Origin of the sequence: Microbispora sp. NPDC046933 (genome assembly GCF_040644635.1) — a bacterium.
GTDB lineage: Bacteria > Actinomycetota > Actinomycetes > Streptosporangiales > Streptosporangiaceae > Microbispora.
This window is the reverse complement of record NZ_JBEYWW010000028.1, coordinates 1-56,838: the sequence shown is the minus strand read 5'-3', so window position 1 is coordinate 56,838 and position 56,838 is coordinate 1. Positions and strand designations below refer to the sequence as shown.

The following is a 56,838-nucleotide window of genomic DNA, read 5'->3' as shown; positions in this document are numbered from 1 at the left end:
CTGCCTGAACGAGTACCCGAGAGCGGGCGGCCAGTTGAACAGGCCCATCGGCGCGCCCTGGATGTCCGGCCCCCGGTAGAGGTAGTGCCAGAGCTGCAGATACCACGGCTCGTCGAGGCGCAGCGCCCGCGTGATGCCGTCCAGGGTCTCCTGGGTGGCGTTGCGGGGCGCGAGCACCGCGGCGGGGTTGCGGTAGGCGACCCGGGTCATCGCGAACGTGATGACCAGCACGGCCAGCAGGGTCGCGAGGGCGCGGGCCGCGTGACCCGCGATGTGCCTTCTCATCGCCGGCTACCCCTGGGGATCGAGGACGTTGCGGATGCCGGAGCCGATCGCGTTGAACCCCAGCACGGTGACGAACATGGCGATGCCGGGCCCCAGCAGGAACCACGGCTGCACCTGATAGAGGGACGACCGCTGCGCCTCCGCGATCATGTTGCCCCAGCTCGCCGTGGGCGCCTGGACGCCGACCCCGAGGAACGACAGGGTCGCCTCGGCGAGGATGTTCACGGGAAGCTGGACGGCCCAGTAGACCGCGACCACCGGAAGCACGTTGGGCAGGATCTCCCGCACGATCAGGCGGCGGCGGCTCACGCCGATCGAGAGCGCGGCCTCCACGAACGGCCGGTTGCGCAGCACGACGACGAGCCCGCGGGTGAGCCGGGCGAAGTAGGTCCAGGCGAACAGCGAGATCACCAGCACGACGAGCAGCACCGGATCGACGACCGGCTCGCCGTCGCCGCCCCGGTTGAGCGCGACCAGGCTGAGCGCGGTCACGACGAACGGGAACGACAGCGCGACGTCGGTGCCCAGGGACAGCAGCCGGTCGGTCCTGCCCGGGAAGAACCCGGCGACCAGGCCGACCGCCGTGCCGGCGACGAGGGCGAGGGTGGTCGCCGGGATCCCCACCAGCAGGGAGACGCGCGCGCCGTACAGCGTCCGGATCAGCACGTCGCGGCCGTTCCCGTCCGCGCCGAGCAGGAAGTGGGCGCTCGGGCCGATCGGCAGCCCGTTATCGGCCAGGGCCTCCGACCGGAACTGCTGGTCCGGGCCGTGCCCGGTGAGCGCCGCCGCGACCGGGGCGAGCAGCGCCGCCAGCACGACGACACCGACCAGGATCAGCCCGGTCCTGGCGGAGCGCTCGGCGAGGATCGCCCGCACCACCGGGAACCGGCGTACGGCCCCCTCCTCGGCGTACGCCTCGGCGACAACGACCTCAGACACGTGTCCCCCTAAACACGGGCCACCCGCCCCGGGATCGAGTCGAGCAGTTCCCGGGTGTACGGATCCCGGGGGTCGTCGAACACCCGGTGGACCGGGCCCTGCTCCACCACCCGGCCCTGGTTGAGCACGACGACCCGCTCGCACAGGTCGGCGACCACCCCCAGGTCGTGGGAGATGAACAGGAACGACGTCCCGAGCTCCGCGCGCAGCCGCCGGATGAGGGCGACGATCTGCGTCTGCGTGGTGATGTCGAGCGCGGAGACCGGCTCGTCGGCCACGACGACCGAGGGCTCCAGGGCGACGGCGCGGGCGATGGCCACGCGCTGCCGCTGCCCGCCCGACAGCTGCGCCGGGAGCCGGTGCAGCACGGACTGGGGCAGTTCCACCCGCGCCACCAGCGCCTCGACTCTGGCGCGGATCTCGGCGGCCGGCAGATCGGTGTTGACCACGAAGGGCTCGGCGAGCGTGGCGGCGACGGTGCGTCGCGGGTTGAGGCTCCCGTAGGGGTCCTGGAACACGACCTGGATGGCCGGGCGCAGGCTTTTCGGGAGCCGCACGTCACCGGGCGCGTTGTAGACCTCGCCGCGCAGCGACACCGACCCGGCGGTCGGCCGGGCCAGGCCCGCCACGATCCTGCCGATCGTGGACTTCCCCGACCCCGACTCACCCACCAGCCCGACGATCTCGCGTTCCCGCAGGTCCAACGACACGTCGGTGAGCGCCGTGAACGACTCCTTGCGCCCGGGCCCGCGGTAGCTCATGTGCAGCGCGCTCGCCCGCAGCAGCGGCGCACTTTCCGCCCGGGGCCCGGGCGGCTCCGGTGACCGTACGAGAGCCCGCCCGTGCCGGGCCGCGCCGAGCAGCTCGCGTGTGTACGCGTGCCGGGGGGCGGCGTAGAGCTCCGCCGCCGGCGCCGCCTCGACCACCTCGCCGTCGCGCATGACGACGACGTCGTCGGCGATGTCGGACACCACGGCCAGATCGTGGCTGACGAAGATCAGCGCGGTGCCGTGCGCCTCCTGGAGCCGCCGCAGCAGTCTCAGGATCGACGCCTGCACGGTGACGTCGAGCGCCGTGGTCGGCTCGTCGGCGATGATCAGCTCCGGGTTCAGCGCGATGGCCATGGCGATCATGGCGCGCTGGCGCATGCCCCCGGAGAACCGGTGAGGGTGGTCGTCGATCCGGCGTTCCGGGTCCTTGATGCCCACCTCGCCGAGCAGGTCGAGCACGCGCCGGCGCAGCGCCGCCCGCCCCACCCGCTCGTGGGCCGTGACGGCCTCGCCGATCTGGGCGCCGATGGTCTTGAGCGGGTGCAGGTTGCTCAGCGGGTCCTGGAAGACGAAACCGATGTGCCTGCCTCTGATCGCCCGCAACCGGGCCGGGGGCAGCCGGGTGAGGTCCGCGCCGCGGAACAGGGCGCTTCCCCGCACCTCGGCCCGGCTCGGCAGCAGCCCGGTCGCGCCCAGCAGCGAGACGCTCTTGCCGGAGCCCGACTCGCCGACGAGCGCCAGCGTCCTGCCGGGCTCCACGGCGAACGACACGCCGCGGACCGCGGTGGTCGTCCGTCCGCGCCGCCCGAACGTGACGCGCAGATCCTCCACGGAGAACAGGGCCATGACGCTTCCCTAGCGTGCCGGGGCGACGGCGATGTTGGTGATGTCGGCCTGGGTCGCCAGCGACGACCAGGTCCAGTTGCGCACCCGGTCGGAGGTGATGGCGACCTTGCGCTTCTCGAACAGCGGGATCCACGGGAGGTCGGCGGAGACCAGCCTGTCGGCCTCGGCCCAGATGGGCCCCGGGTCGTCGGAGGGGAACGCCTTCGCCGCCAGCTTGTTCAGCTCCGGGTTGTCGTAGCAGATGGCGTGGACGTTGCCGGTGCCGCAGGGCGCGGCGTCGGAGTCGAGCCAGCCCCCGAGCAGCATCCGCGTGCTCGGCCCCTGCCAGTCGGGCGCGAAGGACGCGCTCAGGAACACGTCCCAGCGGCTCTTCGGGTCCTGCAGGTACGCGCTGGACTGGGCGGGCGGGACGGGGATGAGGTTGAGCTCGATCCCGGCCTTCGCGAGGTCGGCCTTCAGCGTGACGGCGATCGTCTCGAACTGCGCGTTGACGCGGTAGACGGCGTCGAGCTTGAGCCCGTTCGGATACCCGGCCTCGGCGAGCAACTGCTTGGCCTTCGCGGGGTCGCCGGCGTCGCCCGGCGTCGGGTACGGGTCGAAGTCCTGGTGGCCCAGGATCGTCGAGGTGATGATCTGCCCCAGAGGCCTGGCCGCGATCTTGCCGCCCTGCGCCTGCACGAGGTTGGCCTTGTTCACGGCGTACGCCAGGGCCTGCCGCACCTTGAGCTTGCGCAGCGCCTCGGCGCCGGGCGAGGTCGCCTCCGGGCGAGCGTTGATCGTGATGAAGTTGGCCGCCCCGCTGTCGGAGGAGTGCAGGTAGGGGCTGTTTTGCGCCTGGTACTGCTGGATCGTCGACAGCGGCGGCACGTCGAGGTAGAGCGACAGGTCGGCGTCGCCGGACTGGATCTTCTGCACCACCGCGTCCTCGCTGTTGGCGGTGAAGTCCACGACGATCTCGTCGACGTACGCCTTGCGCGCCGGGTCGCCCGCGTGGTCGTAGCCGGGGACCTTCTTCAGCACCAGGCTGCGCCCCGGCTCGTACGAGGCGATCTGGTAGGGCCCGCTGGAGGGGTAGTTCTTGCGGAACTCCAGCGAGTCGCCGACGTACTTGGAGACGACCTCCTCCGGCAGCGGCGACACGAAGTTCATCGACAGGATGCTGAGGAAGTCGTAGTTCTTCGTGTCCGAGCGCAGCACCAAGGTCTTGTCGTCGGGCGCCGAGACGCCCGCGATGTCGTGGCCGTCGATGAACGCCTTCGATTTGGCCGGGTCCCCCGCGGGCACCTTGGCGAACTTCTCGCAGTAGTCGCGGAAGCCGGAGAAGGCGAGCTGGAAGTAGTTGATCGCGGCGACCTGCTTGTTCGGGTCGCAGAACCGCTTGATCGCGTAGACGAAGTCGCCGGCCACGATCTCGCGGGTGGACGAGCCCGAATATCTGATGCCGTCGCGCAGGTGGAAGGTGTAGGTCTTGCCGTCCTTGCTCACGTCCCACGACTTGGCCAGGTCGGGCACGAGCGTGGTGTCGTCCTTGATGTCCTTGGCGCTGCCCGGGTAGGTGACGAGCTGGCGGGTGAGCGCCCGGATGATCTCCCAGGAGTCGGTGCTGTACCCGGTGAGGGGGTCGAGCGCGTCGAGGTCGGACTGCAGCGACGCGATGCGCAGCGTGCCGCCGGCGGCGGGGGCCCCGGCCACGTCACTCGCGCCGCCGCCCGTGCCGCCGTTCGTGCCAGGGTTCTCCGGTGGAACCGGGCCGGCGCAGGCGGCCAGCAGAGCGGCGCACGCGGACGCGGCGAGCAGGGACAGGAGCGGCCGGCGTTCGCGGAGCGTCTTCTTCATGATGGTTGTCTTTCGCACGGAGTTCTTCACAGAGTCGGACGGGCGGGGTCGTCCGCCGTCGGGGACGCCAGCAGTCCCCGGGACCGGAGCACGGCGCCGGCGCCCTCGGCGAACCAGTACGCCTCCTCCAGGTGGGGCTGGCCCGAGAGGATGAAGTGGTCCAGGCCGAGCGCGTGATACTCCTCGATCCGGTCGGCGACCTCCTCGTGGCTGCCGACCAGGGCGGTGCCCGCGCCACCGCGCACCAGGCCGTAGCCGGCCCACAGGTTCGGATAGACCTCGAGCCTGCCCGGGTCGCCGCCGTGGAGTTCGAACATGCGCCGCTGGCCCACCGACTCGCTGGTCGCGAAGTCCTTCTGCAACGCGGCGATCCGCTCGGGGCTGATCCTGGACAGCAGCCGGTCGGCCTCCGCCCACGCCTGCCCGGAGGTGTCCCTGCTGATGACGTGCAGCCGGATGCCGAAGCGCAGCTCGCGCCCCTCGGCCGCGGCGAGTTTGCGCATCCGCTCGAGACGCTCGGCGATCTGGTCGGGCCGCTCGCCCCAGGCGAGGTAGACGTCGGCCTGCCGGGCCGCCACCCGCTCCGCGGCCGGGCTCGCGCCGCCGAAGAAGATCTCCGGGCGTCCCCAGGGCCCGGCGTCGACGCGCGCGTCCTCGATCCGGAAGTGCTCGCCCGCGAAGCTGAACGTCTCGCCCGGCGGCAGGCCGGTGACCCCGCGCAGCACCGCGAGGAACTCGTCGGTGCGGGCGTAGCGCTGGTCGTGGTCCAGGTGGTCGCCGAAGCGCCGCTGCTCGGCGGAGTCCCCGCCGGTCACGACGTTGAGCAGCAGACGGCCGCCGGAGACGCGCTGGAACGTGGCGGCCTGGTGCGCGGCGAGGGTGGGCGAGACCAGCCCGGGCCGGAACGCGACCAGGAACTTCAGCCGCTTCGTCACCTGGGTCAGCGCGGCCGTGGTGATCCATGCGTCCTCGCACCACAGACCGGTGGGGGTGAGCACGGCCTCGTAGCCGAGCTGCTCCGCCGACCTGGCGATCTGGCCGAGGTAGTCGACACTCGGCGCCCGGAAGCCGTCGGCGACGGCGCCGAGCGTCTTCTCCGAGCGGTCGCCGGAGCCGACGATGTCGCGGTTGTCCCCGTTGGTGGGCAGATACCAGTGGATCCGGATGCTCATGCCGGCACCCCCACGCGGCGGAAGGCGGCGCCGGGGTGGTCGTCGCCGAGCCTGCGCCTGCCGGCGCCCTGGAGTTTCTCCCGGAAGACCCCGGGCGGGTACGCCTCCCGCACCAGGCCCCTGCGTCGCAGCTCCGGGACGACGTGCTCGATGAAGTCCTCGAACGTGCCGGGGCTGACGGCGTAGCCGAGGTTGTACCCGTCGATTCGGGCCTCGTCGGCGAACGACTCGAGCCGGTCGGCGACTGTGCGCGGCCCGCCCACGACCTTGGGGTGGATGCCGCCGACACCGATGTACTCGGCGATGTCCCTCAGCGTCCACCTGCGGTCGGCGTCGATGCCGGTGAGCGTGGCGAGGGCCGAGCGCCCGGCGTCGGTCTCGATGTACTCCAGCGGATGGTCCAGGTCGTAGCGCGACCAGTCGACCCCGGTCCACGCGGAGAACAGGGCCAGCGCCGCCTCGACGCTGGTGTAGGAAAGGTAGTCCTCGTACTTGCGCCGCGCCGACTCGTCGTCCGGGCCGGTGACGACGGTCACCGAGGTGATGAACTTGATGGCCTCGGGGCAGCGCCCGAGCGCCGCGGCGCGCTCCTTGATGTCGGTGACCGCCCGGCGGATCGACGCCGCGTTCGTCCCGCCGAGGAAGACCACCTCGGCGTTGCGCGCGGCGAACTCCCGTCCGCGGGGGGACGTGCCGGCCTGGAAGATGACCGGGGTCCGTTGCGGGGACGGCTCGGACAGGTGCGGGCCTGGCACCGTGTAGTAGCGCCCCTTGTGCCCGATGGGATGCACCTTGGCCGGGTCGGTGTAGACGCCGCGTTCGCGGTCGCGGACGACCGCGTCATCCTCCCACGACCCCTCCCACAGCTTGTAGGCGACGTCGAGGAACTCCTGCGCGCGGTCGTACCGCTCGTCATGCGCGATCTGCCGGTCGAGGCCGAGGTTGCGGGCGGCGCTGTCCAGCACCGAGGTGACCACGTTCCAGGCGATGCGGCCGTCCGTGATGTGGTCGAGGGTGGTGAACTTGCGCGCCAGCAGGTACGGCTGCTCGTACGTCGTGGACACGGTGATGCCGAAGCCGAGGTTCCGGGTGGCCGCCGCCATCGCCGACACCAGCAGCAGCGGGTCGTTCACCGGCGACTGCGCCGCGTTGCGCAGCGACGCGTCGGGCGTGCCGCCGAAGACGTCGAGGTGGCCGAGTGCGTCGGCGAGGAACAGCGCGTCGAACCCGCCCGACTCCAGGAGCCTGGCGAGGTCGGTCCAGTACGACAGCGTGGTGTATCGGCTCGCCCGGTCGCTCGGATGCCGCCACAGCCCAGCGGACACGTGACCCACCACGGTCATGGCGAATCCGTTGAGGATGAGGCGCTTGGGGTCCTGGCTCAATTTTCTCCCTCGTTCCGTTCCGCGCCGTCACGAGTAGTAGGTCGGCTCGGGCGACCGCCCGTTGAGGGCGAAGTGGCCGATTTCCAGCAGCTTGTAGTGGGCGGGGTCGTGCAGCGTATGCGTCCGGACGTTCCGCCAGTGGCGGTCCAGCCCGTACGCGCGGGCGGTCGAGCGGGCCCCGGTCAGCTCGAAGATCCGCGAGGTGACCTCGAGCGCCACCTCGGTCGAGTGGACCTTGGACTGGTAGGCGGCCACGGCCACCCGGCCGCGCTCCTCCTCGGTGAGGTCGCCGCCGCGGTCGATGGCCGCCTGGAGCGACTCCCCCGCCTTGTCGGCGAGTGCCACCGCCGACTCGGCGAGGACCCACAGCCGGCCGTACCGCTCGACCACCAGGGGATCCTCGGTCGCCGCGGCGACGCCGGAGGTGAGCCACGGCCGGGACCTGGTCCGGGTGTACTCCAGCGCCTCGTGCAGCGCGCCGAGGGCCGCGCCCAGGTAGAGGTTGCCGTAGGCGAGCTGCCCCTGCGGGACCTGGAGCGTCTCCTGGGGCGTCGGAGGGGTGTCCGGGTGCGTGTAGCCGAGCAGGTCGTCGGCCGTCACGCGGACGTCGCGGAGGGTCGTGCCGCCGCTGACCGTCAACCGCTGGCCGATGTTGTCCCAGTCGCCGTGGAACTCGATGCCCTCGGCGGGCGAGCGGACCGCGAACTGCCCGACGAGCCCCGACACGTCCACGCCGCCGACCACCGCGCCCTCGCCGAACCGCACCCACACGATCAGCGTGTCCGCCACCGCCGCGCCGCTGGTGAACGGCTTGGAACCGCTCAGCAGGAAACCGTCGCCGTCCGGCCTGGCGACGACCAGCGGCTCGTACGCGGCCTGGGCGACGGCCGCCACGAACCGGCCCTCCTCGACGATGCCCTTCGCCCAGCGCTCGGCGAGCGCGCGCCCGCCGCCGAGCCCGGCCCGGCTGCCCAGGAAGTGGAAGGCCGCGAGCTGGGCGACCGAGGTGTCGGCCGTGGCAAGGACGCGCACGATCCTGAGGACCTCCTCGTAGGTCGCGCCGCCCCCGCCCAGCTCCTCGGGGAGGTGGACGGCGAGCAGGCCGGACCTGCGCAGCAGGTCGACCTCGGCGACGGGGTCGGCGCCGGCGATGTCGCGTTCGGCGGCGTCGGCGCGCAGCCGGTCGGCCACCTTGAGGGCCGCCTCGCGCCATTCCTCGAAGCGGCCCGAGCCGGAACGCGGGCGTATCTGGTCGATGAGACTCATGGGAGTTCCTTGCGGTCGTGCGTGGGGAGGCAGGGCTGCCGTGCCGTACGCGGAGAGCCGGCGCGCTTCGGGGGCACGGTGCGGGTGAAGGCGCGGGTCAGAGCGCGATCACGGCGCTCGCGCGGGGGACGGGCGGCCGGGCGGTCTCGCACCGCGACGAGAGACGGGGACAAGAGGTGCGGGCAGCCGCCGAGGACGGGGGGTTGCCACGAGGGGGGCGTAGGGAACGCGCTCCGCCGGGCGCCGTCGCCCGGCGAGGGCGGGAGAGGTCAGGACTGGCGACAGAGGCTGGCGGCGAGCCGAGCGAGGTCGACATAGTGCCGCACAATCAAGACTTTCCCTACAGACATAGTAGGAAATTACCAGAATCCGGCATTCGGCGCAAGAGACGCTGTGGTCAGTCGTGCGGGACGAAACTGCCGAACCGGCCCTGGTGGTACAGCAACGGACCGTCGGCGCCGTGCACCGTCGCCTCGATGACCAGGCCCACCACCAGCACATGGTCGCCGATGTCCGTCGCCGAGTGCGGCCGGCAGATCAGGTGCGCCGACGCGTCCGCGAGCAGGGGCGCTCCGAACGGCCCGGGACGCCACCGGGTGGGCGGGGCGAACCGGTCGGCGCCCTTGCGGGCGAACCTGGCCGCCAGCTCGCCCTGATCGCCGGCCAGCACGTTCACCGCGAAGTGGTCGGCCGACCGCATCGACGGCCAGGTGCTGGAGCCGTGGTCCACGTAGAAGGAGACCAGCGGCGGCGCGAGGCTGACCGAGGAGAACGACGTCGCCGTCAGTCCCGCCGGAATCCCCTCGTGCTGCGCGGTGATGACCACCACCCCGGCGGCGTGCGCCGCCAGCGCCCGCCGGAACAGCCCGCCGTCCACCGCCGGGCCCCGCAACGTCTCGGTCATGGGTCTGCCTTTCCCGCGGCCGTACGGCCGCGTGACTCATCTGTGGATCTCATCGGGAGCACCGCGTCGAGCAGCGCCCTGGTCACCGGATGGCGGCCGGCGGCGGACAGCTCCTCGGCGCGGAAGGTCTCGATGAGGACTCCCTGCTCCAGAACCCCGACGCGGTCGCACAGGAACTCGACGATCGCCAGGTTGTGGCCGATGAACAGGTAGGTGAGATCGAGCTCTTCCCTCAGGTCCAGCAGCAGGTTGAGGATGTTCGCCTGGGTGGACACGTCCAGCGCCGACGTCGGCTCGTCGAGGATCAGCAGGTCCGGCTCCAGCGCGAGCGCGCGGGCGATGCCGATCCGCTGCCGCTGCCCGCCGGACAGCTCGTGCGGATATCGGTGCAGGTACGACGACGGGAGCCCGACGAGGTCGAGCGCCTCGGCGGCCCGGGCCCTGCCCGCGGCGCGGGAGGCGGCCTTGCCGAACCGCAGGAGCGGCCGGCTGATCTGCTCGCCGACGGGCACCCGGGGGTTCAGGGAGCTCGTCGCGTCCTGGAACACGAACTGGAACCGCGGCCGCAGCCGCCGCAGCTCCGCCTTCGGCAGCCGCGCGATGTCCCGGCCGTCGAAGACGATCTCACCCGAGTCCGCCCGCAGCAGGCCGCCGATGAGCCGCGACAGCGTCGACTTGCCCGAGCCGGACTCTCCGATGAGGCCGAAGACCTCGCCTCGCTCGACGCGCAGCGACACGTCGCCGACCGCCCTGAAGCGCCGCTTGCGCTGCCCGGTCCCCAGGCCGCCGACCACGAACTCCTTGGTCACGTTCCGCAGGGTCACCAGCGGCGGCCGGGCGGTGCCGGCGTCCGAGCCCTCGTCCCGGGGCTCGGACGCCGTGCTCTCCGGGCCGTCTCCGGCGACCTGGCCGAGGCGGCGGGGCAGGCCGCGCTCGGCCAGCCGGAACCGGGCCCCGATCTCCGGGACCGCCTGGATCAGCGACCGGGTGTAGGAGTCGGCCGGCGCGGTGAGCACGCGGTCGCGCCGGTCCTGCTCGACGATCCGGCCGCCCTTCATCACCGCGACCCGGTCTGCGGCGTACGACACCACCCCGAAGTCGTGGGTGATGAGGAGCAGCGAGCCGCCCGTCTCCCCCGTCACGCTCCTGAGCAGGTCGAGGATCTGCTTCTGGACGACCGCGTCGAGCGCGGTGGTCGGCTCGTCCGCGATCAGCAGAGCCGGGCCGGACAGGCTCGCCAGCGCGATCATCACCCGCTGCCGCATTCCCCCGCTGAGCTCGTGGGGGTAGGCGGACAGCACCCGGGCCGCGTCGTCGATCCCGACGTTGCCCAGCCACGTCTCGGCGATCTCGTGCCGCTCCCGCTTCCCCGCGGCCGGGCGGTGCAGCCCGATGATCTCCTTCAGCTGGCTGCCGATCCGGAACGACGGGTCGAGGGAGGCGAGGGGGTTCTGGAAGATCATGCCGATCTTCGAGCCGCGGAACCTGGTGACCGACGACCGGGTGGCGGTGAGCACCTCCTCGCCGTACAGGGAGATCGACCCCGACGTCACCACCGCGTCGTCCGGCAGCAGGCCCAGGATCGCCGAGGCCGTCAGGCTCTTCCCGGCGCCGGACTCTCCGACGATCGCGAACGTCTCGCCGGGCCGGACGTCGAAGGTGACCTCGTCCACCACGCGCTCGGCCGCGGGTCCGCGGCCGAACTCGACCGACAGCTCCCGCACGCTCAGCAGTGCGCCGGTCATCGTCCCGCCCTCCTTCGACGGGGGTCGAAGACGTCGCGCAGGCCGTCTCCGAGCCAGTTGAAGGCCAGGGCCACGACGAGGACCACGAGCCCCGGCAACAGGGCGGGATACACGTTCCCGGTGATGATGACCTTGGCGCCCTCGGAGATCATCCGGCCCCAGTCCGCCGTCGGCGGCTGCACGCCGATGCCCAGCGCGCTGAGGCTGGAGGAGAACACGATCATCCCGCCGACCAGGCCGGTGCCGTACACCACGATCTGGGCGAGCACGTTCGGCAGCACCTCGCGGAACAGGATCGAGAAGAACCCCGCGCCGAGCGACCTCGCCGCCTCGACGTACTCGCGGCCACGCTGGAGCTTCACCTCCGCGAAGACCACCCGGGTGACGTACGGCACGGCGGAGAACACGATCGACAGGACGACCACGGGCGTGCCGGGGCCGAGGATCACCGCGAGGACCAGCGCGATGATGATCACCGGGAAGGCGAACATGACGTCCACCGTCCGCATGATCAGGCCGGCGGCCCGGTCGCCCGAGAAACCGGCGACGAGCGCGAGCACGCTGCCGGCGACGGTCGACGACAGCGACGCCGCGAGCGCGACGACCAGCGAGGTGCGCCCTCCCCAGATCAGCCGGCTGAGGATGTCCCGGCCCAGCTCGTCGGTCCCTAGGAGATGCCCCGGCGCGCCGACCGTCAGATACTTGACGCCGCCGTCCGCGAGGTCGGGGTCGTACGGCGCCAGCACGGGGGCGAGCAGGCCGACGAGGACGAACCCGGCGATGACGAGCAGCGCGACCGCCACCTGCGTGTTCACCCGCAGGCGGGAGCGACGCCGGCGCGGCGCCATCCCCTTGAGCGGGTTCGGCGACCGGGTGTTCGGAGTTGCCGTGAGAACCACTGGCGCCTACCTCCTCAGCCGTGGGTTGAGAGCGTCCACCGTGATGTCGGTGAGCAGGTTGACCAGGAGATAACAGAGCGCCACGAGGACCACCCCGCCCTGGATGAGCGGGTAGTCCTTCCCGTTGACCGCGTTCACGAGCTGCGTGCCGATGCCGGGCCAGTTGAACACGCTCTCCACGAAGATCACGCCCGTGATCAGGGTGCCGATCTCCAGGCCGATGATGTTCACCACGGCCGGGAGGATGTTGCGCCCGATGTGCTTGCCGATCAGCCGCCGGCGCGGCACCCCCTGGGAGGCGAACGTGCGGACGTAGTCGCTGTGCGACTCCTGAATGATGCCGAGCCGGGTGAACCTGGCGAGCACGAGCGTCGAGATCAACGCGGCCGACAGGCCCGGCAACACCAGGTGGGCCAGCAGGTCGCCGAAGCCGCCGCCGTTCCTGGACTCCATGCCGCTCACCGGGAGCCAGCCCAGCCGCAGGGAGAAGATCCAGATGAGGATCAGCCCGAACCAGTAGACCGACAGGTTGCTGCCGGTCTGGACGAACAGCATCGCGAAGCGGTCCAGGAACCGGCGGTGGTTGGTCCCGGCGACCACCCCGATGGCGACGCCCAGGACGGCGCAGATCACGACGCCCGCCGCGGTCAGGATCAGGGTGTTGGCGAAGTTCGGCAGGAGGATGTCGAAGACCGGCCGGCTCTGCGCGATCGACATCCCGCCGCCCGCCGTGAACAGGTCCTTCACCCACTTCACGTACTGCTGCCACAGGGGCAGGCTGAGGCCGTACGACGCGCGGATGGCCTCGACCTGCTCCGGCGTGTGGTCCCGCGCGAACTGCGCCTCGATGGGGTCCCCGGGTGTCAGCCGGCCGACCAGGAAGGTCAGGGCCGACACCACGAGGAGCACCGGGACGATGTTCAGCGCTCGCCACAGGATGTGCTTGAGGGTTCCCATCGCCGTGATCGGGCCTCAGCCCGCCAGCCAGACCTTGGTCAGGTCATACCAGTTGGTGGCCGCGTACACGAAGCCCCGCACGTTCGGGCCCAGGGCGTAGTACCTGGTCAGCGACACCGCCGGAATGGCGATCGCGCCTTCGCGGGCCTTCTTGTCGGCCTCCTTCCACAGCTCGATCCGCTTGTCCTGGTCCGTGGCGTACCGCGCCTTGTCCAGGGCCTTGGTGATCTCGGGGAAGTCCGCCGGGTCGAGGCCCTTGACCGCGATGTTCGTGTAGTAGACCTGGTAGAGCCATTCGGCGTAGCTGCCGCCGTACTCGTCGATGCTCAGGCCGTCGTCCGGCTCCGGCTTGCCGAAGGCGCGGGCCACGTAGCTCGGGCGGTCGAGGGTGACGACCTTGACGTTCACCCCGATGCCCTTGAGCCGGCTCTGCAGCCACTCGGCCAGGTTCTGGTTGGCGACGTCGGCGACGATGGTGAAGCTCAGCCCGCCCTCGCCGTAGCCGGCCTCCTTCAGCAGGGCTTTGGCCGCCTCGGGGTCGTAGTCGAAGTCACGCGCGTCCGGGTCGTAGGCCTCGTTGCCCGGCGGCTCCAGGGAGTGCAGTGGGATCGCGTTGCCGTTGTAGACCTCCTTCGCCAGCGTGTCGCGGTCGATGCCCTGGATGACCGCCTGCCGTACGCGCTTGTCCTGGAAGGCCTTGTTCTTGAAGTTGAACGTGAAGTAGAGGAAGGCCGCGCCGTGCCCCTCCGGCACCTGGAATCCCCTGGACTCCAGCGTGCTCACGTCCTCGGGCTGGACGTAGCTGATGACGTCGGCCTCGCCGCTGAGCAGCGTCGCCAGGCGCGTCTGGTTGTTCGGGATGACGCGGAAGACGAGCTCGTCCAGGTAGGGCTTGGGGCCCCAGTAGTTCGGATTCCTCTTCAGGACGATCCGGTCCCCGACCGTCCGGGAGACGAACGTGTACGGCCCGGTGCCGCCGGGGTGGTCGGCGAATCCGTCGTTGCCGTACTTCTCCCAGGTCGCCGGATTGCCGATGGTGAGGGTGCTCATCGACTGGGCGAGGATCCTCGGCAACCCGAGGAAGGGCTTGGAGAACTCGAACTCGTAGGTGTGGTCGTCGACGACCCGGCCCTTCACGAGGTCGCCGAACCAGGCCGCGAGCCTGGCCGCGCTCGTCTTGTCGTAGAACTCGTAGCCCGGGTCGGAGATCCGGCGGACGTTCTTGTCCACCGACTCCGCGGTGAAGGCGGAGCCGTCGTGGAACTTGACGCCGCCGCGCAGGGTGAAGGTCCACTTCCTGCCGCCGTCGGACGCCTTCCAGTCCGTGGCGAGCGCCGGGAGGAGCTTCGTCGGCCCCTTCGAGTCGGACAGGTCCTCCTTGACCAGGCCCTCGAAGATGTTGCTCGACACGCGGTAGGTCTCCCAGTAGCCCTGCCGGTGCGGGTCGAGGGCGAGGGGTTCGAGATACAGGCCGCTCACGAGCGTGCCGCCCGCCGTGGGCGTGCCGCTCCCCTGCGCCCCTCCGGCGGCGGTCCCGCCGTTCGCGCCGCCGCCGCAGGCGGCCAGAGCCATTGCGCCCAGGAGCGCGATGACCCCGATGACCGCCCGCCGGCCGCGCATTCTCGATAGCACGATGCCGTCCTTTCACATGCTGGGGGAACCCGGCGGGACTGGCCCGCCGGGGGGAGGGAGGATCAGAAGGAGGGCGTGAACGCCAGCGGCGGCTGCGGCCGCGGAGCCGGGAAGACCGGGCGGGCGCCGTCGAGAAGACGGGCGGGCTCCGGCAGGGCCAGACGGTCGCGCAGCGTCGGCCCCTCCGATGGGCGCACGACCCCCAGGGCGGCGAGGCGCGGGACGATGTCGGCGACGACCGAGGCGTCCACGTCCGCGTCCGGCCTCAGGAGGATCCCGTCCACTCCCGGGCGGGCGGCCACCGACTCGGCCTCCGCGACGAGGTCGGCGGCGCCGCGCGCGCCGGTGACCGCTACCTGCACGAACAGCAGCGGACGACGGCCGTCGGCGGCGAACCTGGACGACGGGGCCGCGTCGAGCGCGCCGGCGGCCTGAGCGATCAGGTCCGGGCCGGGCGGCTCCGGAGCGCCGCTCCCGAGCACGACCAGGTCGGCCACCTCCCCCGCCGCCGCCACCGCGGGAACCGAGTCCGCGTACCAGGCCAGGACGGGAGAGCCCTGCGCGGTGGACGGCACGGTGAGCGGCCCGGCGATGTCGAAGACTCCCCGGTGGTCGACGTGCACGATCTGCTCGGCCCGCGCGAAGATCCGGCTCTCGCGGTCGGCGACGATCGACTCCCGCGGCCAGCTCTGCCAGAGCTTCTGGACGGCGACGGCCACGTCGCGGGTGGTGCCGACGCCCAGGGGCGCGCCCTCGGTGAGCCCGGCGCCTCCCCACGCCGTGTCCCCCGGCGCGTACCCGTCGCGGACGCCGAGGATCAGGCCGGACCTGCCGCGCGACAGGTGGTCGAGCGAGGCGATCCGGCGTGCCAGGTTGTACGGGTGGTCCCGGTGCGGGGCGGCGGCCGCGAGGAACGCCGTTCCCGGCGCGTGCACGGCGAGGAACGCGGCGGCGACCGTGGGTTCCACGGTCACCCCGGCGGGCGCGGACCCGTCGATCCTGTCGATGCCGGCGACGACGAACGCCGTCCCCGTGCCGTCGAGCCGGGAGGCCTGCCGGGGATCCGCGATCAACGCGGCCAGGTGGTCTCCCCCAAGCCCGATGGCCAGATATGTGGATGTTTCGGTGGTGGTGCTGTCACCCATGTGCGGGTCTTTCTGGTGGTGTGCCGATGTGGTCGAGTGCCGGCATGTGCTCGTGAGCCGGCGGGGCTCAGGCGGAGGCGGCCCGGAAGTGCCCGCGGAGCGTGTCGGTCGTGTATTCGTGCCGGAAGAGGCCGCGCTTGCGCAGGAGCGGGACGACTTCGTCGGCGATCACTTCGAGGCCGTCGGCGAGGAGGTCGGGCTGGAGGTTGAACCCGTCGACCGCGCCGGACCGGTACCAGTCCTCGATGTGGTCCACGAGCTGCTCGGGCGTGCCGACGAACCCGCTGTGGCCCGAACCGGTGTATCTCGTCTGCCGCAGGTACTCGCGTACGGTCGGATCGGTCGCGCGGATCTGCTCGTGGATGGACTGCCGGAAGCCGATGCTGCCTCCTGAGGACGCGAGGTCGACGATCGCGGCGAGGACCTCTTCGGGGAACTTCGCGTCGAGGTCGAGCTGCGAGACGTCGTAGCCGATCGCCTGGGAGAGCCACTGGACGGAGTAGGACGCCGGGCCGAGGTCGTGGAGCTCGTCGCTGCGGCGCCTGGCCTCCTCCTCGGTGCTGCCGAGGCTGAGCAGGAGTCCGGGCAGGATCTTGACGGAGTCCGGCGAGCGGCCCGCGTCGGCGGCGTGCCGCTTCACCTCGCGGTAGTGCGTGATCGCCCCCTCCTTGGTGAGCTCGGCGGCGAACACCCCTTCGGCCCGCCTGCCGGCGAGCGCCCGCCCCTTGGGCGAGCCTCCTGCCTGGAGCAGCACCGGGTGCCCCTGCCGTGACGGGGGGACGCGCAGCCTCCCGTCGAGGTCGAAGAACTCGCCGTGGTGGTGCACCTCTTCACCGGTCCGCGCCGACTCCCACAGCGCGAGGACGAGGTCGACGAACTCCGCCGCCCGGTCGTACCGGTCGTCGCGGTCGGGGATGTCCGGCAGGCCGAAGTTGCGGGCGGCCGAGGTGTCGCGCGTGGTGACGATGTTCCATCCGGCCCGCCCGCCGGACAGGTGGTCGAGGGACAGCAGCCGCTGGGCCAGGTCGAAGGGATCGTTCAGGGTGGTCGAGGCGGTGGCGATCAGGCCGACGCGCTCGGTCGCCGCGGCGACGTGGCTCCAGTTGACCGTCGGCTCCAGGCGGCCGGCGTTGGCGTCGTAGGACGGGTTCCCCAGCGCCGGCGCGTCGGCCAGGAAGACGGCGTCCAGGGTGGCCCGCTCGGCCACCCGGCCGATCGTCTTCCAGTACTCGCCGTCGACGAAGGAGTCCTTGTGGAGGAGGTCTGACTGCCAGGCGGCCGGCAGGTAGCCCAGCACCAGGACGTTGACCCCGAGGATGACGTGACCCGTGCGTACGTCGGACATCGATGGACCTCCGCCTACTCGCTCTGGCCGGCGGAGATGGCGTAGACCTTGGCCGGGTCGGCGTCGTTCACGTGCCAGTCGCCCAGGATGCGTTCCTTGTAGACGCGCGGGTTGTGCGAGGCGAGCGTGCGGGCGTTGCGCCAGTGGCGGTCGAGCAGCAGGTCCTCCGATACGCCTGAGGAGCCGAGCGCGTCGAAGACGACGGTCGTGGCCCGCAGCGCCGCCTCGATGATCACCAGTTGGGCGCGCGTGGTGGCGACGTGCCCGTCGAGAAGCGCCCGCTTCACCGCCTCTTCGTCGCCGGCGATGCGAGCGTGCGCGATCTCGTCCAGTGTGGCGGTCGAGGCCGACAGCGCGGCCTGCGCGCCGAACGCGTCGGCGGACACCTTGCCGACGACCTGCAGCAACTGCGGGTCGTCGCCGGCGCTCTGGGCGAGGCCGTGCCCGTAGTTGCGCTTTCGGGCCTTCAGGGCCGCGATGCCGTCGCGCAGCGTCGCCTGGGTGATGCCCGCGAGGATCGCCAGCAGCGCGGTCTGGTAGAAGAGCCCCTGGTAGGCGAAGCGGTCGGTGGCGGGGAAGAGGTGGTCGCTCTCCACCCGGGCCCGCGAGTAGTTCGCGCTGCCGCTCGCCGTGGTCTTCTGGCCGAATCCCCTCCAGTCGTCGACCAGGCTCACGCCGGGCTGGTCCGCCTTCACGAGTGCGGTGGTGGGCACTCCGTCGGGGTTGACCGCGAGCACGTCCAGCCAGTCGGCGTACAGGCTGCCGGTGGCGTAGTACTTCGCGCCGGTCAGGAGCCAGTGGTCGCCCTCGGGAACGAGCTTCGTCTGGATGTTGGCGTACGTCCCGTTGTTGGCCTCGGTCCACCCGCCGCCGACGAACTCGCCGTTCAGGAATCTCTCGATCCAGGCGTCCGTGGCCTCGGAACGCGGGGCGTTCAGACGGTCCTCCACGAACGCCAGATGGTTGCGCCACACGTGGGCCACGTTCGGGTCGGCGGCGCCGAGCTCGCGCAGGAGGTCGAAGGTCTGCCACAGCGACGCGCCGAACCCGCCCAGCTCGCGGGGGATGCGCACGGCGCCGAAGCGCGCCTCGATCAGCCACCTGACCTGCTCGTAGGGGAAGACGCGGCCCTTCTCGCGTTCCAGGTTGCCCTCGGCGATCTTCTCGAAGACCGGGCGGAACTGCCCGCGCAGCTCCTCGATGTCCGCGGTCGCATGCCGAAGCGAAGACGTAGAACCAGACATGTGCCATCTTTCGTGTCGGAGGCCGGGCAGCCGTGTACGGCCCGGGCCTCTCCGGTGTCGTGAAGTTCCCGGGCAGGCGAAAGCCACGGGACGGAACAGGGCAGGAGAAATCGGTCGAGGTCAGCCCGGTCCGGGATGACGCCATCCGGACATGTCAGCGGGCGCGAGCCTCGTTCCGAGCGGGGAAGGGCGCCGGAAACCGGATGGGGCCGGTCCGGCCGGACATGCGGCCGCCGGGCGCCGCGGTGATGGGACGGCCGTCAGCGACAGCGGTTGCTGGTCACGCGCATGTAGTCGACCACGCGGCGGAAAGTCAGGGCGACAGATCCGGACATATCCTTAATTTCCTACATGCATTGTCGGTTTAGCAACCATGTCTCGCGTATCGAGACGATCGAGACGTCTGGGAAGCGCGCTGACCGGCTCGTCGCCGACGATGACGCGGGGGCGCGGCGCGAGCGCGCGTGCGATGGCGATGCGCTGCCGCTGCCCGCCGGAGAACTCGTGGGGATACCGGTCCCGCACCTCCCGGCCCCGGTAGCGCACCGTGCCGGCGTCGACCCGTTCCAGCCCGAGCAGGAGACGGATCAGCGTGGACTTGCCGGCGCCCGACTCGCCCACGATCCCAAGGGACGAGCCTTCTGCCAGGTCGAAGCCCACGCCCCGTACGGCGTGGCGTACCGCCCCGGCACTCGTGAGGGAGGTGCGCGGCAACCGGTAGGCGCGGCTCAGCCCGCCGCCCGGAACAGGTGCTCACTCATGCGCTCCTCCCCCGAGTCCGCGTCCGCGACGTCCGCGGTGAGGGCGGCGGCCTGTGGGTGCGGCAGGACGCGATCAGCGCGGCGGCGAGCTGGCTGCCGATGACGCTGCCCACGGTCCGGGCGATGTTGTTGATGCCGTTGGCGGTGCCGGTCCGGGCCAGGGGCACGATGTCGGCGATCAGCTTGGGCAGCGCCCCCCCCATCACGAGCCCGGAGCCCGCCCCCACGACCGCGTAGAACACCAGGTGCTGCCAGTACGAGGCATGGCCGAGCGCCATCAGCCCCGCCCCCACGGCGAACAGTGCGAACCCGCACGCCAGCGGCCCTCGCGGACCGAGGGACGCCGAGATGCGGCCGACGGCCGCACCGGCCGGGACGATGGCCAGCATGCCGGGGAGCATCAGGAGACCCGCCAAGCCGTCTGCCGTGCATGTCCCCCAGCCGGCCCAGGAGGGCACGGAGGGCACGGAGGGCACGGAGCTGACGTTCGCCGCCGCGCTGGTGCGCATGTCCCCACGTGGTGCAGTACGTCTTCGCCGACGTAGGCCGGGAACACGGCGTCACCCCGCAGCAGGCACAGTTGCTGTGCGTGCTGGCCGGCGGCCCGATCGGCATGACCGAGCTCAGCCGCCTCCTCCATCTGGAGAAGTCGGGCCTCACCGGGCTCGTGGACCGGGTGGAGCGGCGCGGGCTCGTGACGCGGGTCAGCCACCCCCGGGATCGCCGCGCCTGCCGGATCTCCCTCACCGACGAGGGCGCCCGGCTCTGCACGAAGGTGCACGAGGAGATCTGCGCGCGGCTGGACGTCCTTGGCGAGGCGATGCCGGAGGCCGACAGGCGCGGGATCGCCACGGCCCTCACGGGCGTGGTCGCGTGCTACGGCCCCTGATGTCCGTGGCGCGGCCCCGGCGCGCCGTCAGCGCGGGCGTGTCGGTCCCGCCGTCCTCGTTGCTCCGCACCGACGCGCGGCTCAGGTCGTGGTGAGCCTGCGGACCGGCGACTTGCACGACCGGCGCTGCGCCGGGGTCTGCGAGTCGAAGCGGACCTGCCAGTCGCCCGTCGACGGCACCTTCCTGCGTAGCGCGAAGCCGCCGTCGGAGCCCGTCGTCACCGACCCCCGCACGGTCTCGGTGCCCGCGCCCGATGGGTCCAACCAGAGCCGGACACGCTGCTGGGGCAGCGGATCCCACCAGGTGGCCCTTGACCTCGGCGGGCGGCCCGCTGGTGACCACCGCCTGGAGTTCCCAGCGGGGCCGCCCCGGTGGAGCGGCGCCCGCTGGTTCTCCCCGGACCTCATGGTGACTGCCGCCGACGCCGAAGCCCTGGCGCGTGGCGAGGCCGGCTACGTGCTCGGCGAACTGCGCTGCGCGGCCAACACCATCGAGAACAGGTCCTTCGTCAGCCAGCACCCCGATCCCGGCCGGCTGCGTGAGGCGATGGCGGCCACCCACCCGTTCCGGCCCTACAGCCGAGGGGCGTCGCGGGCAGGCCTCGTCTGGCCACCGTCGCTTGGGCCTGGCGGAGGGGTTACCAGGTTTCCCCCTCGCGCAGGAAGCGCCAGAGGCGGTCGGAGAAGTCTTGGTCGCGGTTGAGGTAGAGGGTGTCCCAGCTTCCAGGGCCCATGTAGGTGCCCAGCGTCAGGGCGAGCTTGGGGTTGTTGCGGGGGCGGAAGGCGGCCCAGCCGGTGACGTGGCTGGACCCGGTCTCCTCCAGTCGACGGGACCAGTCCTGGGCAGCTGACCCGTCGCAGGTCTTGATGACGACCTTGCCGCCGTCGAGAACGGCGTGTCGACATCGAGGCCGGGATGAGTCAGTTCTTTGGCCATCCGTCGTCGATATGGCCAGTCTCGGTAAGGGTGCGCCAGTCGGCGATCAAGGTTTCGGCCGAATCGATCCGGTGGACGGTGTAGTGATCTCCGCGGAACCAAACGCACAGGGCGACACGCTTCCCGTCGTTTTTGAAGTCCCGGCTGACGGCCACCTTCTTCCACTGCTCCCTGACTTCTTCGGAGGTGGTGGTGACCTTCAGCTCGTGTTCGTAGGAGGAGCTGACCGCGGAGGAGAATCCCTCGTAGGAGAACGCGAGGTCGAGGCTGACGCGGATGTTGGTGGTCTCCTCGACCACCTGCGCGTTGCGAGTGGTCAGCCCAATGTAGGCCTCTTCGGTCTTGGTGTAGTTGCTGTTACCGGCGTGCTCGTAGTACAGCACCTGCTGCCAGTAGCCGTAGCGCCGAACGATGTAGTACGGGCTGTGCTTGGCCTGCCAGGTGGTGTCCTTACCGGGCTCGTTTATTGCCAGGTAGGGGATGGCGACCTGGCCGATGAGGACCTCGTCGGTGCGCATCCTGGGCTGCTGGAAGCCCTTGAGCCGGTCCACGTCACCGATCTGGGACGGGTCGGTGTCGATGTGGGCCAAGTTCTCGACCTTGGGCAGGTGATTGACCCTTTGGAGAGTGAACCGGGCCAGGGTTTCATCGTCGTCCCCGACGACCAGCGGCGGGTCGCCCGCCTTCTTGCGGCGAGCGTACAGGCTGGTGCTTGCGTTGGTGATCTCGTAGCCGACGCCGTTGCCGACGATGCCCCAGTGGGTGAGGGTGTTGGCCGCCCAGGCTCGCTGCTGGCCGGAGGTTTCGATCACAAGGTTCGTGTCCGCGGCGCTGCTGAGGTTTTCAGGCATCACCAGCTCGCCCCGGTTGACGTTGACGATCCAGTAGGTGGTGCGTGCGCTGTTGATCGGCATCAGGTGGAAGTAGTTGGCGGCCTCGGGCTTGGCGGCCAGGTCGAGTAGGCACTTGGGCAGCTCGGGCCGGTACACCCGCACGTTGTTCCCGTCGGCCTGTTTGATCAGGTAGATGCCGCCCGGCTTGAGCGTGGTGCCGGAGGGCTGGGAGGCGTCGTAGGTCTGGTCGGCTGTCGTCACAGCGCACTCCTTGGGAATGAAGGATCACAGGGAGGCCGGCCTTGCCGCGACCCGGACCGGCCCCCGGGAGGGCGCGGTCCGTCCCCGGCGGCCTGACCTGGCCGGTAGGAGGCTCCAGAACAGGCCGCGGGGGATCGCCGCTGCGGGACCGGGTCGGTGATCTGTCTGGGTGAGAGCCGGTAGGCCGGCGGATCAGTCGGGTGCCGAGACCGTGGCGGTCACGGAGGCGTTGTTGCCGTTACCACCGGTGTAGTCGGTGTCGAAGACCTGGTCGGTCTGGTCCCAGTCGTAGCTGTTGCGTCCCGTGTAGGGGTTGTCCCAGTGGAAGCGGATCCGCTTGCCTGACTGGGTGCAGTTGCTGGCCAGGTAGTTCACCGCGGCCTCGGTGCCGGTCATGAATCCGTCGGACTCGGTCTCGAAGTTGTCGCTGCCGCCGGGCTGAATCGTCTGCGCGGGATCTGTGACCCAGATTCCGTGGTCCAGCTCCTTGTCGCGCAGCGTCAGCACACACTTGGTGGTGTTGTTGAACGTGACTGCGACGCTGCGTGCCGCGCGCTGCTGTCGTGCCACCGAGTCGGGGGCCGGCGCGGCTTGTGCGGCACCAGGAACCGCCGCAAACCCGGCTCCCAGCGCCGCTACGGCGGCCAGGCGAACCCAACGGGTCATCGAATGCTCCTCTCCTGAGACGAGATGACTTTGACTGGACGTCGCGCAAAGGCAGACCGAAATCGTCCTTCCTTCCCGGGCGGGCCGACTGGCGATCTCCCAGTAGTCTGTACTTTGCGTAATCGACCTGTCACTCACCGTATTTACATGTCCTCCTCCCGGCAACGACCGATCCGCCACTATGCCCTTACCAGGAGACGACGCCGCCACCGCCCGGAGTTCGCGCACGAAGGCATCGACCCTCGCGTCGTGGCCCTTCTGTGCTCATCTCGCGTATTGGCACCACGATGCGCAGATCGTGTGCCGAGACCGCGCTGGCGTCTCAGCACCCTGGTGCTCCAATGTGGTCGGCAGCGGCCGTGGCCTTAGTTCACCGAGAAGCTTCCGGAACCCGGCGTAAGGTGCGCGCCATAGCCGGGCTGGACCGTGATGCCCGGGATGAGGCAGAACGGGTCGGCGTACACGACGACGGGGGCGTCGGTCTGGTTGTCCAGGGAGTGGGCGGCGATGGGCAGCTTGGTGCAGCCGGTGGGGTCGGTGTAGATGCCCAGCGGTTGGAACTCGGTGGAGAAGACCACGACTTCGCCGGTGGCGGCATGGGCGGGGATGGCCGTGCCCAGCAGGCCGGCCAGGGTGCACCCGGCGGCCAGGGCGACGAGCGGGAGGTGAGTTCTCATGGGGGCTCCTGCCATCTGTCGGCGGCGGGAAGGCCGTCGGCTAACGGGCCTTCACCAGGACGCCGCCACTCAATCACAGATAGTTATCGTGTGACTACATTAGGTAATCAAATCGTGATGCCCCAGCCGCGACTACAAGACCCACATGAAGACTGTGCTGCGCCGCGCGTCGAATACCGTCAACGCCCACCTCACCGCGTTGGACCACTTCTTCACCCAGCTCGGACCCGGCCCCGCCGTCGTCCGCCGCGACGACGCCCCCAAGCTCGCGCCCCGCGCCCTGGACGCCCGCCCGCAGAAGCGCTACCTGCGCGCCGTCGAACGCCGCCCCCTCGCCCGCGACCGCGCCATCGGCCGGCTGCTGTTCTACTCCGGCGTCCGGATCGCCGAGCTCGTCGCTCTGGACGACGTCCCGCTCTCGGCGCGCAAAGGCAAGGTCATCGTCCGCTCCGGCAAGGGCGAGACCTCCCGCGAGATCCCGCTCCTGGACGGCACCGCGCGGACCTCCATCACCGGGTGGCGCACCGACCGCGCCTCCTGGCCCGGTGCCGACGCCCCGGCGCTGTTCCTCAATCGCCGCGGCGCCCCGACAAACAGCTCCGCATCTCCCGTCTTCGCCTGTCGTTCGCCTTCGGCAGCCAGTCGGGAGAACCATCAGCAACCTAATGAGTCAGCGCTCACGCCCTGGTGGCGGACACGACATCCCCTCAGCGATCAACTCGCCCCGTTACCGGCAGAGGCACGGTCTTTCGCTAGGACTCTCGGTCCAGATCGAGGGGGTGCTCACCTGCCGGCGGCTACCAGTTCCGAGTCTGCCCAACGGCGACGCGGTAGCTCTCATCAGATCGAGGTTAGCGTCTGATATCGATATCAGAAGCTCTGATGGGAGGGCGGCGTCGGCGCGTTTGATCGGGCCCAAAGTCCCGAGGCCACGCTCAGGCCAAGTCCGTTCGGGGGTCGGCCACGATACGACGGAAATCGGCAACCATAGTGATCTTGAGTTACTTTCCGCAGGTGAGCTGCTGGGGCGGATCGGTGTCGGCTGCCCGACCAGGGACAGCGATGCGGCAAACACAGCCGGAGGCCCGATCTTGTGTCACCGTTCGCAGTGGACTTCTTCGCGTACCCGCTCAGATCGGTCAACGGCGCACCCGATAGCGCAGGTGAAGCACCCGGTTGCCCTGAATCATCACGTCGGGATCCTCCAACAGGTGCTGCGCGTGGACCGACCCGAAGTAGCGCTTGCCGGACCCGAACACGACGGGTACGACGTCCATGCGCACCTCGTCGATCAGGCCCGCGGCAAGCACCTGGCCACCGACGTCGCCAGCGGCGACCTCGACCAAGCGGTCACCCGCAAGCTCTTGCGCCTTGGCCACGGCTGCCTCGACGCCGTCGACGAAGTGAAACGGCGCCTCGGGGTCCCAGCCCTCGGGCTCCGGCCGGTGCGTCACGACGACCACGTGGTCGATGCCGCTCGGAGGCTTTCCGTCCCAGCCGTCCGTCAGGTCGAAGACGTGGCGGCCGACGATCGTGACTCCGATCTGGTCCCAGTACGAGCGGGTGTAGTCGTGGGACGTCTGCGACACCTTCAGCGCGCCGCTCTCGTCCAACGGGACGTCACCGCTGGACAACCAGTCGAACAGCGGTCCGGGCTGGTCATTCTCGTCCGCGACGAAGCCGTCCACCGACACCGAGCTGTACATGACCACCTTGCCCACGGGGCTCTCCTCTGCTTTGGGATGCCCCCAAATTAGCGTGTCGTGAGCTGTCGCTCTTGTAAGAAATCAATCGGCCGGCAGCGGCCAGCCGTCCAGCACGTGGCCGGGATGTTCGCGCAGGAACCGCCGCCGGACTTCGACGTACCGGGTCGGCGTGAGCCCGGTGAACGCCCGGAACTCGTGGCCGAAATGGGCCTGGTCGAAGTAGCCTGCGCCACCGGCGAGGTCGCCCCAGTCGATCGGTCCGGCGGGGTTGATCGCGAACACGGTGGCGGCGAAGCGGTAGGTGCGGGCCAGCCGCTTCGGCGTGACGCCGATGAGCTCCTTGAACCGCTGTGCCAGATGAGTGCTGCTGACACCGGCTGCCACGCTCAGGTCGCCGATCGCCACCGCCCCGCTGGTCGCCGCGATGACGCTGCTCGTATGGCGGACCAGCCCCAGGCCGGCGGTCTCGCACAGCCGTCGAATCAGCTCCTCCTCGAGCAGCGTCAGCATCTCGTGCGGTCCGCCCGCCGTGGCCAGCCGGTCTCGCAGCTCAGCAATGGCGGGCCGGCCCCAAACCTGCTCTACCGTCACCGGCCGGTCACGCAGCTCGGCCGCGGGCATCGGCAGGAACGGCGCCAGCCCCCACGGCTTGAAGTGCACGCCGACGGACCGGGTCCGGAGTGGGTAGCCGAACTCCAACGCGCGGGTGGGCATGGTGACCACGCAGCCGTCGGCGTACTCGGCCGTCTCGATGTCGGTGCCGGCGCGGATGCGGAACGGCGCCCCGAGGTTGACGATGAGCAACGCCGACGGCATCGGCGGCAGCGTCAGCCGGGCGTACGGCGGCGCACCCTCCAGGTAGTAAAGGTCGTCGATCAGCCCGTCGAGCGGCGGTCGCGGCACTCTGGACACGTAATCCACGCCCACAGCATCGCCGATGCCCCGCCGGCATCGCGCCGGGATGGTCCAGCCGCGCTGCCGCCGGAACGGGCGAGCGTCCGGCGTTACGCCGTCGGCAGGTCGGTGAGGTCCGGGCGCCGGTCGGTGCGCAACTGGATCTCACCGTAGGGGGTCATGTGGTGTGGAACAGCGGCGTGAGCCCGCGCCGGTCGGCGTCGGTCAGGACGTTCTCCCACTCGGGTAGGGCGAGGGTGTCCCGGATCATCAGCGTGTTGATCAGACCGAGGGCCGACTGGAGAATGTGCAGCCACAACATCCCCAGTTCCTGTTCTTCGCGCCGGTTGGAGGCGAGCTCTCCGCGCTTGCCGAACTTGATGTAGTCGTTGACGCCGTTGTAGTTCTCCACCACGTTCCGTGGTCCGAATCATGGAACGCGGGAAACTCGATCACCTACTTCGGCAAGGGTGGCGACATCCCGGGCAACCGCCGCGACGAACAGGAGCTTTCCGTGCTGTGCCTGCGGGTGCTGCAGGCCGCCGTGGTCTACCTCAACACCCTGGTGATCCAAGACGTCCTCGACGAAGGCCTGGTCGCCCTCAGCGCCGACGACCAGCGCGGCCTGACGCCGCTGTTTTGGAGCAACATCGCCCCTTACGGCGAAGTGCGGCTGAACATGAACAACCGGCTCGCGCTCAGCGCCACCACGCCACCGCCCGCAGGTGGCGATGATGACCCCGAACTTCCGCCCACCACGACCGAGGGACAACCACGATGACCCGCACCCACACCGGCGTCTACACCGAAGCGTTCCGCGAACAGCACACCACCTCCTTCGCCGAGGGCCTGGCCGTGACTGCGGCGGCGGCCGCCGCCGGCGACTTTACTCGGGCCGCCACCGCAGCCGCCCGCCCGCGCGCTGACGGCGGCCACCTGGCTCCGCCAGGCCGCCAAGCTCCTCGATGAAGACGTCTGGATCGCGGTGAAACTGCCCGGCGCCTACGAAGGCGACGACGACCTGCCCGACGGTGCCGCAGCCCGTCGCTGGACCACAGTGGCAAACGAGAGCCGTTTGTCGAGAGTGGCTCTCATGATCGAAACGACCGAGGGTCCGTGTCACATGGGCAGGGACCACGTTCGCGCGCAGAGCGCCTCTACCGAGGGTTCCTCCGCATACACCAAGTGCGAGGGCCCTCGTCGGGAAGCTGGACTTCGGCAGTGACGATGAAGCCGAGGCGTTCGTAGAACGCCACGTTCCGCTCGCTGGAGGTCTCCAGGAACGCCGGGTACCCGGCGCGTGCGGCCGCCTCGATACCGGGGGCCAGCACGGCGCTGCCGAGTCCCCGCCCTTGGGTTTGGGGTGCGACCGCGACGGTGTTGAGGAACCACGCCGGTTCCTGCGGCCGGTACGGGGCGACGGCCTGCTCTGCGGCCTCGAAGGCAGACGCCCGGTCACCGGCTAGGTCACCGATCAGCGGGCCGATCTCGGCGAACGCGGGCGACGGATCCTGGTCGGGGGTGGCCCACACGGCGACGGCAAGCCCCTCTTCGGCGACCCACACGCGGCCGTACACCATCCCGATGCGGGTCAGGCACAGCTCCTGGAAGCGCCGGATCCGATCCACGTGGCCGTCCGCGGCGACCACGTGCCGGGTGTAGGGATAGTCGGCGAAGGCCCGGGTGAGAGTGTCGACCGCGACGGGAATGTCGGTGGCGGTGATGGGGCGCACGGCCGGGGCGTCCTGGTGTTGCAGCATGCCAGGCAAACGATCTTTACGGCGGGACCATTCCTTCATTTCGCGCTGAGTGATCGACCTCACTGTCTGGAGTCGCCGCGGTAGACGACGGCCACCTGGTGCAGTTGCAGACCACGATGACCGCCGAGAGCCGACCCTGGACGGCCTGGCGGCCGCCGCCTCCCACGGCCGCAAAGGCGGCCGGCCCGCGATGGTCAACCCCGACGTGCTGGCCATCGCCCGAGCCCGCCGCGTCCGCGGGGAGTCTGTCACCGCGATCGCCAAACACCTTCGTCTCGGGAGATGTACGTCCGAAGCGTGGAGGGGTAACTCCGACGTATAGCCCGGTACATATCCGCTGGCGCCCCTCTCGCCTTCAGGTACTTCGCCCCCGACGGCGGGATGTACTCGTACGACCGGGACCACAGCCAGCTCTGAACGCCAGGATCAGCCCGAAGCGTGTTGTCGAGGATGCCAGTGGTGGTCTTGGCGGTGTTGCCCACGAGTTGGGTGGCCTCGTTGCCGAGGGGGTTGACGGACATGAGGTCGCCGGTGCCGACGGGCTGGGCCGCGGCCGGCCGGGGTGCTGGCGAGCAGAATGCCGACGCCGGCAAGGGTGGCTGCGGCGCGGCACGGCGGCGTCTTGCCCTCCGGGCGGTCGATCTGGTCGCCCCCGAGGCGTGGGTGCTGGACGACACCGGGCACGTCAAGGACGGGGACGCCTCCCCGGGGGTGGCCCGGCAGTACACCGGCACGGCGGGCAAGGTCGCAAACTGCCAGATCGCGGTCAGCGTGCACGCGGTCACCGACACCTGCTCGGCGGCGCTGAACTGGCGGTTGTTCCTGCCCGACAGCTGGGACGACGCTCTGGCCGAGGATGAGGGGCAGGCGGAGCGGATCGCTGAGCGGCGGCGGCGTTGTGCGATCCCCGAGCAGGTGCGGCACCGCCCCAAGTGGCAGCTCGCGTTGGACATGCTGGATGAGCTGGCCGCCTGGGCGCTGGTCCCGCCGCTGGTGGTCGCCGACGCCGGATACGGCGAGGCGACCGCGCTGCGGCTCGGGCTGACCGCCCGGGGCATCCCGTATGTGGTCAGCGTCAAGGGCGCCACCACCGCCTACCCGTCCGATGCCGAGCCGCAGACCCCGCCGTATGCGGGAACCGGGCGCCGGCCGGTGGCCAAGTACCGCACCCCGCGCTCCACGCTGCGGGAGCCGGCCCTGGCAGCCGGACGAGGCGCGTTGCGGCGGGTCCGATGGCGCCGGGGCGAAGGTCTTGCGGGCCCGGGTCGACGGCAAGGACGGATACGTCCTGCTGCCCCAAGATCGGCCGCTCCACCGCCTACGCAGCCCTCGCGCAACGCTGACCAGCGGCTATCTCACCTCGCGGCCCGTTTCTGCCGTATTCCGGTAGCACCCCCATAGGAGACGGCCTCACATTCCCAGGGGTTCACGACATGCCGGCCCTGTGACCCCAAGAAGGATGTGGCGTGCTGCGCTGCCTCCCGCCGGGAAGCACCAACAGCCCGTACTCGGGTGGCATGGCGTGACTCAGGCTCATGACCTGCTCGGGCGTCAGGAGCCGAATGCCGGGTGCCGAGATACTGCTCTTGTCCTTGGCGTTTACCGACTTGTGAGAATCGGCCAGGCCCCTGATCCATCCGTGCCCGGAAGCGCTCAGGTGAGCTGGGCCCACCGCCTGAGGGTGTCCGTGGCCTCGGCGTAGTCGCGAGAGGACAGGTGGCCGATGCTCGCGCCGTGGTTGGCGCGCGGGGCGACGAACACATGGCAGTCCGTCCCCTTCGGCGTGAACCGCTCGGCGCTCCAGGGATCCCGCCCGCCGTAGACGAACATCATCCGGCTCGCCTGCCGGGTCACCCACGCGTCCACGTCCCGCATGGCCCTGCCGTCGAAGCGGGAGCGGAGGGACGCGGGCAGCACCGAGTTCGGCTGGTAGAGCCCCGGATACCGGGTCAGACCCTTGAGGTGGGCGAAGCTCAGGGACGCCCAGCCGAGCTGGGTGGCCGCCTGGTAGTAGTAGGGCAGGTACGGCTCGATGCCCTGGTCGGTGTACAGCTCCCAGGTCTGGATCTTGTCCACCCATCGGAAGATGGCGGCGTCGGAAGCCTTCTCGCCGGGGATGCCCTTGCAGTCCTGCTGCCGGAAGTACTGCCAGAACGTCCAGGCGGAGTCGAGCACGCTCATCTCGAAGGAACGGTCGGCCGTGCCGATGGTGCGGCGGAAGGTGAGGCCCTCGCGCCTGGCCATGGCCGTAAGCCGGGGGACCAGGCTCTTGCGACGTTTGAGCGCCTCCCGCTGCACGGTACGCAGGGCGGCCCGGCACGACGGCGTGCCCACGGTCGCGAAGAACCGCTCGTAGACGCGGTCGTCGGCGTTGACCGCGTCGTCGGGCGCGACATAGGCCACGACTCCGTCGAGGTCGCCCGGATAGAACCGGTGGTGGTAGACGGCGGTCATGCCTCCCTTGCTGGCCCCCGTGCCGATCCAGGCGCCGCCGTAGACCTGCTTGAGCGCCTCGACGATCGCGTGTTCGTCGCTCGCCTCCTGCCAGATGTCGAGCTTCGCCCAGTCCTTCCGCTTCGGAAGCGAGGCGCCGAAGAAGCGGTGCTCGACGGAGAGCTGGTTGGCGTCGAGCGGATAGGTGGGCTCCTGGAGCCGCACCTTCTCCGGCATGAAGTATCCGCTGGTGTAGAGGACCACGGGCCGGTCCACCGATCGGTGCGAGAGAGTGAGCCGCTGCTGAAACGTGCCGCCGCGCGGGTTCCGGTGGTCCACCGGCTGGGTGAAGGTGAGGGTGTAGTCCTTGTAGCCCTTCGCTTGCCCCTTCTTCACCGACACCACGCGGAGACCGGGGACGGCCCTGAGCCGTGCCAGGAGGTCGTCCTTCGCGATCCCGGCCGTGGAAGCCTCGGATTTCGCCAGGACCGTCCTGGCACCGGTCGCCGGGGCGGCCGCCGCGGGGACCGCGACCAGGAGGGACGACGCCAGCGCCGCCGAGAACAGCGCCAGGGGTCCCCGCGTCCGCCTGACCGGATTCTTCAGCCGCGTGTACGGGCGCCCCGCCATTCCGTTTCCTCCCATGTCGATGTAGATCCACAACAGTGATCGGAAAGACTCTGTCGTATCGGCATTTGTCGGCACAACCGCAAAAGGGATCCGGCTCACGCTTGCCCGTGTCGCCCCAGATTGGGCAGATGTTGTCGGTGGCGTAGTGCAGCATCGGATCACCGAGCTGTCGACGGAATGGGAGATCGCGGTGGAGCCGACGAACCGGCAGGTGGCCGAGCATGCCTTTCTCAAGGGCATGTATGAGGACGAGTACTTTCCCGATCACGTCGTCGACAAGGGGAAAGCCATCCTCCTGCGGCTCTGCGAGCGGATCGAGGCCGAGCGGCCGCTGGACCTGGCGGCGCTGTACGTGCTCACGGAGGCCGCGACGGAGGAGTTCAACGCGCTGGAGGCGGAGTTCGAGGCGGCCGGCAGTGAGATCGAGACTTTCGCACGAGAGGCGATCGCCGAAGACTTCTGGTTCGTGGCGTCGGCATACGGGTTCGCGGAGGCGGACGCGGAGGAGTTGATCGCCGGCCGGGAATGGTGAGCCGAGTCCCATAAGCCGCAGAGGCGGGGCCGGGGGTACGTCGTGGCCGCTCCGCGATGGTCGCCGCCTACCGGACTGCTTTCGCGCGGATGAGTGCCGGATGATGGAGTGGCATAAGTGACGATATTTAGCTATTCGCGGGAATTCGGGCACCATCCGCTGGGGAAGGCGCTCACCGAAGCGGTGACCCTCCCCGGCGTCGAGACGGTGGACATGAGCGGACCCCTGCCCTGGAGATCCAGTCCGGGAACCGCCGCCGCGCCGCGCACCATACGCGGACCGCAGAACACACCACGCCGCCGCTCTCCTCCGGGAGGCGCGGCGCCGGAGGCGCGTGCCGGGGAACGGCGGCGCGGTGTGAGCCGGTGCTCGGCGGGGCCTACTGCTCGCGGGGCAGGCCGGGCGGGTTGACCAGGGATTCGGGGACGGCCTCGTTGGACAGGCCCCAGCGGGCGAGGACCTTGGCGTAGGTGCCGTCCTTGATGAGGGCGTTGAGGGCGTCGGCGATCGGCTTGGCCAGCCCGTTGCCCTTCTGCGTCATCGCGGCGATCAGCCCCTGGAGCGTGGGGCCGGCGCCGGAGTAGGTGCCGACGATCTTCGTGTCGCCGCTCACCGCCGCGTGGTACGCGGAGGTGGGGTTGGGCCCGAAGTACGCCTGGATCCGGCCGGACTTGAGCGCCAGGTGGGTGTCGGCCACCTGCTTGTAGTACTGGATCTGGACGGGCTTCAGCCCCGCGGCGCGGTTCTGCTCGTCCCAGCCCAGCAGGATCTTCTCCTGGTTGGTGCCGGAGCCCACGGCCACGCTGAGCCCGGCGACGTCGGCCGGCTTGGCGATCGACGTGATCGTGCTGTCCTTCGGCACCTCCCATGCCAGCTGGTCCAGCCGGTAGGTGGCGAAGTCGTAGATGTCCTTGCGCTCCTCGGTGACGGTGATGTTGGAGAAGCCGGCGGCGTACTTGCCGGACCGCACCGCGAGGAACAGGTTCTCCCACGACGTGGCCTCGATGCGCAGTTTCAGGCCGAGCACGTCGGCGACGAGGGAGGCGATGTCCTCCTCCACCCCGATCGGCGTGACGTTGTCGTCGGCGACGAACGACAGCGGCGGCTCGAAGGTGGAGGTGCCGACCAGGAACTCCCCCTTGGCCCGGATCTCGGCGGGCACCGCGGCGGCGATCGCCTCCACCTTCTGCGCCCGGATCCGGTCCTGCTCCGGGCTCGTGTTGATCTTTAGGGCGCCGGACTCCGCCGAGCCCCGCGAAACGGGAGCGGCGTCGGTCGCGGCGTCGCCGGGGACCGTGCCGCAGGCGGCGAGCAGCAGCAGGGCGGACACGGTGAGTGCGGCTAATCGGGATGCGGATGACATGCGATTTCCTTGAGGGGGTCAGAGCACCTTGCCGAGGAAGGCGCGGGTACGGTCGTGCCTCGGCCGGTCGAGCACCTGCGGGGGCGGGCCCTGCTCGATGATCTGGCCGGCGTCCATGAAGACCACGGTGTCGGCGACCTCGCGGGCGAAGCCGATCTCGTGGGTCACGACGATCATGGTGGTGCCGCTGCGGGCGAGCGCCTTCATCACTTCGAGCACCTCGCCCACCAGCTCGGGGTCGAGCGCCGAGGTGGGCTCGTCGAACAGCACGACTTTGGGCCGCAGGGCCAGGGCCCGGGCGATCGCGACGCGTTGCTGCTGTCCCCCGGACAGCTGCCGGGGATAGGCGTCGGCCTTGTCGGACAGGCCCACCTGCTCCAGCAGCTCGGCCGCCAGCGCCTCGACCTCCGCGCGGGGGCGGCCCTGGGCCGAGACCGGGGCCTCGGTCACGTTCTCCCGGACGGTGAGATGGGGGAACAGGTTGAAGTTCTGGAAGACGAAGCCGATGTGGGTGCGCCGGCGCAGGATCTCGCGTTCCCGCAGCTCGTACAGGCGGTCTCCGGACCGCCGGTAGCCGACGAACTCGCCGTCGATGGCGACGTACCCGCGGTCGATCTTCTCCAGGTGGTTGATGCTGCGCAGCAGCGTCGACTTGCCCGACCCGGAAGGACCGATGATCACCGTCACCTCCCCGGGCTGGACCTGCAGGTCCACCCCGCGCAGGACCTCCAGCGGGCCGTAGCTCTTGTGCACGCCGCGCACGTCGACCATGGGAGTGCTCATCGCCGCCCGCCTCCGCCCCCGGCCGGGCGCTGCCGCCGTACGGTGAGGATCCGGCGCACCCGCTGCAGCGGTGTGGGCGGCAGGCCCCGCGCGAGGCCCCGGCCGAACCTGCGTTCCACGTAGTACTGCGCGGCCGACAGCACCGTGGTGAGGACGAGGTACCAGATCGCGGCCACCAGCAGCATCGCGATCACCCGGCCGTTGCGGTTGTAGATCACCTGCACCTGGTAGAACAGCTCGGGCAGCGCCATGATGTAGACGACCGAGGTGCCCTTGACCAGGCCGATGATCTCGTTGCCCGCGGCCGGGACGATCGACCGCATGGCCTGCGGAAGCTGGATCCGGAAGATCTGCCTGGCCCTCGGGATGCCGAGCGCGGCCGCCGCCTCCAGCTGGCCCGGGTCCACCGACAGGAAGCCGCCGCGCACGATCTCCGCGGCGTACGCCGCCTGGTGCAGCGCCAGGCCGAGCGCGGCGGCCGTCACCGGTCCGATCAGGTCCATCGAGCCGACGGAGAAGAACGCGGGCCCGAACGGCACCCCGAACGAGATCTGCTTGTACAGGGCGGCGAGGTTGTACCAGAAGAGCAACTGCAGGATGAGCGGCACCGAGCGGAACAGCCACACGTAGCCCCAGGCCACCGAGGCGAGCAGCGGGACGCGGGACAGCCGCATCAGCGCGAGCACGGTCCCCAGCAGGAAGCCGAGCACGATGCCGAGCGCGGTCAGCTCCACGGTGAACAGCACCGCGTGCAGCACCGAGGGATGGAACAGGTACGCGCCGACGACCGGCCAGTCCCAGGCCGGATTGGTGATCAGCGCGTTGACCGCCATCGCCAGCAGCACCGCCACCACGGCGCCGGCGATCCAGCGCCCGGGGTGACGCGCCTTGATGACGGTCAGAGAGCCGGCGGATCCCGCCGCCGTCTCCTCCAGCACGGCGGGCGCGGTCATCATGCCTCCGTGGCGGTAGGTGAATGGACGTTACTGAGCGCGAAGGGCCGGACAGTCATGGAGCGACCCTCCCGGCGACCGCGCTGATCGCGGGCATCCGACATGCCTCTGACTTCAGCACAGGCATGGATATACCGTCAAGACCTACTTGTTTAGTAGGAATTGCTCTAGAATGCCTCCACAGGAGGACGAACGACAGGAGGTCCCATGCCGAAGGCATGCGTGTTCACCCCGTACGGCGGCCCCGGCGGCCGCGCCCGCGACGAGAAGGTCATCGAGGTGGGCGCGTGAGCGGCGGCCACGGCGAGGTGTCACGGGGAGAGCCGCGGTGAGCGACCGGCACCTCCTGGACAACCCGGCGTGGGCGGCGCTGACCGGCCCGCACGCGCGCTTCGCGGAACGGTACGGCAACGCCCTGCGCTACCCGGACGACGTCTGCCCGTTCTTCGCGCTGCCCGACGACCCCGGCCTCTCGGACTGGAACGACCTCGCCGTGCTCGCCGGGCCCGGCGTGACGGTCCCGGTCACCGGTGGCGCCGTCGGGCCGCCGGACGGGTGGGAGGTGGTGGCGCACGGCGCGGGAGTGCAACTGGTCGGCGACGACGTGGTCCCGGTGCCGGACGACGAGGCGGTGCGTCTCGAGGCGGCGGACGTGCCGGAGATGCTGGACCTCGTCGCGCGCACGCAGCCGGGCCCGTTCCGGCCGCGCACCATCGAGATGGGCACCTACCTGGGCATCCGTCGTGGCGGCGCGCTGGTCGCGATGGCCGGGGAGCGACTGCACCCGCCCGGGTGGACGGAGATCAGTGCGGTCTGCACCGATCCGGCCTTCCGCCGCCAGGGCCTGGCGGCGCGGCTGGTTCTGGCCGTCGCCGCCGGCATCCGCGCCCGCGGCGAGACCCCGTTCCTGCACGCCGCCGCGAGCAACACCCCGGCGATCCGGGTATACGAGGCGCTCGGCTTCCGTCTCCGCCGGCGGACGACGTTCACCACCGTCCGCGTGCCCGCCGACGTGCCGGTCGCGTGAGCGCGAAGACACCGTGTGCGGCCGCGGCGCCCGCCGATGCGGGAGGGAGGATGGACGGGTGAGCGTCATCCTTCCCGAAGACCCGTTCCACCGCAGGCTGCATCATGTGGTTCCGGCCGATCTCGCCTCCGGCACCGCGCAGACCGGCGGGATGCGCCGCCAGGCCGCCATCAGCGGCGCCACCGTCGGTTCGCGCCGGCTGTGGATGGGCCAGACCCACGTGGCTCCGGCGACCGTCTCCGCCGACCATCACCACGGCGACTCAGAGACCGCGATCTACGTGGTCAGCGGCACACCGTCGTTCGTGTTCCTCGACGTCGACGCCGAGGAGCCGCACGAGGTGCGCATCGACACGAAGCCGGGCGACTACATCTTCGTGCCCCCGTTCGTGCCGCATCGAGAGGAGAACCCGGACCCCGATCTGGAAGCCGTCGTCGTCATAGCCCGGAGCACCCAGGAGGCGATCGTGGTCAACCTGCCCGAGCTGAAGTGGACCGGCCCGGTCCGGACGACGTCCTGACCGCACGGCGCATCCGCCCGGCGGCGCCGAGCCCGTGCGTATGCCCAGGCAGGCCGTCCGGGCCGCCGCCGGGTGCGCGCCCGTCACCCCCGTAGTCACACTCCCCTTTTCCGTACGACGGCAGTCGACGATGACGATTGACGATAAAACCCTGTATTCCTACTTTGATAATAGGGTTATATCGGGTCGAGACATCAGGAGTCCCCCGTGACCAAGCAGATCCATCTCGCCGCGCACTTTCCCGGCGTGAACAACACGACGGTCTGGTCAGACCCCGCATCGGGCAGCCAGATCGACTTCGACTCGTTCCGCCACCTGGCCACGACCGCCGAACGCGGGAAGTTCGACTTCTTCTTCCTCGCGGAAGGACTGCGGCTGCGCGAGGCGAAGGGACGCATCCACGACCTGGACGTCGTGGGACGCCCGGAGTCGCTCACGGTCCTTTCCGCCCTGGCCGCCGTCACCACCCACCTGGGGCTCGCCGCGACGGTGAACTCCACCTTCAACGAACCGTACGAGGTGGCGCGACGGCTCGCCACGCTCGACCACCTGAGCGGCGGCCGGGCCGCGTGGAACGTGGTGACCAGCTTCGACGCCTTCACGGGGGAGAACTTCCGCCGGGGCGGCTTCCTGGCCGAGGCCGACCGGTACACCCGGGCGAGGGAGTTCCTGGAGACCGCCAGGGAGCTGTGGGACTCCTGGGCGCCGGACGCGGTGGCCGCGGACCCGGATCAGGGGCTGTTCCTCCGGCCCGGCGGCGTCTCCCCCTTCCGGCACCGTGACCGGCACTTCGACATCTCCGGCCTGTTCAACGTGCCGCGGGGCCCGCAGGGTCACCCGGTGATCATCCAGGCCGGCGACTCCGACGAGGGCCGGGAGTTCGCCGCGTCCTCGGCCGACGTGATCTTCAGCAGGCACAGCAAGCTGGAGGACGGCCGTGCCTTCTACCGTGACGTCAAGCGCCGGCTGGCGGCGTACGGGCGGCGTCCCGAGGACCTGAAGATCCTGCCCGCGGTGACGTACGTGCTCGGCGACACCGAGGCGGAGGCCGCGGAACGGGCCGCCGAGATCCGCCGCGCGCAGGTCAGCCCGCAGACGGCGATCTACTTCCTGGAGGCCGTGTGGGGCCGCGACCTGTCGGGATACGACCCGGACGGCCCGCTGCCCGACGTCGAGCCGAACCTGGACGAGGGCGTGTCCAAGGGCCACGCGGCGTTCCGGGGCGACCGCGGCGAGCTGGTGGCCAAGTGGCGCGCCCTCGCCGAGGAGAAGAACCTGTCGATCCGGGAGCTCGCCATCGAGGTCTCCACGCCGCAGACCTTCATCGGCACGCCGCGCGCGGTGGCCGACGAGATCGACCACTTCGTGCAGACCGACGCCGCCGACGGCTTCATCTTCGTCCCCCACCTGACCCCCGGCGGGCTGGACGACCTGGTCGACAAGGTCGTCCCGCTGCTGCAGGAGAAGGGCGTGTTCCGGGCCGACTACACCGGGCCCACCCTCCGCGACCACCTCGGCCTCGCCCCCCGCACTCCGAACCGTATCGAGGAGAACTCATGACGCTGCATCTCGCCGTGGCGCTGGACGGGGCGGGCTGGCACCCGGCCGCGTGGCGGGCCGAGGGCGCGCAGCCGGACCGGCTGTTCACCCCCGGCTACTGGGCCGGGCTCGTCGCGGAGGCGGAGCGCGGCCTGCTCGACTTCGTCACCTTCGAAGACGCACCCGGCCTCCAGTCCTCCCTGCTCAACGAGCAGGACGGGCGGCTCGACCAGGTGCGCGGGCAGCTCGACGCGGTGCTGCTCGCGTCGCGCGTGGCCCCGCTGACCTCGCGGATCGGCCTTGTCCCGACCGCCGGCACGACCCACACCGAGCCGTTCCACGTCGCGATCGGCATCGCCTCGCTCGACCACGTCAGCCGCGGCAGGGCCGGCTGGCGGCCCCAGATCTCCGGCCGCCCCGACCACGTCGCGCACTTCGGCCGCCGCCCCCCGTTCCCGCCGCAGGACTACTGGGGCGACCGGGATCCCGTCTTCCGCGAGCACCTGCGGGACCTGTTCGCCGAGGCCGCCGACGCGGTCGAGGTGGTCCGCCGCCTGTGGGACAGCTGGGAGGACGACGCCGAGATCCGCGACGTCGCGACCGGCCGGTTCATCGACCGCGACAAGCTGCACTACATCGACTTCCACGGCGAGTGGTTCAGCGTGAAGGGCCCCTCGATCACGCCGCGCTCCCCGCAGGGCCAGCCGCTGGTCGCCTCCCTCGCCCACGCCGCGCTGCCGTACGAGTTCGCGGCCCGGGCGTCCGACGTCGTGTTCGTCACGCCGCGCGACCGGGAGGACGCCACCGCGATCGTCGAGAGCGTCCGGGCGGCGGAGGTGGCCGTCGGGCGCACCGAGCCTTCGTTGCGGATCTTCGCGGATCTGGTGGTCTTCCTCGACGCCCGCGACGCGGCCGGCCGTAAGGCGCGGCTGGACGACCTCGACGGCGCCGAGCTCGGCTCGGACGCCCACATCTTCACCGGCACCCCGGAGGAGCTCGCCGGGCTGCTGCTCGACTGGCGGGAGGCGGGACTGGAGGGATTCCGCCTCCGGCCGGGCGTGCTGCCCCACGACCTGTCGGCGATCACCCGTGGCCTGGTGCCCGCCCTGCAGGACGCGGGCGTGTTCCGGACGGCGTACGACACGGCGGACCTGCGTGGACGGCTCGGCCTGGCCCGCCCCGCCAGCCGCTACGCGAAGGCGTCGTGAGCGGCCGCACCGCCCGAGCCGGCCGGCTCGGGCGGTGCGGCGCGTCAGCCCAGGATCCGGGCCGCGTCGCCGGCATCCCGTCAGCCCCGCACCCCCGGGCGGTACCAGGAGGCGGCCGCGACGAGCAGGGCGGCCACCAGCGCGCCGCAGGCCCAGGCGAACACCGACGAGATGCCCTCGGCGAGACCGTCCGTGCCGAGCGGGATCAGCATGGCGGCCAGGCCGAGCGAACCCCCGATGGTGAGCGCGGTCTGCAGCAGTCCGGCGGCGACCCCCGCGTACTCGGCCGGGGCGGTGGTGAGGACGATCATGTTGAGGGGGATGATCGCCACTCCGACGCCCAGCCCCATGACCACGAGGGCCGGCAGCACGTCGGCGGCGTAGGCGCTGCCGCCGTCGAGACGGGTCAGCCAGGCGGCCCCGGCGAGCACCACCGCCAAGCCGACCAGCGCACGGGTCTTGAGGCCGACCGCGGCGATGCGGGCGGTGAGGATCTGCGTGCTGACGAGTAGCGCCAGGCCGAACGGCAGGATGGCCAGGCCGCTGCGCAGCGCGTCGAGGTGAAGCACCCCCTGGAGATACTGCACCAGGTAGATCAGGAAGCCGGTGAGGACCGCCGCGAGCAGCAGCAGGCCGGCGAAGGCACCGGCCCGCTCCCGCCCGGCCAGGACGGCCAGGGGCAGCAACGGCTCGGCGGCCCGCCGGTCCACCAGGAGCAGCACCGCGGCCAGCACGACCGCGGCGCCGAGTGCGGTCAGGGTCCAGCGGTCGCCCCAGCCCTTCTCGGCGGCGTGGACGAGGCCGTACACGGCGGCGGCGAGCGTCGCGGTGCTGAGCAGTGCGCTGCGCATTCCAGGAACACGGGGCAAACCGAGCGAGCGGGACCGGGTCTCCTCGTCGCGCAGGCCGAGCGCCCGGACGGCGAGCGCGATGACGACCAGTCCGATCGGCACGTTGACCAGCAGGCTCCAGCGCCAGTCCCCCGCCCAGGTCAGCACGCCTCCCAGCACCATGCCCGCGGAGGCGCCGAGCCCGGTCACGGTGGAGTAGAGCCCGAACGCGCGCTGCTGCCGGTCGCCCGTGAAGACGATCGCGAGCAGCGCCAGTCCGGTGGGGCCGGCGATCGCGGCGCCGGCGCCCTGCAGGACCCGGCCCGCGAGCAGCACCTCCACGTTCGGCGCGAGGCCGGCGACCAGCGACGCCACCACGACCAGTCCGATCCCGGCGAGGAACACCCTCCGGTGCCCGAGGGCGTCGCCGAGGCGGCCGGCGAACAGCAGGAGCCCGCCGAAGGCGAGGAGAAACCCGTTGGGCACCCACGATCCCCCGGCCACGGACAGGTGGAGGTCGGACTGCAGGGCCGGGAGCGCGACGTTCACGATCGTGCCGTCGAGCTGGAGCATGAACTCGGCGCCGACGATCGCCGCGAGCGCGAGGGCCCACGCCGGCTCGCGTCCGGCCTGGGGCGGTCCGGCCGGGACGTCGCCGTTCGCGGTGGTGCCGTCCGTGCTCGTGGAGCCGTCCGTACTCGTGGTGCTGTCTGTGCTCATGGAAACCTCCAGGGTCCGCCCGATGCGGCGGGCGACAAGGCGAGGGTTCCTCAGGTTAGGCGGCGCAATTATGCTGAGGTTGCCTCAGGTTGATGATGTGAATTCAAGATGAGGTAACCTCAGGATGTCAAGCGGGAGGTACCGGTGGACGGCAAGCCCTACATCGCCCAGCGCCCGAAGCGCGCGGACGGCCGGCGCAACTACGACGCCATCCTCGCCGCCGCGCGCAAGGCGTTCGAATCCTCGGGCGCCGACGCCTCGCTTGAGGACATCGCGAGCCAGGCGGGCGTCGCCATCGGCACCCTGTATCGGCACTTCCCCACCCGTGCCTCACTCGTGGAGGCCGCCACCCGCGACGGCCTGGAAAACCTCGTCGCCCACGCCGAACGTCTGGCCGCCCGGCCGGATCCCCTCGACGCGCTGACCGAGTGGATGCGCGAGGCCGTCGTGCACTTCAGCACCTTCCGCGGCCTTGTCGGCATCCTCGCCCGGAGCATGTACGACGAGGGCACCCCCTCCCACGCCATGTGCGCCGCGATGCACCGCGGCGGCGCCGACCTGCTGCGCGCCGCCCAGGCGGCCGGCAGGGTGCGGCCCGACCTCACGCCCGAGGAGCTGTTCGACCTCCTCAGCGGCGCGGCCTGGGTGCGCGAGCAGGCCGCCTCCGGCAGAGACGGCAGCCCGCGCTTCCTGCAGCTGGTGCTGGAGGGCATCACCACCCGCGACGACTGACCCTCGCCGGACCGGCGACGACGCCCAAGAGGCTACAGAGACGAGACGATCTTGGCGATCAGTTCGTAGGAGCGGATTCTGGCCTGGTGGTCGGGCACCTGCGTGAGGACGAACAGCTCGTCCGCGCGGGTGCGGCGCAGGAGGTCGCCGAGGCGGGGGGCGACGCGCTCGGGACTGCCCACGAACTGCGGGCCGATCCTCTCACGCAGGAACCGCTCCTCGGCGGCGGTGAACCGGTGGGCGGCCGTCTCCTCCTCCGTCGGCAGGACGGTGGCCGGGTCGGTCGTGCGCATGAGGATCTGGCCGTACACGAAGGAGGCGGCGAGCCGGTGCGCGCGCTCGTCGCTGTCGTTCACCACCGCGATCACCGCCACGCAGGCGTGCGGTCCGGCCAGAGCCGGAGAGGGCCGGAACGCCTGCCGGTACGCCTCCAGCGCCTCCGGCGCCCCGCCGCCCACGATCGCGTGCGCGTACACGTACGGCAGGCCGAGGTGACCGGCGAAGGCGGCGCTGGAGGCGCTCGACCCGACCAGCCACATCTCGGGCGGGATGCCCGGCTCGGGGATCGCGCGCACGCCGCCGCTGCCACCGGAGAAGTACTCACCGAGCTCGCGCAGCGCGTCGCCGAAGTCGAGCCGGCGCGGGTCGCCGAGGCGGGCCGCGGCCTCCTCCGAGCCGCCGGGGGCGCGGCCGAGCCCGAGGTCGACCCGGCCCGGGTAGAGCCCCGCAAGCACGCCGAACTGCTCGGCCACCACGTACGGCGAGTGGTTGGGCAGCAGCACCGCGCCGGAGCCGACGCGGATGGTGGAGGTCGCCGCGAGGACGGACCCGGCGAGCACGGCCGGGCTCGACGTCGCCAGCGCGGGCGTGTTGTGGTGCTCGGCCACCCAGTAGCGCCGGTATCCCAGAGCCTCGACGGCCTGGGCCAGATGGACGGAACGGCGCAGCGCGTCGCCCGCGGTGTCGCCGCGCCAGACGGGGGCGGTGTCGTGCACGGAGACGGCGATTCCCTCGGCCAAGGTCCTCTCCTTCGCGAAAGGGGGATATCCGGAGGTTTCCTCAGGTTCACCGAAGTCAACCTGAGGTGTCCTCAGGTTGTCAACGCCTCCGGAGGCGCCGGCCGTTCACTCGGGGAGCCGGGGCACGGCCGCGAGCAACTCCCGGGTGTACGGGTGCCGGGGGTGGTGGAAGACCTCGCCTGCGTCCCCTTCCTCCACCACGCGGCCGTCCTTCATGACCATGACGCGGTCGCTCAGGTGGCGGACCACTCCCAGGTCGTGGGAGATGAACAGCAGCGCCGTCCCGTCCTCGGCCTGGATCTCGGCCAGCAGGTCGAGCACCTGGGCCTGGATCGACACGTCGAGGGCGGAGACGGGCTCGTCGCAGATCAGCACCTCGGGCCGGGACGCGAGCGCGCGGGCGATGGCCACACGCTGCCGCTGGCCGCCGGACAGCTCGCGCGGGCGCCGGCCGAGCAGTTCGGGCGGCAGCCCGACCCGGCCGAGCAGTTCGGCCGCACGCTCCCGGCGCCGCCGCTTCGGCAGCGCGGAGAGCGGGTCAGCGACCAGGCGGCCCACGGTGTGGCGCGGGTCGAAGGAGTCCAGCGGGTTCTGCGCGATCACCTGGACGGCCGGGCGGAGAGGGCGCCGCCGTCGCTCGGGCAGGGCGCTCCACGGGCCTCCCCGGAGGGTCACCTCGCCCGCGTCCGGCGCGAGCAGGCCGAGGGCCAGCCGCGCGAGGGTCGTCTTGCCCGACCCCGACTCGCCGACGACGCCGAGCGTCTCCCCCGCGTGCAGGCGGAAGGAGACGTCGTCCACGGCCCTGCGCGAGCCGTACGCGACCGACAGTCCCGTGCCAGCGAGCACGGGACCGCGCGGGGCGGCCCCCGGGGAGCGAGCAGACCGGCGGTGCCCAGGAGACGCGGAGGGCACGGCGGCCAGCAGAGCCCGGGTGTAGTCGTGCCGCGGAGCCGTCAGCACCTCCCGTGCCGGGCCCTCCTCGACCACCAGGCCGTCCTTCATGACCAGGACGCGGTCGGCGACCGCGGCCACCACGGCGAGGTCGTGACTGATCATCAGCAGCGCCGTCCCGGCCGCCTTCCGGTCCGCGAGCAGCCGCAGGATCTGGGCCTGCACGGTCACGTCGAGGGCGGTGGTGGGCTCGTCGGCGATGATCAGCTCCGGCTCCGCGGCGATGGCGGAGGCGATCAGGGCCCGCTGCCGCAGCCCGCCGGAGAGCTGGTGCGGGTGCTGCCGCACGCGCACCTCGGGGTCCGGGACGCCCACGGCCTCCAGCAGCGCCCGGACACGCTCCGGGCGGGCCGGGCGGGGCACCACGTCGTGCTCGGCCAGCACCTCGGTGATCTCCGCCCCCACGGTGCGCAGCGGGTCGAGCGAGACCAGGGCGTCCTGCAGGACCAGCCCGGCGAACCGGCCGCGCAGGCGGCGCCACTCGCGCGGGCCGAAGGTCAGTGCGTCCTCGCCGCCGGCGCGGAAGGCCGACGCCCGCACGTGCGCGCCGGAACCGGCCAGGCCGATGAGGGCGCGGGCCGTGACGCTCTTGCCCGACCCCGACTCGCCGACCAGGGCGACGCACTCCCCCGGAGCGATCGACAGCGACAGCCCGCGTACGGCCTCGACGCCGGCGGCGGGAAACGAGACGCGCAGGTCCTCCACCGCGACGAGCGGCGGACCGGCGGCGGGGTTGGAGGCGGGGTCGGGGGCGGAGTCGGCACGGGTGATCGCCAGCTCTGTCATGGTGTCCTTCCCTCGAAACGCCGCTGGAGGTGCCGCCCGGCGACCGTCAGGCACACGACCGACAGGGTGAGGGCCACTCCCGGCGAGAAGGCCACCCAGGAGGCCACGCGGAGGTAGTCCCGCGACTCGGCCAGCATGGTGCCCCACTCGGGGGCGGGCGGCTGCGGGCCCATGCCGAGGAAGCTGAGGCCCGAGGTGGCGATGACGGCCTGGCCGAGCCCCATCGTGGCCAGCACGGGGACGGGCCCCACGACGTTGGGCAGCACGTGCCGGGCGACGACGCGGGCCCGCGAGTGGCCGAAGGTCACCGCCTGCTCGACGTAGCCGGAGCGGCGCACGACGAACGTCTGCGCCCTGACCACCCGCGCGTACGTGGGGATCTGGGCGATCCCGATCGCGGCGACGACGTTCCACGTGCCCGGGCCCGTGATCGCGATCACCAGGAGCGCGAGCAGCAGCTCGGGGAAGGACGACAGCACGTCGAACAGGCGGGCCAGCGCCTCACCGGCCAGGCGGGTCGCCAGCCCGGCGGCCAGGCCGAGCAGCGCGCCCGCGCCCACCGCGAGCGCGGTGGCGAGGACCCCGATGCCGAGCGAGTGGCGTGCGCCGTACACGACGCGGGCGAACACGTCGCGGCCGAGGTGGTCGGTGCCGAGCGGATGGCCCGCGCCGGGCGGGGCCAGCGCCCGCAGCGGGTCGGCCGCCAGCGGGTCGACCCGGGTGACCAGGCCGGGAGCCGCGACGACGACGACCAGGACGGCCAGGACGAGCAGCGCGAGGACGAGGCCGGGGCGCGGGCGGGCGCCCGGCCTGAGAGCCGGTGCGGCGACGGCCATCACACGCTCCTCAGCCGGGGGTCGATGAGCCGGTAGGCCAGGTCGAGCAGGGCGCTGATCGTCACGTACACCGCCGCGGACAGGATGACGACGGCCATCACGACCGGCATGTCCTTGGCGCTGACGGCCTGCATGGTCACCCGGCCGAGCCCCGGGCGGCCGAAAAGGGCCTCGGTGATGACGGCCCCGCCGAGCAGGACGCCGGTGAACCACCCGGTGAGGGTGACGGCAGGAAGGAGCGCGTGCCGCAGCGCGTGCCTGGCCACCACGGCACGCTCGCTGAGGCCGCGCGAGCGCGCCGTCACCGCGAACGGCTGCTCCAGCGCGCGTTCCAGGCCCTCCCTGAGCACCTGCCCGAGCACGCCGGCGACGGGCAGGCCGAGCGCCAGCGCGGGAAGGACGAGCGCCTGCGGATCGGCCGCACCGGAGACGGGGAACCAGCCGAGCGAGAACGAGAACACGAACAGCAGCACGATGCCGATCACGAACTGCGGCACCGACACCGCCACCAGCTCGGCGGCGGAGACGATCCGGCGAGGCCAGACCGACCTGCCCGCCGTCGCCACCGCCAGGACGAGCGCCAGCACCACGCCGACCGCGGCGGCCGCCAGGGTCAGCCGCACCGTCGGGCCGACCTGCCCGGCCAGGACCTCGCCGACGTCGCGCTGCAACTGGTAGGAACGGCCGAGGTCGCCGTGCAGCAGGCGGCCGAGGTAGCTCAGGTAGCGCACGGCCTCGGGCCGGTCCAGCCCCCACTCGGCGACGATCTGCGCGCGGATCTCCGGCGTGTCGGCGCCGTCGCCCACGAGGATGTCGACGGTGTCCCCCGGGGCCAGCAGCAGGGCCGCGTACGCGGTCGTGGCGGCCGCCCACAGCACGGCCACGGCCGAGACGAGCCTCCGCACGGGCGCGCCCAGCCAGGCGGGCGCGCGCAGAGCCGCAAGCCGCCGCCGCACGGGCGGTCGCGCCGCGGACGTCGGCGTCGTGGGCGGCCGGGCCGGTAGCGCGGCCGTCATGCGGCGATCCGCACGTCGTAGACGCCGCGCGGGGTGCCGGAAACGGGGTCGAAGCCCAGGCCCTGCACGTTCCTGCTCGCCGCGATCTGGTCGGAGGGGACGTAGAGGGGGAAGACGATCGCCTCGTCGGTCACCACCTTGCGCTGGACCTTGGCGTACAGGGCCTTCCGCTCGGCGGCGTCGGAGCTCGCCGACGCCTCGGCGAGCCAGCCGTCGAGGCCGGCGTCCTCGTAGTGGGTGCGGTTGATGGCCCCGCCCTTCGGCAGGATGAGGTTGAGCGCGGCCCCGACGTCGGAGTCGCCGCGCGAGTTCTCGAAGATCTCGTACTCGTCGTCGTCGACCGCCTTCTGCGCCGTGCCCTGGTCCAGGATCTTGACCTGGAAGTCGATTCCCGCCGTCTGCTTGACCTGCGCCTGGATGGCCTGGGCCAGGATGTCCCTGCGGTCGCGGACGAACGGCGCCGACGCCACCGAGCGGACCGTCAGCCGCTTGCCGTCCTTGACCCGGTATCCCTCGGCGTCGCGCCCGGTCCAGCCCGCCGCGTCGAGCAGCGCGTTCGCCTTGGCGGCGTCCCCGCCGTACGTCCTCTCCAGGGACGCGTCGTAGAAGGGGCTGGTCTCGCCGACGACGCTCCAGGCCCGCTTGGCGGTGCCCTGGTAGACGGAGGCCAGCACGGCGTCGACGTCGACGGCCTCCCGGAACGCCTGCCGCACCCGCTTGTCGTCGAAGGGCGGGTGGGAGGTGTTGAAGTAGTAGGAGAACGACGTGCCGGAGTTGAGCGCCGACTGGAAGGACAGCCCTGGGTCCCTCTTGATCGACTGGATGTCGGTGGCCGGGACGCCCTCGACGACCTGGACCTGCCCGGAGGTGAGCGCGCCGACGCGGACGGCCGCCTGCGGCAGGAAGCGATAGGTGACCTCCGACAGGTACGCCGGCCCCTGGTGGGCGCTGCCCTGCGGCGCCCAGTTGTAGTGGGGGTTGCGCCGGTAGTGGGCCTCCTGGCCCCGCACGTACCGGTCGAGGACGAACGGGCCGGTCCCGACCACGTCCGGGCCGCCGGCCTTGAGGTCCTTGGCCTCACGGAGGGACTTCGGGGACACCTGCCCGGCGTACGGCGAGGCGAGGAAGTCGAGGAACAGCCCGTCCGGCTCCTTCAGCGTGACCTTCAGGGTGGTGGGCGACAGCACCTCGGCCTTGTCGAAGGCGTGCAACTGGATGGCGGCGACCGCCGGGTTGTAGCCGGGCTCGCGCAGCTTGTCCAGGTTCGCCTTCACCGCCGCCGCGTCGAACTTCGTGCCGTCCTGGAAGGTGACGTCGTCGCGCAGCTCCAGGGTGTAGGTGCGCCCGTCGTCCGAGACCTTCCACGACCGGGCGAGCCACGGGACGAACGCCCCGTCCGCGCCGCGCGCGAGCAACGCGTCGAACTGGTTGAACACCAGCAGCCTGGCCTTGTTCTGCGCCCACAGATGCGGGTTGAACGTGATGGGCTCGGTCTCGACGGCCCACGTGAGAGAGGTGCCGCCCGGCTGCGCCGCCGGCGTCTGGGAACCGCACGCGGCCAGGGCCGCGACGAGGATGAGGGGCAGCGTGCCCCTGACGGCCTTCACAGTGGTCCTCCTGCTGTGCCCGCGTGGAACGCCTCCGCCTGGAACGCCTCCGCCTGGAAGGCCGGAGACGGTCACGACCCCGCCCCTGACGTACGTCTTCCGTGCCACGCCTCCGCGAGCAGCTCGTAGGAGCGGACCCGGTCGGCGTGCCCGTGCGTGATGGTGGTGACCAGCAGCTCGTCGGCGCCCGTGACCCGCTGGAGCACGCGCAGCCGCTCCGCGACCGTCTCCGGGGAGCCCGCGAACTGGGTGTCCACGCGATCGGCCACCAGTTCGCGGTCGGCCTCGCTCCAGACGTGCGCGTCCGCCTCCTCGATCGTCGGATAGGGGATCGCCCCCTGGCCCGTGCGGATGGCGCGCACCCAGAGGGCGTACGGCTTGGCCAGCTCCCGGGCCGTCGCGTCGTCCTCCGCCACGACCGCGTCCGCGGAGACGACGACGTACGGCTCGGACAGCACCTTGGAGGGGGTGAACGCCTCCCGGTACGCCTCCACGGCCTCCAGCACTGCCGACGGGCTGACGTGGTAGTTGGCGGCGAACGGCAGGCCGCGCTCCCCCGCCACCTTCGCGCTCTGCCCGCCGCTGCTGCCCAGGATCCACAGCTCCAGCTCGGCGCCCTCACCCGGCACGGCGTGCGCCGCGATCCCGTCCGGCGACCGGTAGGTGCCCTCCAGGAAGGCGATGACCTCGTCGACCTGGTCGGCGAAGTCGGGGGTCCGCGCGCCCGGCTGCTGCAGCAGCGCGGCCTGGAGAGCGAGCTGCGGAGAGCGGGCCAGCTCGGCGAAGGAGAACGCGGGCGGGATCAGCAGCCCGTCCACCACGCGGGACTCACGGGGTGCGGCCGCCCGGGCGGCTTCCGGAGCCCGGCCGGCCTCCGCCACGACCTCGGCCCTGCGCTGCCCGGAACGGCCGAGCCCGAGGTCGATCCGGCCGGGATGGAGCGCGTCGATCAGGCCGAACTGCTCGACCACCGCGATGGGCGTCTGGTGGCCGAGCTGCACCGCTCCGGAGCCCACCCTGATGCGGCGCGTCGCGGCGGCGATGAGGCCGATGAGCACCGCCGGGGCCGAGCTCGCGACGCCGGCCGCGAAGTGGTGCTCGGCCACCCAGTAGCGGAGGTAGCCCAGGCGCTCGGCATGGCGGGCGAGGTCGATGCTGTTGCGCAACGCGTCTCCCGCGCCGCTTCCGGACGGGATCGGGGACAGGTCGAGGATCGACAGGGGCACCGGCCGGGTGACCGGCCGTGCTGTGGACTGCGCTGTCGGCTGGGGGACGCTCATGCCGGCACTCCGGTGCTCGTGGCGGTGTTCTGCTGGGACGTGGCGGCGCTCTGGGAGGCCGCGGTCGCGCTCTGCGTGGTCGTAGCGCTGCTTTGCGTGGCCGTGGCGCCGCTGTGGGGGGTCGTAGCGCCGCTTTGCGGGGTCGCGGGCGCGGCGGGGAACGGCCTGCTCGGGATCTCCTTGCGCAGCACCGGGGCGATGTCGCTCTGGAACAGCTCCAGCGCCGCCCGGTGCTGCGCCGGGGTCAGGCCGTCGGCGTCCGCGCTGATGTGCATGACCTCGTGCCCGAGCCGCTCGTGGTAGCGGAGGACCTTGTCGACGATCTGCTGGGGGCTGCCGACGAGGATCGACCCGCGCTCGATGGCGTCCTCCAGCGAGTGGAAGACCGGCTCCACGCCCGACTTGCGGAACAGCGCGACGCGGGCGTCGTAGATCGGCCGGTAGGTCGCGATCGCCTCCTGGGAGGTGCGCGCCGCGTAGAAGCCGGCGCTGCCCGCGCCCACCAGCGCGTCGGCCGGGTCGTGCCCGTAGTGCGCCCACCGTTCGCGGTAGTGGCCGACCAGTTCGGCGTACGGCTCGACGGGGTTGGTGACGTTCGCCGAGAACAGCGGGTCGCCGTAGCGGGCGGCCAGGTCGACCGAGTCCTTGCTGGTGGCGCTGCCGTGCCAGACCCGGATCGGCCGCTGCAACGGGCGCGGCCAGGTCTCCGCGTCCGTCAGGGACGGCCGGAACCGGCCCTCCCAGGTGACCCTGTCCTCCCGCCAGAGCCTGCGGAACAGCTCGTACGCCTCCTGGTTGCGGTCCCACTGGTCCTCGGTGGTGACGTGGAAGAGCCGCGCCTGGGCCGACCCGTTGCCCTTGCCGATGATCAGCTCCAGGCGGCCGCCCGACAGGTGGTCGAGCGTCGCGTAGTCCTCGTACGCGCGCACGGGGTCGAGCAGGCTGAGCGTGGTGACCGCGGTGAACAGCCGGATGCGGGAGGTGCGGGCGGCGATGTGGCTGAGCACGACCGGCGGCGAGGAGGAGATGAAGGGCCGCTCGTGCCGCTCTCCCACCCCGAAGCCGTCGAAACCCAGCTCCTCGGCGAGTGCGGCGTTGTCCACGACTTCGCGGAACCGCTCGGTGGTGGACCTGGTCTCGCCGGTGAGCGGGTTCGGCCCGTGCGCGATAAGGGTGATGGCGAGGAATTTCACGTGATCGCATACCTCTCGGGGAATCGGGCTGCGAGTCGATCTTTACCTACTAACTATGTAGGAAAAGCATGCTTTGTCAACGGTCGTTGCGAATTCGGCCGCCGGCGGGGGCGGCCCGCGCCTGCCTGACGTCGCGGCGCGGGCCGGTGGCAGGATGCTTGCGGTAGACGCCATGGCGGTCACGGCGCGAGGGGAGGCCCGCCGGACCGCGAGAGAGCCGAAGGAGGCCGATGAGCAGGAAGAACCATCACGTCGCCGTGCTCGTGCTGGAGGGCGCGAAGCCGCTCGACGTCGGCATCCCCGCGCAGGTGTTCTCCAGCCGGCCGAGCATGCCGTACGAGGTGCGGGTGTGCGGCGCCGCGCCCGGACTGGTGACCGGCGGCGACGGCCTCTCCTACCACGTGGCCGAGGGCCTCGACGCCTTCGAGCAGGCCGACACCGTCTTCATCCCGGGCTATCGGGAGCCGGCGACCACGGAGCCGCCGGCGGCGGTCGTCCGCGCGCTCATGGCCGCCCACCAGCGCGGCACCCGGCTCGCGGCCATCTCCACAGGGGCGTTCGCGCTGGCGGCGACGGGCCTGCTCGACGGCAAGCGGGCCACCACCCACTGGCACTACACGAAGGCCCTCGCCGAGAAGCATCCGCTCGTGCGGGTGGACGAGAACGTGCTGTTCGTGGACGAGGGCGACGTGCTGACGTCGGCGGGCGCGGCGTCCGGCATCGACCTGTGCCTGCACCTGGTGCGGCGCGACCACGGCGTCGGGCTGTCCAACCACGTGGCGAGACGCCTGGTGGCGGCGCCCTACCGCAGCGGGGGTCAGGCGCAGTACGTTCCCCGCAGCGTCCCCGAACCGCTCGGCGACCTGTTCGCGAACACGCGTGAGTGGGCTCTGGCGCACCTGTCCGAACGGCTGACCCTAGAGACGCTCGCGCGCCACGCGCGGGTGTCGGCGCGCACCTTCTCCCGGCGGTTCGTGGAGGACACCGGCTACACGCCCATGCAGTGGGTGCTCCGGGCGCGCGTGGACCTGGCACGCGAGCTGCTCGAACGCACCGACCTGGGCGTGGAGCAGATCGCCGACCGGGTCGGGCTCGGCACCGGCGCCAACCTGCGCCTGCACTTCCAGCGCATCCTCGGCACCTCCCCCACCGAGTACCGCCACACCTTCTCGGCCTGAGTTTCCCTGCCCGCCTGTGTTCCAGAACGATGTGGCGAGATCCTTGCGGACGGTGGCGAAACTTCTGGCTGGATACTTGCGCGCGCTGGCGTTCGAGCCACTTTCGGCCCGGCAGCCGCAAGCCGATCATGGAGCGCGGAACGAAAGGAACGCCCATGACCCGCATCGCCGTCAACGGATTCGGCCGCATCGGACGCAACACGCTCCGCGCCCTGCTCGAACGTGACAGCGACCTCGAAGTGGTCGCCGTCAACGACCTCACCGCCCCCGAGACCCTCGCGCACCTGCTCAAGTACGACAGCGCGCTCGGCCGCCTCGGCCGCTCCGTCGAGGTCGACGGCACCGAGCTCGTGGTCGACGGCCGCCGCATCCGGGTGCTCGCCGAACGCGAGCCCGCCAAGCTGCCCTGGGCCGAGCTCGGCGTCGGCGTCGTGCTCGAGTCCACCGGCCGGTTCACCGCGGCACACGCCGCTCGCGCGCACATCGACGCGGGTGCCCGGCGCGTGCTGGTGAGCGCCCCCTCCGACGGCGCCGACGTCACGCTCGCCTACGGCGTGAACACCGAGGCGTACGACCCCGCCGCGCACGTGATCGTCTCGAACGCCTCCTGCACCACGAACGCGCTGGCTCCGCTGGCGTCCGTACTGGACGACCTGGCGGACATCGAGCACGGCTTCATGACCACCGTGCACGCCTACACACAGGAGCAGAACCTGCAGGACGGCCCGCACCGCGACCTGCGCCGCGCCCGCGCGGCCGGTGTGAACATCGTGCCCACCACCACCGGAGCCGCCAAGGCCATCGGCCTGGTGCTGCCGAACCTCGACGGCAAGCTGTCGGGCGACTCGATCCGCGTGCCGGTCCCGGTGGGTTCGATCGTGGAGCTGAACACCGCCGTCTCACGCGAGGTCACCCGCGACGAGGTGCTCGCGGCCTACCGTGCCGCCGCCGACGGCAGGCTCAAGGGCATTCTCGATTACGCCGACGAGCCGCTGGTCTCCAGCGACATCACCGGTCACCCGGCGTCGTCGATCTTCGACGCCGCCCTCACCCGGGTCGAGGGCAGGCACGTCAAGGTGGTGGCCTGGTACGACAACGAGTGGGGCTTCTCCAACCGGGTCGTCGACACGCTGGAACTGCTCGCACGCGACTGAGCGCCGCCGCACGCGCGCCTCACATCGTGAGCTGATAGTGCCGCCCGGCGCGCCACTCGACCAGCATCACCGTGGCGTCGTCCTGCAGTTGGCCACGCTGGTAGACAAGGATCGAGTGGATCAGGCGGCGCAGGGTCTCCGGGGCGGAGACGCCGTCGATCTCCCGCCGGATGACGAAGTCGGCGAAGCGGTCCAGCCCGAACCTCTCCCCGTCCGGGGTCTGCGCCTCGACGATGCCGTCGGTGTACAGCAGCAGCCGGTCGCCGGGTTCGAGCTGGCGGCGCGCGAGCACGGCGGCCGGGCCCAGGCGAAGACCCATCGGGGTGTCCGGCGGGCTGTCCAGTACGGAGGCCACCCGCCCCTGCCGCAGGACGAGCGGCGGAGGATGGCCCCGGTTCACCCAGGTCAGCCATCCGGTGCCAAGATCCAGGTCGGCCAGGATCCCGGTGGCGAAGCGGGAGCTGCCGAACTGTTCGGCGATCGCCTCGTCGATCGCGTCGCTCGCCTCGAGCAGCCCGCCCCGGCGCCGGCGGCGGTTGTTGCGGTAGGCGCTCAGGGCGATGGCCGCGGTCAGACCGGCGGAGGTGTCGTGCCCCATGGCGTCGAAGATCCCGATATGGAGGGCGGTGCCGTCGAGGGCGTAGTCGAAGGCGTCCCCGCCCACGTGGTAGGCCGGCTCCAGCGCGGCGCTGACCGTCATCGTGTCGGTGGCGAAGTTCCTGATCGGCAGCAGGGTCCACAGCATCTCGGCCGACAGCTGCATCTCCTCGGTGCGCACCAGCCGCACGAAAGCGTCGCTGTAGGCGCGCTTGCTCACCACCAGCAGCGCGACCAGGCTGCCCAGCTCGGTCGCGATCCGCTCGGTGGTCGCGTCGACCACGGGCACGGTCACGCCGAGCACGCCGACCCGTTCGATGCCGTTCAGCATCGGCACCCACAGGCGCCGTCTCCCCTCGCTGCCGAGCGGCTCCGCGGCTTCGGCGGCGAACGGATCGGTGGCGGGACGAGCCTGGACGATCTCCAGATTGCGGTAGGCCCGCCCGGCCAAGGTCGTGTCGACGGAGAGGCGGTTCAGCGGTTCGCCGTACGCGTCACGCTGCCCCGGCAGTGGCACGAGATACAGCGACCGCAGGCTGGTCACATAGATCATGACCTCGGTGAAGCCGAGCGGCCGGACGTGCTCGACGACCGATCGCGCCAGGTCGTCCAGCGGCGTCAGATGATGGTCACGCACCAGGCCGCCCCAGATGCGCCCGGTGTCAGGACACCCGTTCACATGCCGCCTCCCCCCCTGCCCCGGCCCGATCTCGTCCGGATTCCGGGGGCGGAACGATGTCCAGGAGGAGCCGCGTTCGACGGGACGCGGGCCTGGGGCCCTCGACGGCACATTCCCGACGCTACCCGGCCTCGCTTCACACAGAGCCAACGTGCAGGACATGCGGAGGCCAGCGACGGCGGTCGCGGCATGACCAGGCTCTGGTGCGAGCAACGCGGCCGTACGGCCGTCGACCGCGCGAAGGATCTTTAAGGCAACCCTCATCCAGGTGGTCTAGCGTCCCACCGACGTCACATCGGAGAGAGGCGCGCAGTGGAACATGATCACGAGGGCCGGCGAGTCAGCCGTCGGACCGCCGTCGCCGGGATCAGCGCGATCGGGCTGGGCGCCCTGCTGTCGGCCTGCGGCACGAAGGCCGGCGACTCGGCCTCGGTCTCGACCACGTCGGGAGCCACGGTCTCGATCACGCCGACGACGAGCACGTCGGCCGGGTTGACCGGCCTTTTCGCCGGTTCCAACACCTGCGTCCTGACTGCCGCGACCACCCAGGGGCCGTACTACTTCGACGCCGACAAGATCCGTTCCGACATCCGTGAGGACCGGCAGGGCAGGCGGCTGCGGGTCGCCGTCAAGGTGCAGGACAGCGAGAAGTGCGAGCCGCTGGCGAACGCCGTCGTCGAGATCTGGCACTGCGACGCGGCGGGCCTCTATTCGGGAGCCGAGGCTCAGTCGAGCGGACAGGGCGGCGGAGGCGGCGCGCCCGGACCCGGCGGCGGACCCGGCGGCGGCCCGGGCGGCGGGCCCGGCGGGACGCCCCCCTCCGGCATGCCACCCGGAGGACCCGGCGGCGGGCCCTCCGCGAACGACGGGATGGCCGACCTCACCCCCACCGACGACAAGCGGTACCTGCGCGGCGCCCAGGTCACGGACAAGAACGGCATCGTGGAGTTCACCACGATCTGGCCCGGCTGGTACCGAGGCCGGACCGTGCACATCCACGCGATGGTGCATGTCGGCGACCAGCGCACGCTGACGACGCAGGTCATGTTCGACGAGGACCTGAACGCGAAGGTGTTCAAGGAGAAGCCCTACTCCGGGCACACGGGCAGGGACACCTTCAACGACAACGACTCCATCTACAAGCCCAGCATGCTCATGAAGGTGAGTGAGGACGGCGACGGATACCTGGGCGTGATCACCTTCGCCGTCGATCCCGACAAGAACGGCAAATAGGGCATTACACTCTCACAGACCACCGAACCGACGCCGACCGCAGTCTCGACGCCGCGGCGGCCGCCGGGCCCTGCCATTCCGATCTTGACGCGGAGTCTTGGCCGGTATATGGGAGACTGAGCATCTGTGACCCCCGTGCTCGACCTCGCCGGAATTTTCGTATTCGCCCTGTCCGGCGCGCTGGAGGGCGTACGCAAACGGCTCGACGTGGTCGGCATCGCGGTGCTCGCGTTCTTCACCGCCGTCGGCGGCGGCATCGTGCGCGATCTGTTCATCGGCGTGCAGCCCGCCGCGCTGCGGGACACGGGATATCTCCTCGTGCCGATCGCCGCCACGGTCATCGCCTTCTTCTGGCATCCCCAGGTCGAGCGGGCGATGCCGGGGGTGCTGGTCTTCGACGCGGCGGGCCTCGGCCTGTTCTGCGCGGTCGGGACCGCCAAGGCGCTGTACTTCGGCCTCGCGCCGATGCACGCCGTGTTCCTCGGGGTCTGTACGGCGGTCGGCGGCGGCGTCATCAGAGACGTCCTGTCGGGCGAGAAGCCGACGCTGCTCTACGACCGGGAGCTTTACGCCGTGCCGGCGATGCTCGGCTCGACGACGATGGCCATGCTGCACGCGCTGGGAGTGCGGGGGTTCGTGGCCACCCTGTCCTCGGCGGTGCTGGCCTTCGGGTTCCGCATCCTCGCCATGCGGTACCGCTGGCGCGCGCCCCTGGCCAGGGGCATCCGGGGAACGGAGTGAGCCCTCTCGGCAGAGGGCTCCGTTTTCATCTCATGGCTTCCCCCGGCCGCGCCGGTCCTCGGGGGCGGCGTGCGCGGGCCCGTCGTGGCCGTGGTCACCGTGATCGTTGTGGTCTTCGCGGTCGTTGTGGTCGTTGTGGTCGTTGTGGTGAGCCTGCTGGGTGTCGCCGGGGCTGCCGTCCATCATCTTCAGCATCGGCAGGCCGCCGGAGGTGAAGAACCTGACCAGCAGCACCGCGGCCAGCGCCAGGAAGGCGATGTTGAGCCAGGTGGTGTGGTTCCAGGAAATGTGGGCCTCGACGACTGAGGCGTCGCGGTGGCCGGGCACCAGGCCCAGCAGTGTGAACAGCAACTCGACCGCGTAGCCGGCCAGCACCATGGTGGCGTAGAAGGTGCCGGCGATGAACGCGGCCATCTTCCAGCCGTAGTACCTCCGGTAGATGTTCAGGATTGGCAGGATGATCAGATCGGCGAAGATGAACGCGACCACCCCGCCGAAGCTGATTCCACCGTTCCACAGCACCGCCGCCAGCGGCACGTTGCCGATGGAGCAGACGAAGCTGACGACCGCGACAATCGGACCGACCAGCGGTCCCCAGATGCGGGCCCACAGCGGATGGTCGGTCAGGAAGAAGCTCTTCCAGAAGTCCATCGGCACCCAGGCGGCCAGCGCCCCGGTGATCAGGAGACCGGCGACGATGTCGCGCCAAATGGCCGCCCATTCCATGACGAAGATGTGCGAGACCGAGGTGAGGCCCTTGGCCGAGGTCAGCCGCCGCCAGAACGAGCCCGATCCGGTGACGGACATGTCCATCGCGGCGTGCCCCTCCATCGACCCCGCGACGCCCCGCTCGGCCTGCCGGAGCGCGTCGTCGACCAGGCGTCGGCGCAGGAAGACGCGGAACAGCACCGCCAACAGGACGATCATGATGGGGCCGCCGACGAACTCGGCCAGGGTGAACTGCCAGCCCATGAGCAGAGCCAGGATGATGCCCAGTTCGACGACCAGATTGGTCGAGGCGATCTCGAAGGCCATGGCCGCCGGGAAGCTCGCCCCCTTGCGGAACAGCGAGCGGGCCAGTGCCACCGAGGCGTAAGAGCACGACGAGGAGGCCATGCCGAACCCGGTGGCCGTGACCAGGGCTCGGGGGGAGTCATCCCCGAGCGCCTGGGTGATCGCCTCCCGGCGGACCACCGCCTGCACGATCGCCGACAGGGTGAACCCCAGGATCAGCGCCCACAGGATCTCCCAGGTCATGGACCCCGCGATCGCCAGCGCGCGCCACAACCAGTCCATGACCTGCTCCTTCTTCCGCTCTTGCCTTCCAGCTTTCCGGCTGGGATCGAGTTACACCGTTCGCCTGGCGGGGACAGCGCATTCCAATGGGGAAGGGCCTCCAAGCGAGTCGCCGGAGGCCCTTCGTCCGGGCTGGTCTAACGGAAGCGCCGCAGGCGGAGGCTGTTGCTGACGACGAAGACGCTGGAGAACGCCATCGCCGCTCCGGCGATCATGGGGTTGAGCAGTCCGGCGGCGGCCAGCGGCAG

The 56,838-nt window shown here is 71.0% G+C and carries 54 protein-coding genes (1 of these 54 only partly in view); 15 read left to right on the top strand and 39 right to left on the bottom strand.

Features of this window, described 5'->3' with window-relative positions:
• From ABZ857_RS31410 to ABZ857_RS31330, 17 genes are all read right to left on the bottom strand, one after another.
• Nucleotides 1–285 carry the 5' end (the start) of an ABC transporter permease gene (locus tag ABZ857_RS31410; protein ID WP_357050041.1) on the bottom strand. Its footprint begins 705 nt before the window's first position, so 285 of the gene's 990 nt are visible here — the first part of the coding sequence; its start codon is at nt 283–285; its stop codon lies beyond the left edge, outside the window.
• Nucleotides 286–291: 6 nt separating this feature from the next.
• Complete coding sequence (locus ABZ857_RS31405) at nt 292–1,224, bottom strand: ABC transporter permease (RefSeq protein ID WP_357050038.1); 933 nt, start codon at nt 1,222–1,224, stop codon at nt 292–294.
• Between the two features lie 8 nt (nt 1,225–1,232).
• The gene (locus ABZ857_RS31400) at nt 1,233–2,840 is read right to left on the bottom strand and encodes an ABC transporter ATP-binding protein (protein ID WP_357050035.1); all 1,608 of its coding nucleotides are present in this window, start codon (nt 2,838–2,840) and stop codon (nt 1,233–1,235) included.
• A gap of 9 nt (nt 2,841–2,849) precedes the next feature.
• On the bottom strand, nt 2,850–4,676 hold the full coding sequence (locus tag ABZ857_RS31395; RefSeq protein ID WP_357050032.1) for an ABC transporter substrate-binding protein: 1,827 nt from the start codon (nt 4,674–4,676) through the stop codon (nt 2,850–2,852).
• A 26-nt stretch (nt 4,677–4,702) separates the two neighbouring features.
• On the bottom strand, nt 4,703–5,848 hold the full coding sequence (locus ABZ857_RS31390) for an LLM class flavin-dependent oxidoreductase (protein WP_357050029.1): 1,146 nt from the start codon (nt 5,846–5,848) through the stop codon (nt 4,703–4,705).
• Entirely contained in the window at nt 5,845–7,233 is a 1,389-nt protein-coding gene (locus ABZ857_RS31385; protein WP_357050026.1) for an LLM class flavin-dependent oxidoreductase, read from the bottom strand. Before ABZ857_RS31385 ends, ABZ857_RS31390 begins: the two co-directional genes overlap by 4 nt.
• Before the next feature lie 27 nt (nt 7,234–7,260).
• Entirely contained in the window at nt 7,261–8,499 is a 1,239-nt protein-coding gene (locus ABZ857_RS31380; protein WP_357050023.1) for an acyl-CoA dehydrogenase family protein, read from the bottom strand.
• Nucleotides 8,500–8,896: 397 nt separating this feature from the next.
• Nucleotides 8,897–9,403 (bottom strand): flavin reductase family protein, encoded by a 507-nt coding sequence (locus tag ABZ857_RS31375; protein WP_357050020.1) that lies wholly within the window; start codon nt 9,401–9,403, stop codon nt 8,897–8,899.
• Nucleotides 9,400–11,148, bottom strand: a complete 1,749-nt coding sequence (locus ABZ857_RS31370; RefSeq protein ID WP_357050017.1) for an ABC transporter ATP-binding protein — start codon at nt 11,146–11,148, stop codon at nt 9,400–9,402. Before ABZ857_RS31370 ends, ABZ857_RS31375 begins: the two co-directional genes overlap by 4 nt.
• The gene (locus ABZ857_RS31365; RefSeq protein ID WP_357050014.1) at nt 11,145–12,047 is read right to left on the bottom strand and encodes an ABC transporter permease; all 903 of its coding nucleotides are present in this window, start codon (nt 12,045–12,047) and stop codon (nt 11,145–11,147) included. The genes ABZ857_RS31370 and ABZ857_RS31365 overlap by 4 nt, the downstream gene beginning before the upstream one ends.
• Nucleotides 12,048–12,053: 6 nt before the next feature.
• Entirely contained in the window at nt 12,054–13,004 is a 951-nt protein-coding gene (locus ABZ857_RS31360; RefSeq protein ID WP_357050011.1) for an ABC transporter permease, read from the bottom strand.
• A 15-nt stretch (nt 13,005–13,019) separates the two neighbouring features.
• The gene (locus ABZ857_RS31355) at nt 13,020–14,636 is read right to left on the bottom strand and encodes an ABC transporter substrate-binding protein (RefSeq protein ID WP_357050009.1); all 1,617 of its coding nucleotides are present in this window, start codon (nt 14,634–14,636) and stop codon (nt 13,020–13,022) included.
• A gap of 62 nt (nt 14,637–14,698) precedes the next feature.
• Nucleotides 14,699–15,781, bottom strand: coding sequence for an LLM class flavin-dependent oxidoreductase (locus ABZ857_RS31350; protein ID WP_357050006.1), 1,083 nt, complete (start codon nt 15,779–15,781; stop codon nt 14,699–14,701).
• Between the two features lie 67 nt (nt 15,782–15,848).
• Nucleotides 15,849–17,126: an NtaA/DmoA family FMN-dependent monooxygenase gene (locus ABZ857_RS31345; RefSeq protein ID WP_357050003.1), complete on the bottom strand. Its 1,278-nt coding sequence runs from the start codon at nt 17,124–17,126 to the stop codon at nt 15,849–15,851.
• Nucleotides 17,127–17,140: 14 nt separating this feature from the next.
• Complete coding sequence (locus tag ABZ857_RS31340; RefSeq protein ID WP_357050000.1) at nt 17,141–18,370, bottom strand: acyl-CoA dehydrogenase family protein; 1,230 nt, start codon at nt 18,368–18,370, stop codon at nt 17,141–17,143.
• Between the two features lie 339 nt (nt 18,371–18,709).
• Nucleotides 18,710–19,030 (bottom strand): ABC transporter ATP-binding protein, encoded by a 321-nt coding sequence (locus tag ABZ857_RS31335; protein WP_357049997.1) that lies wholly within the window; start codon nt 19,028–19,030, stop codon nt 18,710–18,712.
• A gap of 97 nt (nt 19,031–19,127) precedes the next feature.
• Nucleotides 19,128–19,640 carry an MFS transporter gene (locus ABZ857_RS31330; RefSeq protein ID WP_357049994.1) on the bottom strand — a complete coding sequence of 171 codons (513 nt, stop codon included), beginning with the start codon at nt 19,638–19,640 and terminating at the stop codon, nt 19,128–19,130.
• A gap of 8 nt (nt 19,641–19,648) precedes the next feature.
• Between ABZ857_RS31330 and ABZ857_RS31325 the strand changes: the two genes are divergently transcribed.
• Nucleotides 19,649–20,020, top strand: coding sequence for a MarR family transcriptional regulator (locus ABZ857_RS31325; protein ID WP_357049992.1), 372 nt, complete (start codon nt 19,649–19,651; stop codon nt 20,018–20,020).
• An 81-nt stretch (nt 20,021–20,101) separates the two neighbouring features.
• Here ABZ857_RS31325 and ABZ857_RS31320 read toward each other — a convergent pair whose 3' ends face one another.
• The 4 genes from ABZ857_RS31320 to ABZ857_RS31305 form a co-directional block, all read right to left on the bottom strand.
• Entirely contained in the window at nt 20,102–20,242 is a 141-nt protein-coding gene (locus ABZ857_RS31320) for a hypothetical protein (RefSeq protein ID WP_357049989.1), read from the bottom strand.
• 699 nt (nt 20,243–20,941) lie between these two features.
• Complete coding sequence (locus ABZ857_RS31315) at nt 20,942–22,051, bottom strand: hypothetical protein (protein WP_357049986.1); 1,110 nt, start codon at nt 22,049–22,051, stop codon at nt 20,942–20,944.
• Nucleotides 22,052–22,243: 192 nt separating this feature from the next.
• Entirely contained in the window at nt 22,244–22,717 is a 474-nt protein-coding gene (locus ABZ857_RS31310; RefSeq protein WP_357049983.1) for an aegerolysin family protein, read from the bottom strand.
• A 365-nt stretch (nt 22,718–23,082) separates the two neighbouring features.
• Nucleotides 23,083–23,394, bottom strand: coding sequence for a hypothetical protein (locus ABZ857_RS31305; RefSeq protein WP_357049980.1), 312 nt, complete (start codon nt 23,392–23,394; stop codon nt 23,083–23,085).
• 145 nt (nt 23,395–23,539) lie between these two features.
• Here ABZ857_RS31305 and ABZ857_RS31300 point away from each other — a divergent pair, with 145 nt between their 5' ends.
• Nucleotides 23,540–24,256: a tyrosine-type recombinase/integrase gene (locus tag ABZ857_RS31300; protein ID WP_357049977.1), complete on the top strand. Its 717-nt coding sequence runs from the start codon at nt 23,540–23,542 to the stop codon at nt 24,254–24,256.
• Between the two features lie 277 nt (nt 24,257–24,533).
• Here ABZ857_RS31300 and ABZ857_RS31295 read toward each other — a convergent pair whose 3' ends face one another.
• The 3 genes from ABZ857_RS31295 to ABZ857_RS31285 form a co-directional block, all read right to left on the bottom strand.
• The gene (locus ABZ857_RS31295) at nt 24,534–25,115 is read right to left on the bottom strand and encodes a dihydrofolate reductase family protein (protein WP_357049974.1); all 582 of its coding nucleotides are present in this window, start codon (nt 25,113–25,115) and stop codon (nt 24,534–24,536) included.
• Between the two features lie 66 nt (nt 25,116–25,181).
• Entirely contained in the window at nt 25,182–26,021 is an 840-nt protein-coding gene (locus ABZ857_RS31290; protein WP_357049971.1) for a helix-turn-helix domain-containing protein, read from the bottom strand.
• Between the two features lie 151 nt (nt 26,022–26,172).
• Nucleotides 26,173–26,409, bottom strand: coding sequence for a Tn3 family transposase (locus ABZ857_RS31285; protein ID WP_357049968.1), 237 nt, complete (start codon nt 26,407–26,409; stop codon nt 26,173–26,175).
• Between ABZ857_RS31285 and ABZ857_RS31280 the strand changes: the two genes are divergently transcribed.
• Nucleotides 26,302–26,775 carry a Tn3 family transposase gene (locus ABZ857_RS31280; protein ID WP_357049965.1) on the top strand — a complete coding sequence of 158 codons (474 nt, stop codon included), beginning with the start codon at nt 26,302–26,304 and terminating at the stop codon, nt 26,773–26,775. The two genes, ABZ857_RS31285 and ABZ857_RS31280, sit on opposite strands and share 108 nt — an antisense overlap.
• Nucleotides 26,772–26,963, top strand: a complete 192-nt coding sequence (locus tag ABZ857_RS31275) for a hypothetical protein (RefSeq protein ID WP_357049962.1) — start codon at nt 26,772–26,774, stop codon at nt 26,961–26,963. Before ABZ857_RS31280 ends, ABZ857_RS31275 begins: the two co-directional genes overlap by 4 nt.
• Nucleotides 26,964–27,151: 188 nt before the next feature.
• Here ABZ857_RS31275 and ABZ857_RS31270 read toward each other — a convergent pair whose 3' ends face one another.
• Nucleotides 27,152–27,754: a GNAT family N-acetyltransferase gene (locus tag ABZ857_RS31270; RefSeq protein WP_357049960.1), complete on the bottom strand. Its 603-nt coding sequence runs from the start codon at nt 27,752–27,754 to the stop codon at nt 27,152–27,154.
• A gap of 450 nt (nt 27,755–28,204) precedes the next feature.
• Here ABZ857_RS31270 and ABZ857_RS31265 point away from each other — a divergent pair, with 450 nt between their 5' ends.
• Nucleotides 28,205–29,155, top strand: coding sequence for a transposase (locus ABZ857_RS31265; protein ID WP_357050255.1), 951 nt, complete (start codon nt 28,205–28,207; stop codon nt 29,153–29,155).
• A gap of 252 nt (nt 29,156–29,407) precedes the next feature.
• Here the strand turns inward: ABZ857_RS31265 and ABZ857_RS31260 are convergent, their stop codons facing one another.
• Nucleotides 29,408–30,817 (bottom strand): S28 family serine protease, encoded by a 1,410-nt coding sequence (locus ABZ857_RS31260; RefSeq protein ID WP_357049957.1) that lies wholly within the window; start codon nt 30,815–30,817, stop codon nt 29,408–29,410.
• A 190-nt stretch (nt 30,818–31,007) separates the two neighbouring features.
• On the opposite strand from ABZ857_RS31260, the gene ABZ857_RS31255 reads away from it, so the two are divergent.
• Nucleotides 31,008–31,349, top strand: coding sequence for a DUF5713 family protein (locus tag ABZ857_RS31255; protein WP_357050252.1), 342 nt, complete (start codon nt 31,008–31,010; stop codon nt 31,347–31,349).
• A gap of 379 nt (nt 31,350–31,728) precedes the next feature.
• Here ABZ857_RS31255 and ABZ857_RS31250 read toward each other — a convergent pair whose 3' ends face one another.
• Genes ABZ857_RS31250 through ABZ857_RS31240 form a run of 3 tightly spaced genes read right to left on the bottom strand, consistent with a single transcriptional unit; the run spans nt 31,729 to nt 34,451 of the window.
• Complete coding sequence (locus tag ABZ857_RS31250) at nt 31,729–32,712, bottom strand: ABC transporter substrate-binding protein (RefSeq protein WP_357049954.1); 984 nt, start codon at nt 32,710–32,712, stop codon at nt 31,729–31,731.
• A gap of 18 nt (nt 32,713–32,730) precedes the next feature.
• Nucleotides 32,731–33,495 (bottom strand): amino acid ABC transporter ATP-binding protein, encoded by a 765-nt coding sequence (locus tag ABZ857_RS31245; protein ID WP_357049951.1) that lies wholly within the window; start codon nt 33,493–33,495, stop codon nt 32,731–32,733.
• Entirely contained in the window at nt 33,492–34,451 is a 960-nt protein-coding gene (locus tag ABZ857_RS31240; RefSeq protein ID WP_357049948.1) for an amino acid ABC transporter permease, read from the bottom strand. The genes ABZ857_RS31245 and ABZ857_RS31240 overlap by 4 nt, the downstream gene beginning before the upstream one ends.
• A gap of 325 nt (nt 34,452–34,776) precedes the next feature.
• Here ABZ857_RS31240 and ABZ857_RS31235 point away from each other — a divergent pair, with 325 nt between their 5' ends.
• The 4 genes from ABZ857_RS31235 (at nt 34,777) to ABZ857_RS31220 (ending at nt 38,742) form a co-directional block, all read left to right on the top strand.
• The gene (locus tag ABZ857_RS31235; RefSeq protein ID WP_357049945.1) at nt 34,777–35,475 is read left to right on the top strand and encodes a GNAT family N-acetyltransferase; all 699 of its coding nucleotides are present in this window, start codon (nt 34,777–34,779) and stop codon (nt 35,473–35,475) included.
• Nucleotides 35,476–35,533: 58 nt separating this feature from the next.
• On the top strand, nt 35,534–35,995 hold the full coding sequence (locus tag ABZ857_RS31230) for a cupin domain-containing protein (RefSeq protein WP_357049942.1): 462 nt from the start codon (nt 35,534–35,536) through the stop codon (nt 35,993–35,995).
• 207 nt (nt 35,996–36,202) lie between these two features.
• Nucleotides 36,203–37,555: an NtaA/DmoA family FMN-dependent monooxygenase gene (locus ABZ857_RS31225; RefSeq protein ID WP_357049940.1), complete on the top strand. Its 1,353-nt coding sequence runs from the start codon at nt 36,203–36,205 to the stop codon at nt 37,553–37,555.
• The gene (locus tag ABZ857_RS31220; protein ID WP_357049937.1) at nt 37,552–38,742 is read left to right on the top strand and encodes an LLM class flavin-dependent oxidoreductase; all 1,191 of its coding nucleotides are present in this window, start codon (nt 37,552–37,554) and stop codon (nt 38,740–38,742) included. The genes ABZ857_RS31225 and ABZ857_RS31220 overlap by 4 nt, the downstream gene beginning before the upstream one ends.
• Nucleotides 38,743–38,822: 80 nt before the next feature.
• On the opposite strand, the gene ABZ857_RS31215 is transcribed toward ABZ857_RS31220, so the two are convergent.
• Nucleotides 38,823–40,292 carry an MFS transporter gene (locus ABZ857_RS31215; RefSeq protein WP_357049934.1) on the bottom strand — a complete coding sequence of 490 codons (1,470 nt, stop codon included), beginning with the start codon at nt 40,290–40,292 and terminating at the stop codon, nt 38,823–38,825.
• A 144-nt stretch (nt 40,293–40,436) separates the two neighbouring features.
• Here ABZ857_RS31215 and ABZ857_RS31210 point away from each other — a divergent pair, with 144 nt between their 5' ends.
• On the top strand, nt 40,437–41,024 hold the full coding sequence (locus ABZ857_RS31210) for a helix-turn-helix domain-containing protein (RefSeq protein ID WP_357049930.1): 588 nt from the start codon (nt 40,437–40,439) through the stop codon (nt 41,022–41,024).
• Nucleotides 41,025–41,056: 32 nt separating this feature from the next.
• Here ABZ857_RS31210 and ABZ857_RS31205 read toward each other — a convergent pair whose 3' ends face one another.
• The 7 genes from ABZ857_RS31205 to ABZ857_RS31175 form a co-directional block, all read right to left on the bottom strand.
• Nucleotides 41,057–42,043, bottom strand: coding sequence for an LLM class flavin-dependent oxidoreductase (locus ABZ857_RS31205; protein WP_357049927.1), 987 nt, complete (start codon nt 42,041–42,043; stop codon nt 41,057–41,059).
• Nucleotides 42,044–42,148: 105 nt separating this feature from the next.
• Nucleotides 42,149–43,780, bottom strand: coding sequence for an ABC transporter ATP-binding protein (locus ABZ857_RS31200; protein ID WP_357049924.1), 1,632 nt, complete (start codon nt 43,778–43,780; stop codon nt 42,149–42,151).
• Complete coding sequence (locus ABZ857_RS31195; RefSeq protein WP_357049921.1) at nt 43,777–44,616, bottom strand: ABC transporter permease; 840 nt, start codon at nt 44,614–44,616, stop codon at nt 43,777–43,779. The genes ABZ857_RS31200 and ABZ857_RS31195 overlap by 4 nt, the downstream gene beginning before the upstream one ends.
• Complete coding sequence (locus tag ABZ857_RS31190; protein WP_357049918.1) at nt 44,616–45,632, bottom strand: ABC transporter permease; 1,017 nt, start codon at nt 45,630–45,632, stop codon at nt 44,616–44,618. Before ABZ857_RS31190 ends, ABZ857_RS31195 begins: the two co-directional genes overlap by 1 nt.
• Entirely contained in the window at nt 45,629–47,239 is a 1,611-nt protein-coding gene (locus ABZ857_RS31185) for an ABC transporter substrate-binding protein (protein WP_357049915.1), read from the bottom strand. The genes ABZ857_RS31190 and ABZ857_RS31185 overlap by 4 nt, the downstream gene beginning before the upstream one ends.
• Before the next feature lie 71 nt (nt 47,240–47,310).
• Nucleotides 47,311–48,519: an LLM class flavin-dependent oxidoreductase gene (locus tag ABZ857_RS31180; protein ID WP_357049912.1), complete on the bottom strand. Its 1,209-nt coding sequence runs from the start codon at nt 48,517–48,519 to the stop codon at nt 47,311–47,313.
• Nucleotides 48,516–49,712 carry an LLM class flavin-dependent oxidoreductase gene (locus ABZ857_RS31175; RefSeq protein ID WP_357049909.1) on the bottom strand — a complete coding sequence of 399 codons (1,197 nt, stop codon included), beginning with the start codon at nt 49,710–49,712 and terminating at the stop codon, nt 48,516–48,518. The genes ABZ857_RS31180 and ABZ857_RS31175 overlap by 4 nt, the downstream gene beginning before the upstream one ends.
• 230 nt (nt 49,713–49,942) lie before the next feature.
• Here ABZ857_RS31175 and ABZ857_RS31170 point away from each other — a divergent pair, with 230 nt between their 5' ends.
• Together ABZ857_RS31170 and gap are read left to right on the top strand one after the other, a co-directional pair.
• Nucleotides 49,943–50,890, top strand: coding sequence for a DJ-1/PfpI family protein (locus ABZ857_RS31170; protein WP_357049906.1), 948 nt, complete (start codon nt 49,943–49,945; stop codon nt 50,888–50,890).
• 155 nt (nt 50,891–51,045) lie between these two features.
• On the top strand, nt 51,046–52,044 hold the full coding sequence (gene gap / locus ABZ857_RS31165) for a type I glyceraldehyde-3-phosphate dehydrogenase (RefSeq protein ID WP_357049903.1): 999 nt from the start codon (nt 51,046–51,048) through the stop codon (nt 52,042–52,044).
• A 19-nt stretch (nt 52,045–52,063) separates the two neighbouring features.
• Here gap and ABZ857_RS31160 read toward each other — a convergent pair whose 3' ends face one another.
• A complete protein-coding gene (locus ABZ857_RS31160; RefSeq protein ID WP_357049900.1) occupies nt 52,064–53,320 on the bottom strand; it encodes a GAF domain-containing SpoIIE family protein phosphatase in 1,257 nt (418 codons plus the stop codon).
• Between the two features lie 312 nt (nt 53,321–53,632).
• On the opposite strand from ABZ857_RS31160, the gene ABZ857_RS31155 reads away from it, so the two are divergent.
• On the top strand, nt 53,633–54,553 hold the full coding sequence (locus tag ABZ857_RS31155) for a hypothetical protein (protein WP_357049897.1): 921 nt from the start codon (nt 53,633–53,635) through the stop codon (nt 54,551–54,553).
• A 126-nt stretch (nt 54,554–54,679) separates the two neighbouring features.
• Nucleotides 54,680–55,294, top strand: coding sequence for a trimeric intracellular cation channel family protein (locus ABZ857_RS31150; RefSeq protein ID WP_357049894.1), 615 nt, complete (start codon nt 54,680–54,682; stop codon nt 55,292–55,294).
• Between the two features lie 30 nt (nt 55,295–55,324).
• Here ABZ857_RS31150 and ABZ857_RS31145 read toward each other — a convergent pair whose 3' ends face one another.
• Nucleotides 55,325–56,590, bottom strand: coding sequence for a permease (locus tag ABZ857_RS31145; protein ID WP_357049891.1), 1,266 nt, complete (start codon nt 56,588–56,590; stop codon nt 55,325–55,327).
• Nucleotides 56,591–56,838 lie beyond the last annotated feature (248 nt).

Coding starts and splice junctions, on each gene's coding strand:
- ABZ857_RS31400 (WP_357050035.1), bottom strand. CDS start 2,840: ATGGCCCTGTTCTCCGTGGAGGATCTGCGCGTCACGTTCGGGCGGCGC.
- ABZ857_RS31395 (WP_357050032.1), bottom strand. CDS start 4,676: ATGAAGAAGACGCTCCGCGAACGCCGGCCGCTCCTGTCCCTGCTCGCC.
- ABZ857_RS31390 (WP_357050029.1), bottom strand. CDS start 5,848: ATGAGCATCCGGATCCACTGGTATCTGCCCACCAACGGGGACAACCGC.
- ABZ857_RS31380 (WP_357050023.1), bottom strand. CDS start 8,499: ATGAGTCTCATCGACCAGATACGCCCGCGTTCCGGCTCGGGCCGCTTC.
- ABZ857_RS31375 (WP_357050020.1), bottom strand. CDS start 9,403: ATGACCGAGACGTTGCGGGGCCCGGCGGTGGACGGCGGGCTGTTCCGG.
- ABZ857_RS31370 (WP_357050017.1), bottom strand. CDS start 11,148: ATGACCGGCGCACTGCTGAGCGTGCGGGAGCTGTCGGTCGAGTTCGGC.
- ABZ857_RS31360 (WP_357050011.1), bottom strand. CDS start 13,004: ATGGGAACCCTCAAGCACATCCTGTGGCGAGCGCTGAACATCGTCCCG.
- ABZ857_RS31350 (WP_357050006.1), bottom strand. CDS start 15,781: ATGGGTGACAGCACCACCACCGAAACATCCACATATCTGGCCATCGGG.
- ABZ857_RS31345 (WP_357050003.1), bottom strand. CDS start 17,126: ATGTCCGACGTACGCACGGGTCACGTCATCCTCGGGGTCAACGTCCTG.
- ABZ857_RS31340 (WP_357050000.1), bottom strand. CDS start 18,370: ATGTCTGGTTCTACGTCTTCGCTTCGGCATGCGACCGCGGACATCGAG.
- ABZ857_RS31330 (WP_357049994.1), bottom strand. CDS start 19,640: ATGCGCACCAGCGCGGCGGCGAACGTCAGCTCCGTGCCCTCCGTGCCC.
- ABZ857_RS31310 (WP_357049983.1), bottom strand. CDS start 22,717: ATGACCCGTTGGGTTCGCCTGGCCGCCGTAGCGGCGCTGGGAGCCGGG.
- ABZ857_RS31305 (WP_357049980.1), bottom strand. CDS start 23,394: ATGAGAACTCACCTCCCGCTCGTCGCCCTGGCCGCCGGGTGCACCCTG.
- ABZ857_RS31300 (WP_357049977.1), top strand. CDS start 23,540: ATGAAGACTGTGCTGCGCCGCGCGTCGAATACCGTCAACGCCCACCTC.
- ABZ857_RS31275 (WP_357049962.1), top strand. CDS start 26,772: ATGACCCGCACCCACACCGGCGTCTACACCGAAGCGTTCCGCGAACAG.
- ABZ857_RS31270 (WP_357049960.1), bottom strand. CDS start 27,754: ATGCTGCAACACCAGGACGCCCCGGCCGTGCGCCCCATCACCGCCACC.
- ABZ857_RS31265 (WP_357050255.1), top strand. CDS start 28,205: ATGCCAGTGGTGGTCTTGGCGGTGTTGCCCACGAGTTGGGTGGCCTCG.
- ABZ857_RS31260 (WP_357049957.1), bottom strand. CDS start 30,817: ATGGCGGGGCGCCCGTACACGCGGCTGAAGAATCCGGTCAGGCGGACG.
- ABZ857_RS31250 (WP_357049954.1), bottom strand. CDS start 32,712: ATGTCATCCGCATCCCGATTAGCCGCACTCACCGTGTCCGCCCTGCTG.
- ABZ857_RS31245 (WP_357049951.1), bottom strand. CDS start 33,495: ATGAGCACTCCCATGGTCGACGTGCGCGGCGTGCACAAGAGCTACGGC.
- ABZ857_RS31240 (WP_357049948.1), bottom strand. CDS start 34,451: ATGATGACCGCGCCCGCCGTGCTGGAGGAGACGGCGGCGGGATCCGCC.
- ABZ857_RS31220 (WP_357049937.1), top strand. CDS start 37,552: ATGACGCTGCATCTCGCCGTGGCGCTGGACGGGGCGGGCTGGCACCCG.
- ABZ857_RS31215 (WP_357049934.1), bottom strand. CDS start 40,292: ATGAGCACAGACAGCACCACGAGTACGGACGGCTCCACGAGCACGGAC.
- ABZ857_RS31200 (WP_357049924.1), bottom strand. CDS start 43,780: ATGACAGAGCTGGCGATCACCCGTGCCGACTCCGCCCCCGACCCCGCC.
- ABZ857_RS31195 (WP_357049921.1), bottom strand. CDS start 44,616: ATGGCCGTCGCCGCACCGGCTCTCAGGCCGGGCGCCCGCCCGCGCCCC.
- ABZ857_RS31190 (WP_357049918.1), bottom strand. CDS start 45,632: ATGACGGCCGCGCTACCGGCCCGGCCGCCCACGACGCCGACGTCCGCG.
- ABZ857_RS31180 (WP_357049912.1), bottom strand. CDS start 48,519: ATGAGCGTCCCCCAGCCGACAGCGCAGTCCACAGCACGGCCGGTCACC.
- ABZ857_RS31170 (WP_357049906.1), top strand. CDS start 49,943: ATGAGCAGGAAGAACCATCACGTCGCCGTGCTCGTGCTGGAGGGCGCG.
- gap (WP_357049903.1), top strand. CDS start 51,046: ATGACCCGCATCGCCGTCAACGGATTCGGCCGCATCGGACGCAACACG.
- ABZ857_RS31145 (WP_357049891.1), bottom strand. CDS start 56,590: ATGGACTGGTTGTGGCGCGCGCTGGCGATCGCGGGGTCCATGACCTGG.